Origin of the sequence: Paenibacillus taichungensis (genome assembly GCF_013359905.1) — a bacterium.
GTDB lineage: Bacteria > Bacillota > Bacilli > Paenibacillales > Paenibacillaceae > Paenibacillus > Paenibacillus taichungensis.
Map to the genome: position 1 here is coordinate 1 of NZ_JABMCC010000100.1, position 57,671 is coordinate 57,671.

57 protein-coding genes, 10 tRNA genes and 1 other annotated feature (1 of these 68 running past the window's edge) are annotated in these 57,671 nt (G+C 45.7%); of the genes, 51 read left to right on the plus strand and 16 right to left on the minus strand.

The window, feature by feature from the left end:
• Window positions 1-13: 13 nt before the first annotated feature.
• From HP548_RS05100 to HP548_RS05150, 11 genes are all read left to right on the plus strand, one after another.
• A tRNA-Asp gene (locus HP548_RS05100) sits at window positions 14-91 on the plus strand.
• A 96-nt stretch (window positions 92-187) separates the two neighbouring features.
• A tRNA-Phe gene (locus tag HP548_RS05105) sits at window positions 188-263 on the plus strand.
• 18 nt (window positions 264-281) lie between these two features.
• Window positions 282-357 (plus strand) — tRNA-Thr (locus HP548_RS05110).
• A 5-nt stretch (window positions 358-362) separates the two neighbouring features.
• A tRNA-Tyr gene (locus HP548_RS05115) sits at window positions 363-448 on the plus strand.
• A 6-nt stretch (window positions 449-454) separates the two neighbouring features.
• Window positions 455-528, plus strand: a tRNA-Trp gene (locus HP548_RS05120).
• A 29-nt stretch (window positions 529-557) separates the two neighbouring features.
• A tRNA-His gene (locus HP548_RS05125) sits at window positions 558-630 on the plus strand.
• A 13-nt stretch (window positions 631-643) separates the two neighbouring features.
• Window positions 644-718, plus strand: a tRNA-Gln gene (locus tag HP548_RS05130).
• Window positions 719-722: 4 nt separating this feature from the next.
• Window positions 723-797, plus strand: a tRNA-Gly gene (locus HP548_RS05135).
• 6 nt (window positions 798-803) lie between these two features.
• Window positions 804-877 (plus strand) — tRNA-Cys (locus tag HP548_RS05140).
• Between the two features lie 23 nt (window positions 878-900).
• A tRNA-Leu gene (locus HP548_RS05145) sits at window positions 901-979 on the plus strand.
• Between the two features lie 448 nt (window positions 980-1,427).
• Complete coding sequence (locus HP548_RS05150) at window positions 1,428-2,348, plus strand: methyltransferase domain-containing protein (protein WP_175381107.1); 921 nt, start codon at window positions 1,428-1,430, stop codon at window positions 2,346-2,348.
• Between the two features lie 183 nt (window positions 2,349-2,531).
• Here HP548_RS05150 and HP548_RS33895 read toward each other — a convergent pair whose 3' ends face one another.
• Window positions 2,532-4,916 carry a helix-turn-helix domain-containing protein gene (locus tag HP548_RS33895; protein ID WP_217504628.1) on the minus strand — a complete coding sequence of 795 codons (2,385 nt, stop codon included), beginning with the start codon at window positions 4,914-4,916 and terminating at the stop codon, window positions 2,532-2,534.
• Between the two features lie 489 nt (window positions 4,917-5,405).
• On the opposite strand from HP548_RS33895, the gene HP548_RS05160 reads away from it, so the two are divergent.
• The 12 genes from HP548_RS05160 to HP548_RS05215 all read left to right on the plus strand — a co-directional run bounded on the left by HP548_RS05160 (window position 5,406) and on the right by HP548_RS05215 (window position 15,980).
• On the plus strand, window positions 5,406-5,714 hold the full coding sequence (locus HP548_RS05160) for a LiaF transmembrane domain-containing protein (RefSeq protein ID WP_062324034.1): 309 nt from the start codon (window positions 5,406-5,408) through the stop codon (window positions 5,712-5,714).
• Between the two features lie 33 nt (window positions 5,715-5,747).
• Window positions 5,748-6,419: a PspA/IM30 family protein gene (locus tag HP548_RS05165; protein WP_063566170.1), complete on the plus strand. Its 672-nt coding sequence runs from the start codon at window positions 5,748-5,750 to the stop codon at window positions 6,417-6,419.
• A gap of 4 nt (window positions 6,420-6,423) precedes the next feature.
• Window positions 6,424-6,660 (plus strand): PspC domain-containing protein, encoded by a 237-nt coding sequence (locus HP548_RS05170; RefSeq protein WP_063566169.1) that lies wholly within the window; start codon window positions 6,424-6,426, stop codon window positions 6,658-6,660.
• A 17-nt stretch (window positions 6,661-6,677) separates the two neighbouring features.
• A complete protein-coding gene (locus HP548_RS05175; RefSeq protein WP_063566168.1) occupies window positions 6,678-7,184 on the plus strand; it encodes a PspC domain-containing protein in 507 nt (168 codons plus the stop codon).
• 1 nt (window position 7,185) lies between these two features.
• Complete coding sequence (locus HP548_RS05180) at window positions 7,186-7,893, plus strand: PspA/IM30 family protein (protein ID WP_024634152.1); 708 nt, start codon at window positions 7,186-7,188, stop codon at window positions 7,891-7,893.
• Window positions 7,894-8,042: 149 nt separating this feature from the next.
• Window positions 8,043-8,690, plus strand: a complete 648-nt coding sequence (gene liaF, locus HP548_RS05185) for a cell wall-active antibiotics response protein LiaF (RefSeq protein ID WP_076290952.1) — start codon at window positions 8,043-8,045, stop codon at window positions 8,688-8,690.
• Between the two features lie 32 nt (window positions 8,691-8,722).
• The gene (locus tag HP548_RS05190) at window positions 8,723-9,844 is read left to right on the plus strand and encodes a sensor histidine kinase (protein WP_175381109.1); all 1,122 of its coding nucleotides are present in this window, start codon (window positions 8,723-8,725) and stop codon (window positions 9,842-9,844) included.
• Entirely contained in the window at window positions 9,780-10,454 is a 675-nt protein-coding gene (locus HP548_RS05195; RefSeq protein WP_090904561.1) for a response regulator transcription factor, read from the plus strand. Before HP548_RS05190 ends, HP548_RS05195 begins: the two co-directional genes overlap by 65 nt.
• Window positions 10,455-10,697: 243 nt before the next feature.
• The gene (locus tag HP548_RS05200; RefSeq protein ID WP_175381110.1) at window positions 10,698-11,438 is read left to right on the plus strand and encodes a YwmB family TATA-box binding protein; all 741 of its coding nucleotides are present in this window, start codon (window positions 10,698-10,700) and stop codon (window positions 11,436-11,438) included.
• A 247-nt stretch (window positions 11,439-11,685) separates the two neighbouring features.
• Window positions 11,686-13,236 carry a glucose-6-phosphate dehydrogenase gene (gene zwf / locus HP548_RS05205; RefSeq protein ID WP_175381111.1) on the plus strand — a complete coding sequence of 517 codons (1,551 nt, stop codon included), beginning with the start codon at window positions 11,686-11,688 and terminating at the stop codon, window positions 13,234-13,236.
• 404 nt (window positions 13,237-13,640) lie between these two features.
• Window positions 13,641-14,039 (plus strand): DoxX family protein, encoded by a 399-nt coding sequence (locus HP548_RS05210; RefSeq protein WP_053783291.1) that lies wholly within the window; start codon window positions 13,641-13,643, stop codon window positions 14,037-14,039.
• 357 nt (window positions 14,040-14,396) lie between these two features.
• A complete protein-coding gene (locus tag HP548_RS05215; RefSeq protein ID WP_076290948.1) occupies window positions 14,397-15,980 on the plus strand; it encodes a peptide chain release factor 3 in 1,584 nt (527 codons plus the stop codon).
• Between the two features lie 371 nt (window positions 15,981-16,351).
• On the opposite strand, the gene sspI is transcribed toward HP548_RS05215, so the two are convergent.
• Window positions 16,352-16,585 (minus strand): small acid-soluble spore protein SspI, encoded by a 234-nt coding sequence (sspI, locus tag HP548_RS05220; protein ID WP_062324046.1) that lies wholly within the window; start codon window positions 16,583-16,585, stop codon window positions 16,352-16,354.
• A gap of 178 nt (window positions 16,586-16,763) precedes the next feature.
• Here sspI and HP548_RS05225 point away from each other — a divergent pair, with 178 nt between their 5' ends.
• The 4 genes from HP548_RS05225 (at window position 16,764) to HP548_RS05240 (ending at window position 19,826) form a co-directional block, all read left to right on the plus strand.
• Entirely contained in the window at window positions 16,764-17,426 is a 663-nt protein-coding gene (locus HP548_RS05225; RefSeq protein ID WP_064635682.1) for a potassium channel family protein, read from the plus strand.
• Between the two features lie 101 nt (window positions 17,427-17,527).
• Window positions 17,528-18,316: a TrmH family RNA methyltransferase gene (locus HP548_RS05230; RefSeq protein WP_099858013.1), complete on the plus strand. Its 789-nt coding sequence runs from the start codon at window positions 17,528-17,530 to the stop codon at window positions 18,314-18,316.
• Window positions 18,317-18,487: 171 nt separating this feature from the next.
• The gene (locus HP548_RS05235) at window positions 18,488-19,078 is read left to right on the plus strand and encodes a sigma-70 family RNA polymerase sigma factor (RefSeq protein ID WP_175381112.1); all 591 of its coding nucleotides are present in this window, start codon (window positions 18,488-18,490) and stop codon (window positions 19,076-19,078) included.
• Window positions 19,065-19,826 (plus strand): DUF3600 domain-containing protein, encoded by a 762-nt coding sequence (locus HP548_RS05240; RefSeq protein WP_099858014.1) that lies wholly within the window; start codon window positions 19,065-19,067, stop codon window positions 19,824-19,826. Before HP548_RS05235 ends, HP548_RS05240 begins: the two co-directional genes overlap by 14 nt.
• 90 nt (window positions 19,827-19,916) lie before the next feature.
• On the opposite strand, the gene HP548_RS05245 is transcribed toward HP548_RS05240, so the two are convergent.
• Window positions 19,917-20,783: an AraC family transcriptional regulator gene (locus HP548_RS05245; RefSeq protein ID WP_099858015.1), complete on the minus strand. Its 867-nt coding sequence runs from the start codon at window positions 20,781-20,783 to the stop codon at window positions 19,917-19,919.
• Between the two features lie 112 nt (window positions 20,784-20,895).
• On the opposite strand from HP548_RS05245, the gene HP548_RS05250 reads away from it, so the two are divergent.
• Window positions 20,896-22,053: a Gfo/Idh/MocA family protein gene (locus tag HP548_RS05250; RefSeq protein ID WP_099858016.1), complete on the plus strand. Its 1,158-nt coding sequence runs from the start codon at window positions 20,896-20,898 to the stop codon at window positions 22,051-22,053.
• An 80-nt stretch (window positions 22,054-22,133) separates the two neighbouring features.
• Here HP548_RS05250 and HP548_RS05255 read toward each other — a convergent pair whose 3' ends face one another.
• Window positions 22,134-23,261, minus strand: coding sequence for a glycoside hydrolase family 88 protein (locus HP548_RS05255; RefSeq protein WP_175381113.1), 1,128 nt, complete (start codon window positions 23,259-23,261; stop codon window positions 22,134-22,136).
• 142 nt (window positions 23,262-23,403) lie between these two features.
• On the opposite strand from HP548_RS05255, the gene HP548_RS05260 reads away from it, so the two are divergent.
• Window positions 23,404-24,276, plus strand: coding sequence for an AraC family transcriptional regulator (locus HP548_RS05260; RefSeq protein WP_175381114.1), 873 nt, complete (start codon window positions 23,404-23,406; stop codon window positions 24,274-24,276).
• Window positions 24,277-24,443: 167 nt separating this feature from the next.
• Here the strand turns inward: HP548_RS05260 and HP548_RS05265 are convergent, their stop codons facing one another.
• Complete coding sequence (locus tag HP548_RS05265; RefSeq protein WP_024632671.1) at window positions 24,444-24,764, minus strand: winged helix-turn-helix transcriptional regulator; 321 nt, start codon at window positions 24,762-24,764, stop codon at window positions 24,444-24,446.
• A 414-nt stretch (window positions 24,765-25,178) separates the two neighbouring features.
• On the opposite strand from HP548_RS05265, the gene zwf (HP548_RS05270) reads away from it, so the two are divergent.
• From zwf (HP548_RS05270) to yunB, 4 genes are all read left to right on the plus strand, one after another.
• The gene (zwf, locus tag HP548_RS05270) at window positions 25,179-26,633 is read left to right on the plus strand and encodes a glucose-6-phosphate dehydrogenase (RefSeq protein ID WP_175381115.1); all 1,455 of its coding nucleotides are present in this window, start codon (window positions 25,179-25,181) and stop codon (window positions 26,631-26,633) included.
• Window positions 26,634-27,031: 398 nt separating this feature from the next.
• On the plus strand, window positions 27,032-27,925 hold the full coding sequence (gene gnd / locus HP548_RS05275) for a phosphogluconate dehydrogenase (NAD(+)-dependent, decarboxylating) (protein WP_076290940.1): 894 nt from the start codon (window positions 27,032-27,034) through the stop codon (window positions 27,923-27,925).
• An 87-nt stretch (window positions 27,926-28,012) separates the two neighbouring features.
• Window positions 28,013-28,657: a fructose-6-phosphate aldolase gene (fsa, locus tag HP548_RS05280; protein WP_024632668.1), complete on the plus strand. Its 645-nt coding sequence runs from the start codon at window positions 28,013-28,015 to the stop codon at window positions 28,655-28,657.
• A gap of 209 nt (window positions 28,658-28,866) precedes the next feature.
• Window positions 28,867-29,742, plus strand: a complete 876-nt coding sequence (yunB, locus tag HP548_RS05285; protein ID WP_076290939.1) for a sporulation protein YunB — start codon at window positions 28,867-28,869, stop codon at window positions 29,740-29,742.
• A 122-nt stretch (window positions 29,743-29,864) separates the two neighbouring features.
• Here the strand turns inward: yunB and HP548_RS05290 are convergent, their stop codons facing one another.
• A complete protein-coding gene (locus HP548_RS05290) occupies window positions 29,865-30,935 on the minus strand; it encodes a M23 family metallopeptidase (protein WP_076290938.1) in 1,071 nt (356 codons plus the stop codon).
• Window positions 30,936-31,259: 324 nt separating this feature from the next.
• Here HP548_RS05290 and lipA point away from each other — a divergent pair, with 324 nt between their 5' ends.
• A complete protein-coding gene (gene lipA / locus HP548_RS05295; protein ID WP_175381116.1) occupies window positions 31,260-32,159 on the plus strand; it encodes a lipoyl synthase in 900 nt (299 codons plus the stop codon).
• Window positions 32,160-32,173: 14 nt separating this feature from the next.
• A complete protein-coding gene (locus HP548_RS05300) occupies window positions 32,174-32,557 on the plus strand; it encodes a YutD family protein (protein ID WP_246317946.1) in 384 nt (127 codons plus the stop codon).
• Between the two features lie 28 nt (window positions 32,558-32,585).
• Here the strand turns inward: HP548_RS05300 and HP548_RS05305 are convergent, their stop codons facing one another.
• Together HP548_RS05305 and ylbJ are read right to left on the minus strand one after the other, a co-directional pair.
• Window positions 32,586-33,389 (minus strand): NAD kinase, encoded by an 804-nt coding sequence (locus tag HP548_RS05305; protein WP_024634403.1) that lies wholly within the window; start codon window positions 33,387-33,389, stop codon window positions 32,586-32,588.
• A gap of 104 nt (window positions 33,390-33,493) precedes the next feature.
• A complete protein-coding gene (gene ylbJ / locus HP548_RS05310; protein ID WP_175381117.1) occupies window positions 33,494-34,747 on the minus strand; it encodes a sporulation integral membrane protein YlbJ in 1,254 nt (417 codons plus the stop codon).
• Between the two features lie 562 nt (window positions 34,748-35,309).
• Between ylbJ and HP548_RS05315 the strand changes: the two genes are divergently transcribed.
• Together HP548_RS05315 and HP548_RS05320 are read left to right on the plus strand one after the other, a co-directional pair.
• Complete coding sequence (locus HP548_RS05315; protein ID WP_024634405.1) at window positions 35,310-35,687, plus strand: globin domain-containing protein; 378 nt, start codon at window positions 35,310-35,312, stop codon at window positions 35,685-35,687.
• Between the two features lie 36 nt (window positions 35,688-35,723).
• Window positions 35,724-36,455, plus strand: coding sequence for a DUF2225 domain-containing protein (locus HP548_RS05320; protein ID WP_063566144.1), 732 nt, complete (start codon window positions 35,724-35,726; stop codon window positions 36,453-36,455).
• Window positions 36,456-36,472: 17 nt separating this feature from the next.
• Here HP548_RS05320 and HP548_RS05325 read toward each other — a convergent pair whose 3' ends face one another.
• The gene (locus HP548_RS05325) at window positions 36,473-36,706 is read right to left on the minus strand and encodes a hypothetical protein (protein WP_063566143.1); all 234 of its coding nucleotides are present in this window, start codon (window positions 36,704-36,706) and stop codon (window positions 36,473-36,475) included.
• On the minus strand, window positions 36,703-36,873 hold the full coding sequence (locus tag HP548_RS05330; protein WP_064506463.1) for a YycC family protein: 171 nt from the start codon (window positions 36,871-36,873) through the stop codon (window positions 36,703-36,705). The genes HP548_RS05325 and HP548_RS05330 overlap by 4 nt, the downstream gene beginning before the upstream one ends.
• Window positions 36,874-36,991: 118 nt before the next feature.
• Between HP548_RS05330 and HP548_RS05335 the strand changes: the two genes are divergently transcribed.
• Together HP548_RS05335 and HP548_RS05340 are read left to right on the plus strand one after the other, a co-directional pair.
• Window positions 36,992-38,791, plus strand: coding sequence for a M3 family oligoendopeptidase (locus HP548_RS05335; RefSeq protein ID WP_175381118.1), 1,800 nt, complete (start codon window positions 36,992-36,994; stop codon window positions 38,789-38,791).
• 273 nt (window positions 38,792-39,064) lie between these two features.
• Window positions 39,065-39,478 carry a hypothetical protein gene (locus tag HP548_RS05340; RefSeq protein WP_063566141.1) on the plus strand — a complete coding sequence of 138 codons (414 nt, stop codon included), beginning with the start codon at window positions 39,065-39,067 and terminating at the stop codon, window positions 39,476-39,478.
• An 80-nt stretch (window positions 39,479-39,558) separates the two neighbouring features.
• Here the strand turns inward: HP548_RS05340 and HP548_RS05345 are convergent, their stop codons facing one another.
• Complete coding sequence (locus HP548_RS05345; RefSeq protein ID WP_076290933.1) at window positions 39,559-39,792, minus strand: alpha/beta-type small acid-soluble spore protein; 234 nt, start codon at window positions 39,790-39,792, stop codon at window positions 39,559-39,561.
• Between the two features lie 200 nt (window positions 39,793-39,992).
• Window positions 39,993-40,967, minus strand: a complete 975-nt coding sequence (locus HP548_RS05350) for an aldose 1-epimerase (RefSeq protein WP_076290932.1) — start codon at window positions 40,965-40,967, stop codon at window positions 39,993-39,995.
• A gap of 249 nt (window positions 40,968-41,216) precedes the next feature.
• Window positions 41,217-41,483: a binding site (T-box leader), on the plus strand.
• A 64-nt stretch (window positions 41,484-41,547) separates the two neighbouring features.
• On the opposite strand from HP548_RS05350, the gene trpS reads away from it, so the two are divergent.
• A complete protein-coding gene (gene trpS / locus HP548_RS05355) occupies window positions 41,548-42,540 on the plus strand; it encodes a tryptophan--tRNA ligase (protein ID WP_099858023.1) in 993 nt (330 codons plus the stop codon).
• Between the two features lie 111 nt (window positions 42,541-42,651).
• Here trpS and HP548_RS05360 read toward each other — a convergent pair whose 3' ends face one another.
• Window positions 42,652-42,849, minus strand: coding sequence for a hypothetical protein (locus HP548_RS05360; protein ID WP_063566137.1), 198 nt, complete (start codon window positions 42,847-42,849; stop codon window positions 42,652-42,654).
• A 120-nt stretch (window positions 42,850-42,969) separates the two neighbouring features.
• Between HP548_RS05360 and HP548_RS05365 the strand changes: the two genes are divergently transcribed.
• The gene (locus tag HP548_RS05365; RefSeq protein WP_017692386.1) at window positions 42,970-43,188 is read left to right on the plus strand and encodes an alpha/beta-type small acid-soluble spore protein; all 219 of its coding nucleotides are present in this window, start codon (window positions 42,970-42,972) and stop codon (window positions 43,186-43,188) included.
• Window positions 43,189-43,293: 105 nt separating this feature from the next.
• On the opposite strand, the gene HP548_RS05370 is transcribed toward HP548_RS05365, so the two are convergent.
• A complete protein-coding gene (locus HP548_RS05370) occupies window positions 43,294-44,274 on the minus strand; it encodes a metal-dependent hydrolase (RefSeq protein ID WP_099858024.1) in 981 nt (326 codons plus the stop codon).
• A 254-nt stretch (window positions 44,275-44,528) separates the two neighbouring features.
• On the opposite strand from HP548_RS05370, the gene cyoE reads away from it, so the two are divergent.
• Together cyoE and HP548_RS05380 are read left to right on the plus strand one after the other, a co-directional pair.
• Window positions 44,529-45,458, plus strand: coding sequence for a heme o synthase (cyoE, locus tag HP548_RS05375; protein WP_076290929.1), 930 nt, complete (start codon window positions 44,529-44,531; stop codon window positions 45,456-45,458).
• Window positions 45,459-45,689: 231 nt separating this feature from the next.
• Window positions 45,690-46,301 (plus strand): SCO family protein, encoded by a 612-nt coding sequence (locus HP548_RS05380; RefSeq protein WP_175381119.1) that lies wholly within the window; start codon window positions 45,690-45,692, stop codon window positions 46,299-46,301.
• A gap of 79 nt (window positions 46,302-46,380) precedes the next feature.
• Here HP548_RS05380 and HP548_RS05385 read toward each other — a convergent pair whose 3' ends face one another.
• Together HP548_RS05385 and HP548_RS05390 are read right to left on the minus strand one after the other, a co-directional pair.
• Window positions 46,381-46,728: a toprim domain-containing protein gene (locus HP548_RS05385; RefSeq protein ID WP_024631255.1), complete on the minus strand. Its 348-nt coding sequence runs from the start codon at window positions 46,726-46,728 to the stop codon at window positions 46,381-46,383.
• A 354-nt stretch (window positions 46,729-47,082) separates the two neighbouring features.
• A complete protein-coding gene (locus HP548_RS05390; RefSeq protein WP_076290927.1) occupies window positions 47,083-48,258 on the minus strand; it encodes an MFS transporter in 1,176 nt (391 codons plus the stop codon).
• A 214-nt stretch (window positions 48,259-48,472) separates the two neighbouring features.
• Here HP548_RS05390 and HP548_RS05395 point away from each other — a divergent pair, with 214 nt between their 5' ends.
• From HP548_RS05395 to HP548_RS05430, 8 genes are all read left to right on the plus strand, one after another.
• Window positions 48,473-48,928 (plus strand): ATPase, encoded by a 456-nt coding sequence (locus tag HP548_RS05395; RefSeq protein ID WP_076290926.1) that lies wholly within the window; start codon window positions 48,473-48,475, stop codon window positions 48,926-48,928.
• Window positions 48,929-48,997: 69 nt separating this feature from the next.
• Window positions 48,998-50,095, plus strand: a complete 1,098-nt coding sequence (locus tag HP548_RS05400) for a transglutaminase domain-containing protein (protein WP_076290977.1) — start codon at window positions 48,998-49,000, stop codon at window positions 50,093-50,095.
• 105 nt (window positions 50,096-50,200) lie between these two features.
• Window positions 50,201-52,225: a peptidoglycan D,D-transpeptidase FtsI family protein gene (locus HP548_RS05405; protein ID WP_076290925.1), complete on the plus strand. Its 2,025-nt coding sequence runs from the start codon at window positions 50,201-50,203 to the stop codon at window positions 52,223-52,225.
• A gap of 367 nt (window positions 52,226-52,592) precedes the next feature.
• Window positions 52,593-54,569: a peptidoglycan D,D-transpeptidase FtsI family protein gene (locus HP548_RS05410; RefSeq protein WP_246317947.1), complete on the plus strand. Its 1,977-nt coding sequence runs from the start codon at window positions 52,593-52,595 to the stop codon at window positions 54,567-54,569.
• A 242-nt stretch (window positions 54,570-54,811) separates the two neighbouring features.
• Window positions 54,812-55,759 (plus strand): metal ABC transporter solute-binding protein, Zn/Mn family, encoded by a 948-nt coding sequence (locus tag HP548_RS05415; RefSeq protein WP_099858136.1) that lies wholly within the window; start codon window positions 54,812-54,814, stop codon window positions 55,757-55,759.
• 31 nt (window positions 55,760-55,790) lie between these two features.
• Window positions 55,791-56,612 (plus strand): metal ABC transporter ATP-binding protein, encoded by an 822-nt coding sequence (locus HP548_RS05420; protein WP_246317948.1) that lies wholly within the window; start codon window positions 55,791-55,793, stop codon window positions 56,610-56,612.
• A gap of 3 nt (window positions 56,613-56,615) precedes the next feature.
• Window positions 56,616-57,575, plus strand: a complete 960-nt coding sequence (locus tag HP548_RS05425; RefSeq protein WP_063566128.1) for a metal ABC transporter permease — start codon at window positions 56,616-56,618, stop codon at window positions 57,573-57,575.
• Window positions 57,575-57,671: the beginning of a metal ABC transporter permease gene (locus tag HP548_RS05430; protein WP_063566127.1), read on the plus strand. The gene runs 776 nt beyond the window's last position; 97 of the gene's 873 nt are visible here — the first part of the coding sequence; the start codon lies at window positions 57,575-57,577; its stop codon lies off the right edge, out of view. Before HP548_RS05425 ends, HP548_RS05430 begins: the two co-directional genes overlap by 1 nt.

Sequence of the window (57,671 nt, forward strand, 5' to 3'; positions counted from 1 at the left end):
AAGAAAGTGATCTGGAACCGTGGTGTAGTTGGCCTAACATGCCTGCCTGTCACGCAGGAGATCGCGGGTTCGAATCCCGTCGGTTCCGCCATTTTAATCTTTACATGAGGAAGCCGTTCACTAAATCTGCTATATGGCACCGAACGCCCTAGATAAAGTGTAACGTTTCAGGATTAAACTTTATTATGGCTCGGTAGCTCAGTCGGTAGAGCAGAGGACTGAAAATCCTCGTGTCGGCGGTTCGATTCCGTCCCGAGCCACCATTTATCACAACTTAATACGCCGGTGTAGCTCAACTGGTAGAGCAACTGACTTGTAATCAGTAGGTTGGGGGTTCAAGTCCTCTCGCCGGCACCACTTATGGAGGATTAGCGAAGTGGCCAAACGCATCAGACTGTAAATCTGCTCCCGTACGGGTTCGGTGGTTCGAATCCATCATCCTCCACCAGTTTTTAGGGGCATAGTTTAAAGGTAGAACAACGGTCTCCAAAACCGTTGGTGTGGGTTCAATTCCTGCTGCCCCTGCCAATTAACTTTTAAGAACATATTGTATTATGGCGATCGTGGCGAAGTGGTTAACGCACCGGTTTGTGGATCCGGCATTCGGGGGTTCAATTCCCCTCGATCGCCCCTTTGTTTTTTTTGGGGATTAGCCAAGCGGTAAGGCAACGGACTTTGACTCCGTCATGCATAGGTTCAAATCCTATATCCCCAGCCATTATGCGGACGTGGCTCAGCGGTAGAGCATCGCCTTGCCAAGGCGAGGGTCGCGGGTTCGATTCCCGTCGTCCGCTCCAAAATATGGCGCCATAGCCAAGTGGTAAGGCACAGCTCTGCAAAAGCTTTATCCCCAGTTCGAATCTGGGTGGCGCCTCCAGTATTTTTATAAAAACATCATATGCCGGCGTGGCGGAATGGCAGACGCGCTCGACTCAAAATCGAGTGGGAAACCGTGGAGGTTCGAGTCCTCTCGCCGGTATTCAAGCAAGTATGGAAAAGCTCATTAGATGCAAAATCTAATAAGCTTTTTTTATTTGTCGGAATGAAAGGTGACGTGCGGCAATTAAGCAAAGAGGGGCTCCTGAATGGAATTTTGTAGGTCATCACAACACCATTACTGCAGGGGAGTCCAACATGATGGGCTTGGGTAAATACGCGACTATCTTGTATCTCTAATTACTCAATTTCATTCCCTGATCTCTGGCACTCGGATTATGGCTTATAGAAGGAGATGGAATTATTTTTGCTTACGTATTGACTCATAACTTTAATCAGTATATTGTGGATATACAAAGTCTCTAATATTACTTCGTTTAATTATGGATATTATAGCTCTTTTAAATTCATATAAAAGATGCTTATCCAAGCAAGATAGTATCCTTTTGCGTGTGAATTTATATTTTATAAAAGAAACGGAGTGAAGCAACGTGTCTGAGGAAAAACATGTATTAAAACATTCTGAAATTTTATTTGATCGATCTGTGTGGGAAGAAGCGTGGAAGAATCAGTCGACAGCTTCAAAATACAATATGAAGAGTACGGCGTTTGACGCAACAGGAGCATTTGAACGATGGGCTAGAGAATATCACCAACAGTCGTTTACTGACGATGGAAAGAAGCGATCCGATCGCATCACAGGCTGGATAGAAAATCAGGGTGTGAGTTTTGACGGGTTATCCATATTAGACATTGGAGCAGCGTCAGGCATCTTTACGATTCCTTTTGCAACCAAAGGAGCGACCGTTACAGCTGTAGAGCCCTCTGAACTGTTAGTTTCATTAATGAAGGAGACTATTCCTGCATCCCTTACATCCAGTATTGATATCGTTTCAGAGCGGTTCGAGGACATATCGATTCAGGACAAAGGCTGGGAGAAGAAATATGATTTTGCATTTGCATCCATGTGCCCGGCAATGTCGAATTGGGAAACGATTGAACAGGCGATTAGCACTGCCCGAAAGTATGTTTATATTAGTACGATGGCTGGACCGAGAGAACACACACTAATAAATGAGCTTAAAGAGGTACTAGGTGTCTATCCATCATACAACGCCGGAGATATGGGATATATACAACAGCTGCTGTACCTGAAAGATTATTCTTACACCACCTTAATCACTAAAGAAACAAGTTATATGCAGATGTCTGTTGAGGAAGTCGTTGATAAGCTTCAGGAGTGGCTTAGCACGCACGAACTGCCAACGGATGAAGGTTCACTTGCCCTGGCTGAGCAATATATCAGAGACACTTACAAGGATGGTATGGTTACATTCTCACGCGGAGGGAAGTTCGGTAAAATTCTGATTCAATTGGAGCAACAGAACATGAAAGTGGTACGGACCAAGTAAAAGTAGACCCATTTCAGCAGGAATCAATTTAGATAAAGTTTTTAAAAGGAAAAGGGAGCAGTATAACTGCTCCCTTTTTGATGGTCAGATATAAGACATCTTATTCTTCGACTAAATAACAAACGTTCTTCTTCTATAAATAGAAATTGATATAACTCTCATACTTCATCCTCCAAAGAGCCGTTATTGCTTCATGGATAGATCAGGCTTATGTTTACGTCCCCTATACTGTCCAGGCGTGATCCCTTCCCATTTTCGAAAAGAACGGATAAAGTTCTGCGGGTTGTTATAACGAAGCCGTGCGGCGATATCCTTGACCGTCAGCTCGCTTTCGTCGAGCCATTTTTTAGCTATACTGAAGCGGTACTTTGTCAGATACTCACTGAATGAACATCCTGTCTCTTTGCGGAACACACTACTTAGGTAGTTGGCATTGTAATGAAGTCTGGATGCGCATTCCTCCAACGTCAGATCCTTATCGTATTCTTGCTGAATGATGGCAATCATTTTCTCGGATATTTGCTGATATTGGGCGTACTGTCTTTCTTTCAAAATGAGAATGATCGGTATGATGATATGTTTGTTAAACCATTGCTCAACCTCAGCTGCATACTGCAGAGCATGAAGTTCATTGAAAATAGACCCATGGCCTTTGGAGATCTGTCCCAGTCGTATACCGGATTCCTGCATCATCTGCAAAATATGTGTTAACAATCGGGTAAGTGCTACCTGATATTCTTCCGGTGTGCATTCCATGCCAAAGAGCACTTTAAGCAACTGATGGAGATGAGAGGAGGCCAGGGCTTCATCGGCGTTTTGGATAGCTTGTATCAGCGTATATTCCAGTGATTCGGGATATGGCAGTGTCCAATGGGAAGTACGATTGTCTATCGCCTCAAACTGAAAGATGATGCCTGCTCCCAGTTTCATTCGATGCTTAAGTGCCTCAAAGGCCTCTGTATAAGCTTGTGGTATCTGAAATAGGGAGTTGTGAGGCTGACTGAAGCCAATGCTTACTTGAAGACTAAGGATCACACTGATCTGATGTTGGAGTTGTTCGGTTAACGTGTACAGATGTTGTGAAAAACGAACACGGTCTTGCTCAGAGGTACCGATGATTGTAACGACAGCCTGTTCATATACCACAGGAAGTAACTGTTGTTCTGCATAAATACTCTCCTCCAGTATGTTCTGAACGGCAAACAACAACAGATCCCGATCCTTGGCATGATATTTGGTGTGATTCATAAGATCAGTCTGGATTGCAATGACGGCTATTTGTTGCCACTCTTGAAGCTGTGAACCATAACCATTCTCTCTGAGTGTGTCATGAAGAGTGGACGGTGCATTTTTACCCAGAAGCAGGTTGATTAGAAAATGAGTGCGTATCTGCAACTTATATTGATTTAGTTTGCTTTCAAGCTGGGATTGAGAAGCAGAGAGCTGCGAGACGCCAGCTCTGATTTGCTCGAATTCGTCTATATGAAGTGTAGACTTGGTTCCAAGGCGATCGGGTAAGCGTTTATCACCGAGTTGTGCAAGAAGCTTGCGGATGGGAATATGCATTCGTCTCGAACCTACCCATGAGAGCAACAGTGAGAGCAGTAGCATAGCAACACTGATATACATGGTGTGCAGCCCAATCTGAACATACTCGTGAGTAAGAATATTCGTAGGCGAAATGAGAATATATGTCCACCCTTTTAGAGAAGAATGCGCATAGGACAGCGAGTAACGTGTATCTGCAATACGCACCTCTCGTTGACCTGAAGAGGCAGCGAAACCACGCTTAGATAACAATTCACTAAAGTTGGCCTTCGAATCGTTGTCCCATATTCCTGCTGAAGCTAATGGCTGACCAATGTATTCGGGATCGGGGTGGACCATGATGCGTTGTTCACGATTCAAAATGATAAGTCCGGCTGTAGAGCTGTCGGGTGCATCCTCTTCCAGTGGTTTTTGTAGTGAGCATGCGGGAATTCCCGCAATCAGGGCAGCGTCAGAAGAAACATTTACATCGGGTATCGATCTGGCGAGTGCAATATGATAGATACAGCCTGAATTCACCGGGCGCTCATTGTTATTAAAAACAGATGATGGTGTAAGCTGCCAACCGGAAGTGAGGGTGTTGGATAACAAATCTTTCATGGGCAGAGCCATTGGGAAATCAGTATTCAGGTATAGGCCAGCATGATCGATAAGCCAATCCTGGGTCTGATTTACGAGCGTAATATCCATTAGAGGCTCCCATGACCTCATATTCTTGAATTCGGTCTGTAACTTCTCAGCAAACAAAGGCCCGGTACTCTGAACCGATGATGATGAAGTTAGCGAATGGAGCGTGTCCGGTGACCGAACGGCCTGATCGAGCATATAGCTTACGGTTGCAAGTTTGTGCTCCACGTTGGTTTGCATTTGGATTAACAGTTGTTTATTGGCTTGAGCACGATGCAGCTCTGATTGTTTTGAAGAATAGATAAAAGCGGCGATTCCCGTCAACAGAATGGGCAGGGTACTTAACAAGATTCCGAAGACTATCATTTTATGTAGATAGCTGAATGATCGCACAGGTCCACTCCTGACTTATGAATTAGTAACACTTTCTATTTTAGTAAACGCTTACATATAGAACAATCTAAATTTTGTTTATTTGGATAAAAAAGTAATAAAAATTCAAGTGGAAATAAAGATCATGAGATCGTTCAAATTATAATAGAGGTCATTTTATCTTTAATGGAAGGCATAATGGGAAACGACAGTCGAGGGAGAACGTAGATAAGAGGTATGGAAGTCGTATTCATACGGGGTGAAACGGCTTTGAAGAAGGGTAATAAGGGATATCTAGGCCTTTATTCGGTATAGTGGCCAATGGTCTGATCAAGGGACAGTCAAAGGTCCAACCCGATCCCCGACCTGAGTCTAGGATGAAAAACCGTCCACGGTCTGTTTTGAAAAGTCGCAGTTTCCCCTAGAATAAGGACATAAGGTTAAACAAGAAACAAACGAACAAACACACAAACCAAAATTAACGAACCGAAAGGGTGGTGAACAATAATTATGAGATGGAATAAAGGAAATGGCTGGGCGGTTGTACTGATTGCATTGGGTGCACTCCTCCTCTTCGGAAAGTTAACTCCTCTACTGGGACATTTAATGGGTTATCTAATTCCGATCCTGATGATTGCACTTGGCTACTACGGAGTTAAACGAGGAAATGTACTGCTTGGATGGATTGTTCTCTTCATCGGTATCCTCTCATTGCTGGGTAAACTGGCCTGGCTGATCGGACCGATCATCGCGATTGGGTTAATCATCTTCGGATTCTCCATGTTGAGTAATAATCGCAGTCGTCGTGGCCGTTACTAAGCTTTCACGATTATGATAAGGAGGACAGACAAAATGAGTGTATTTCGTCGAATGCGGGACATTACCGTAGCTAATTTAAACGAACATCTGGAGCAAAGTCAGGATCCAGTCAAACTGATTGATCAGTTTCTGGTCTCGACCCGCCAAGACATCGGTGAAGCCGAGAAGCTTCGTCATCAATATGCAAGCCATACCAGACAAATGAAACAACAAGCGGATCAGGCAGCAGGTATGGTACACAAACGGGAAGAACAAGCTTCCATGGCTCTGAAAGCAGGTGAGGAGCATTTAGCCAAACTTGCTTTGCAGGAGAAAATTCTCCACGAGGAAAAAATGGAGCAATACAATGAATTGTACGCACAAAGCAATGCGGCTTTACAGGAACTGGACGAACAGATCGATCAACTGAAAGTGGAGTATCAAAATGTATACAGCAAACGCCAATATTACTACGCTCGTATGCAGACGATTCAATTGCAGCAAAGAATGAATCAGAGAGGTCACTACAACGGTCAGAATGTACCCCGTATGTTCAACCGGCTGGACGATCAAGTTTCTGATCTCGAATATGAGGCACAAAGTCTCCGGGATTTGCGGCGGATGAGTCAGGATGGGTCAGGTACGTCTGGCACCATGTCATCCTCTACGCTGGACAAAGAACTGGAACGGCTGAAACAAAAGCTGAACAATGACAGAAAGGAGTAGACACATGAATAAACTTTACCGCTCATCGCGTAATCGTATGCTGACAGGTTTGATTGGCGGCATATCTGAAAATCTTGGATTTAGTTCCACGCTGCTGCGTATCATTTTCTTCATCAGTATTTTCGCTACGGGGGGTACATCATTGTTGATCTACTTCATCGCTGCATTGGTAGTGCCAAAAGAACCCTATCACGCTGATCCATACACTTATGGTGCTGATCACGTAAGAGGATACAAGTAAAAGAAAGGAGTAAGCACATGAGCAAATTATATCGCTCAACGCGTGACCGGATGTTGACTGGATTATGTGGTGGGATATCCGAGTCGATCGGCATGGATTCAACCTTGCTGCGTATCATCTTCGTCATCAGTATCTTCGTAACTGGCGGCACGTCGTTGTTAATCTACTTCATCGCAGCACTGGTGGTGCCAAAAGAGCCATATCCACCTTATGATCCATACGGCTATGGTCCGGGCCCTGGTCCTGGCGCTGGTAGAGGATACAACAACTTTGATCACGAGCCGCCAAGAGGTCCTTTCCAAAACAACCATAATCAAGGCCCAGGTAACTTCGGTCCTGGCCCAGGATACAACAGCAGACCTCAGTCTGGTCCACGTTCTTACGACAATAACGCTTACGGAGCAGGGTCACAGCAAGAAAGTGAACTTGATTCCATGATGAAAGATATTGAGAAAAAAGCATTGAAAAAAGAAGTTGAAGAGCTTCGCCAAAAATTATCTCGTTACGAGAAGGGAGAAAAGTAAAATGGGAGTATTTAAACGGATTAAGGATATGACTAAAGCGTCGGTAAATGATATGTTGGATAAAGTGGAAGACCCGATTGTAATGTTGAACCAGTACTTGCGTGACATGGAGGCTGAAATTCATGAGGCAGAGGTAACAGTTGCCAAACAAATGGCGAATGAGCGTCGCATGAAACAGCGTCTGGACGAAGCAGAACGTACATCGGTACAACGTGAGTCTCAGGCAGAGGCTGCACTGGCTAATGGTCAGGAAGAAGTGGCCCGTAAATTGCTGGAAGAGAAAATCTACTTCGATCAAAAAATTACGGAATACAGAGAACTTCATGCTCAATCCGAAGCTCAAGCCAAAGATTTGCTGCAACAGCTGCATGACATGAAAGATGAGTTCTACAAAATGCGTAACAAACGTAATGAACTCGTATCCCGTGCACAAATGGCGAAAGCCAAAAAACAAATGTCCCAAATCAACAGCTTGCACTCCATCGAGAGTGGTGGCGCATCCCTTGGATTCCACCGCATGGAAGAGAAAATCATGCAAATGGAAGCTGAAGCTGATGTGATCCGTGCACCTTATCGTAATACACAATCTACGTACACTAATCCTGTAGATACAGAAAAGCAATTCAAAGTGGATCAACAGCTGCAAGCTCTGAAAAACAAAATCGGCAATGGTGCCAAAAATGAAACGGGCGGTACTTCAAAAGAATAACTGTTCGCTCAGCAGACAATATGATATTCTATAAATCGTGAATAAAGAACGGTTTCTAGAACAAAGGTTAAGCCATACAGGTGTTCAAAGCCTGATATGGCTTTTCCGTCGAATTGGGAAGATCAACTTACAGAGGAGGTGCGGCAGAGATGAATAAGAAGGGTCAATGGCTTGCTGTTGTAATCATTGTCATCGGCATGCTGATGTTACTGAACCGAAGTATTAACCTGCTGACCGTCGCCGCACTGATTCTGTTAACGATAGGTATGGTTCAAGTTCGTAAGGGTGACACACATAAAGGCTATCGATACCTTGGTATCGGTGCCGCTCTGTTGTTGCTTGATAATTTAATGATTGTATTTTTAATTGTACTGGCCTCACTAGCCTATTTTTATTCCAAAAACAAAAAGATTCATCTAGATGGACATGTCATGCGGAAGCAAAATTTCATGGCTCGTTACTATTGGGATCAAGCACCATGGACATTGCGGAGTATGAGCCTATGGCATGCCATGGGTGAGATTAATGCAGATTTGTCACTTTCCCTCCCGGAGGAGAAACAAACGATTGTACTTTTGCAGGGAGTTATGGGGAATGTTCGTCTGATACTGCCTGAAGATTATGGTGTTGAAATTGAGGCATCGGTACTCTTTGGACGGATTAGCCTGAATGGAGAGCAGGATAGTGGCATGATGAACAAATTGGTATGGAGAACTCCTGGATATGAGTCCAGTGAACATAAAGCAAAATTTGTCATTTCTTATATTGTTGGCGACCTAAACATCAGTAATCCGTAATAAGTTAAATAGGTGAAGAAGGAGGAGACCGGATGAAGACAAAACGACATACCGACATGGTAACCCGAAGTATGGGTGAAGGGATCCTCCTTGTTTTCATTGTGCTCATTGTAATCTTGTATGTATTGTATACATATGGTTATCTTGCTCCGTTTGCAGGGTGGAGGCATCTGATTCAATCGGGTCTGGCGTTACTGCTGCTCTTGATCGGTATGGGTGCGGCCTTCGGCTTCTATCAGAGCTACCGGGTCAAACGAAGGCTTGAACTGTTGCGAGAGACACTGTTGCAATGGGAAAAGGGCTCACTCTCACGTACAGTGCCAGACCTTGGTATTGATGATGTCGGCCGATTAAGTGAGCAGCTTGGACGAATCGGCAAAAAGTGGGAAGACCAGGTCTCCTCGCTGCAGAGGCTGTCTACGAATAACGCTCAGCTGGCTGAACAGGCCAGAATAACGGCCATTGTGGAAGAGAGACAGCGCCTGGCACGAGAATTGCATGATGCGGTATCACAGCAGCTTTTCGCCATTTCTATGACCGCGACCGCGGTTGGACGAAGAATGGAAAAGGATTTTGCGCGTGCCCAGCGGCAGGTGGCCCTGATTGAAGAGATGGCGTCGGTAGCTCAGTCCGAGATGCGGGCATTGCTATTGCATTTGCGACCTGTCTATCTGGAGGGTAAACATCTCGAACAAGGTTTGCGCGATCTTGTGATGGAGTTGAAAACAAAAGTCCCTATGGACATCGTACTCGAAATGGATGAAGACATTCATTTGATCAAAGGCATTGAGAATCATCTGTTCCGTATTATTCAGGAAGCGATGTCCAATACATTACGTCATGCGAAGGCAGAAAAGATGGAAATTCGGCTTCAGCGCCGGATGGATGCCATTCGGGTACTGATTCGTGATGATGGTCAGGGATTTGATCTCGACGATCAGAAACAGGCCTCCTATGGTTTGACCAATATGCGTGAACGTGTGACTGAAATTGGAGGAGCCATTCAATTTGTAACGGCGCCGGGCAAAGGAACACGAATTGAGATTACAATACCTTTGATGAACGAGGAAAGCGAGGAAGAACATGTCAATGGAGACGGGAATAGAAACGGAGACGGAAGCGGAAACGTCGATCAAAGTGTTGCTCGTGGATGATCATGAAATGGTACGTATTGGCCTCGCTGCGGTGCTGGATACCGAAGATGGCATTGAAGTGGTGGGGGAGGCGGGCAGCGGTGAGGAAGGCATTCGGTTGGCACAGGAGTATAAGCCTGATGTTGTCCTGATGGATCTCGTTATGGAAGGAATGGACGGGATTGAAGCCACACGGCAGCTGCTTAAAATGTATCCGGAATGCAAGGTCATTGTGCTGACCAGTTATCTGGATGATGAAAAAATGTATCCGGTTATCGAGGCAGGAGCCTTCAGTTATCTGCTGAAAACATCCAGAGCCAATGAGGTGGCAGATGCAATCCGTGCTGCAGCTCGGGGGCAATCGGTTCTGGAGTCACAAGTGGCGTCCAAAATGATGAATCGTTTCCGACAGCCGCAGGCAGTGGCACCAGCTCATGATGAATTGACTGATCGGGAGATGGATGTACTTCGGTTAGTAGCTAAAGGCAAATCGAATCAGGACATCGCAGATGATCTCATTATCGGGATCAAGACAGTCAAATTTCATGTGACGAACATACTAGCAAAATTGGGCGTGGATGACCGTACACAGGCAGCCATCTATGCTTATAAGAATGGACTTGCGGAATAGAAAAAGAAGCGTGTGAAGGTTGAGGCATGCACTATGATTTTGCTGAGTAGATATGGTGAAGTTAAGAAATCGGTGGAGCACGATTCGAAAGTTTGTTCTGCCCATAAGATGCTATAAGGTCCGATCAGCCATGAAGATGGTGGATAGGGCTTTTTTTGTGTGCCAAAAAGAAGTTTAGCAAATGAGTAATGGGGGCATGCTGTTGATAGATTCATAGAATGTAAGAAAGAGCGGAGGATTCAAATGTTAAATCGATGGATGACAGCAGGTATACTGGCATTAGCAATTATTATACTTGTAGGCATGACTCATGTGTACGCTGAGAAGACGGAATCCGAAGCAGGCAAGCTGGAACAATTGATGAAGACCGCCGATACAGCAATCGATCATGTGGACCGTCTAGTCATTAAATGGCAAGGTGAAGGCCGTGGAGATGCAAAAGAGCAGGCGGAGTTGCTTGCTCATCAGTTAGGATTGCAACAGCCTGAACGCGGTGTTCAGACGGGGCATGATGTGTATCGTAGTGAGATGGTTGCTGACGCTCAGCATGCAGGCATTCTGATCAATGTTGTCGTGACGGGGGAAAAGGAATACTACACGATTGTCCAATTAACAGGCAATGAACATACAGACCAACGTTTATTGACCACATTACATGAACAAGTATCCCAGTTGCTCAACGATTCGGGAATGAAAGCAGCATGGAATTTCGCTGTGCAGGGCACAGGTGCAACTGAAGAAAGTGGCGCCAGCAGTCAATTGCAGCAAATCGAGGAACAGCTATCTGGAGATATGAATATGCAAGCGATAGAACGTTATACAGATAACAGCACTGCCAGTGTGTCATATGAGGCATCGGATCTGCCCATAGCGATTAAGAGCGGTAAACATCACTTGAACATGCAGCTTGCTGTCCATCAGGATGACGAAAAGGGGACTAATCGAGTTACAGTAGGTTTCCCGGTTATCACGATCGAATATTAATGCAATATTCAAGCAGGTTTATAAGTCTGATCATGAATTTTTATAGATGAAATTTCCATGAATTGTGGAAAAATAGTGATAACATTTCTCAGGAAAATTAGTGCAACCCATGGGGCTTTATGCTAAAATGGCATCACATCCAAGAAGGAAATTTGCTGGTAATTGACGGTTGTATGTTGCGTATATAACACCATTACATAGCTCGGGGAGAGTGTGGAGATATCTTCCCGGAAAGAAAGAGGAGCCCATGGTCGAAAAACAAATGCAAGATGAAGTGCAGACACCAGGTGCAGTATTTTTCATTTTTGGAGCAACGGGTGATTTGGCTCGCCGGAAGCTGTTTCCGGCGATCTACAGTCTCTACCGCGAAGGCAAGTTAGCCGAAGACTTTGCGGTTATTGGTGTAGCGCGTCGTCCGAGGTCACCAGAAGAATTCCGGGAAGACATCTATGAATCCATTAAGGAGTTCTGCCGCTATCCAGCGGGGGAACCCGATGAGTGGAACGCTTTTGTCGAACATTTTGAGTATAAATCACTAGATATCAATAACGTGGACGGTTTCAAAGAATTGTGTGAGCAGACAGAGAGTCTGGAAGCGAAGTTTAACACGCCGGGTAACCGTCTGTTCTATCTGGCACTGGCACCTGAGCTCTTTGGCAGCGTGTCATATAGTTTGCGTGATGGTGGAATGCTGGAGAGCCGCGGGTGGAATCGACTTGTGATTGAGAAACCATTTGGATATGATCTGCAATCTGCGGAGCATCTGAATGAGCAGATTCGTGAAGTGTTCCGTGAGGAAGAGATTTATCGGATTGACCACTATCTGGGTAAGGAAATGGTACAGAATATCGAAGTTATTCGCTTTGGTAATGCCTTTTTCGAGCCGCTTTGGAACAATAAACATATTGCCAACGTTCAGATTACTCTGGGAGAGACGGTTGGTGTGGAAGAACGTGGTGGATACTACGATCATTCGGGAGCATTGCGCGATATGGGGCAGAACCATATGCTGCAGATGCTGACGATGATTGCCATGGAGCCGCCAAGCCGTCTATTCCCAGAGGATATCCGGGATGAGAAGGTTAAGGTACTGCGTTCTCTGCGTGCATTTACCTCTAATGAAGAAGTAAGCACTAACGTTGTGCGCGGGCAATATACGGAAGGGGAGTATCGTGGCAAGCAGCTTCCCGGTTATCGCCAGGAGGACAAGGTTGATCCGAAATCCAATACGGAGACTTATTTTGCCGCACGTGTATTTGTAGATAATTTCCGCTGGGCGGGTGTGCCGTTCTATATTCGGACAGGCAAGCGCCTTCCGGTGAAAACGACCGAGATTGTAGTTGAATTCAAATCCATGCCGAGTAACGTTTATCTGGGCAAAAAGTATAAACTGGAGCCGAATTTGCTCGTCATTCGGGTAAACCCGATGGAAGGCATTTATATTAAAATAAATGCCAAGAAGCCGGGTTCAGACTCCGAAATTCAGCCGCTGGCGATGGATTTCTGTCAGAGCTGCATGATTGGAATCAACTCGCCGGAGGCGTATGAACGATTGCTGCATGATGCAGCAGAAGGAGACTCCACCTACTTTACCCGTTGGGACGAAGTGGCTACAGCATGGTCCTTCGTTGACCGGATTGCGGCGGCTTGGGCGGAAAATCACGGAGAGCTGCACACGTATCCAGCAGGTACGTGGGGGCCGGAAGCAACAGGCAAACTGCTGGAGCAGGATGGGTTTCACTGGTGGCCGGTGAACGGTCAGGACGAGGACAGTGTCATCTGGCAAGTGAACAATTAATCGCGGGAAGTATCACTTATGAGTGGCAGCGATTTTGATTAGAGCGAAATCATTTTATTGGTGAGAAGACTAACACTGTTACAAATAAGGCTTGGGAAGAACGCAGAGATGCGATCTTTTCAGGTCTTTTTTGTGATAGAGAAGTGGGAGGATGTAAAAATGTACATATAATAAAATAAGTTATTGACAAAAAGTAAGTATATAACTTATACTCAACTTAAGAGATTAAGAAATTACGCAAAGACATACGAAACCCGATGACGAATCGGATACGTACATCATTCATGAGATAAAATGTGAACCAGGTGAAGGGGTTACGAAATACATTCATGAAGAAAAAAATTTAGCATAATATCTTTAATCTAAGAATACTATTTTGTATATATTGAATGGAGGAAAAGAAAATGTTGGATGTAGGATTGTTGTTGATTCGTTTGGTGATTGGGTTGTCATTTATGGCGCACGGGGCTCAGAAGTTGTTTGGATGGTTCGGGGGATATGGAATCAAGGGGACCGGAGGCTGGTTTGAATCGATGGGGATGAAACCCGGCGCATTGGTAGCGTTGCTGGCAGGGCTCGCTGAATTCGGCGGCGGATTGCTGCTGGCTCTGGGTCTGCTCACACCGGTAGGCGGCATTCTGATTGCTTTGACTATGGTTATTGCGATTGTGAAGGTTCATGGTGCGAACGGATACTGGTCCACACAAAACGGGTTTGAATATAACCTTGCGATCCTGGTGGTTGGTGTAGCACTGGCTTTGACAGGTGGAGGACAATACGCACTGGACGCATTAATTTTCTAAGAGCGGTAAGCGAAATGAATAATGAGTACCTGGACGCCATAATGATGGCGGAAGGGTGCTCTTTTTTTGCTAACGGAAAAGAGAAGAATCTGCTGTACGTAATCGGTTATTTTCGGTAAAGATTATGGTACAATAGGAAAGTTGGATACTAAATCAGGTCTACGGCATGAATGAAGCACAATGCTTAGGGAGGATGAACTCCGTTGTAAATGTGTAAAATTAACATAGGATGCTTAACTGCCTAATATGCGAAATGCGAATGTACAATCAACCGGCATAGCCGGATTGCATAAAGATTGAATGGTAGACCGGCCTCGCCGGATTAACGTGAATGAACGGACGAAAGGGATAGAATCTATGAGCAAAGCTGCAGATAACATTCTTCAACAGGAAGTGGACAAACGCCGGACGTTTGCCATTATTTCTCACCCGGATGCGGGTAAAACGACATTGACCGAGAAACTGTTGCTGTTCGGGGGCGCTATTCGTCTTGCCGGTACAGTAAAAGCTCGGAAAGCAAGCAAACATGCAACAAGTGACTGGATGGAGATTGAGAAACAGCGGGGGATCTCGGTAACATCTTCCGTAATGCAGTTTGATTACCTGGGTCATCGCATCAACATCTTGGATACACCGGGTCACCAAGACTTCAGTGAAGATACGTATCGTACACTGACAGCTGCCGATAGCGCAGTAATGTTGATTGACGTGGCCAAAGGTGTCGAGGCACAGACTATTAAATTGTTCCAGGTTTGTGCGAAGCGTGGTATTCCGATCTTTACCTTCATCAACAAGCTGGACCGTGAAGGACAAAGTCCGTTTGATCTGATGGAAGAACTCGAAAACGTACTGGGCATTCGCTCCGTACCGATGAACTGGCCGATTGGTACAGGTCGTGAACTTTGTGGCGTGTACGATCGGATGAAAAATCAGGTGGAGTTGTTCCAAGGGGACGATCACTCGACGATTAAAGTACAAAAAGTGGATGGATACGAAGATCCGATCATTCGTGAGATGGCAGGAGATTATCTGCATGATCAGCTGTGTCAGGATCTAGAGCTTCTGGATGTTGCAGGAGACCAGTTCGACATGGAGAAGGTACAACGTGGTGAACTGACACCTGTATTCTTCGGTAGTGCCATCAATAACTTCGGCGTGCAGACGTTCCTCGAGAACTTCTTGCAGCTCGCACCGAAGCCGGAACCACGTCGCAGTACAGCGGGTGAGATTGAACCAACGAATGAGAAGTTCAGCGGTTATGTCTTCAAAATCCAGGCGAACATGAACCCGGCACACCGGGATCGTATCGCATTCCTGCGGATTGTATCTGGTAAGTTCCAACGCGGTATGAGCGTGAAGCATAATCGTGTGGGCAAAGAAATCAAACTATCGCAGCCTCAGCAATTCCTGGCACAGGATCGGGATATTGTAGAAGAGGCTTACGCAGGCGATATTATTGGTCTCTTCGATCCGGGTATCTTCCGGATTGGCGATTCATTGAGCCAAGGTAGTGAGGTTATTTTTGACGAATTGCCAACATTCTCACCAGAGATTTTTGCCAAAGTTACGGTTAAAAATGCATTGAAACATAAACAGTACCAAAAAGGGATTGACCAGTTGACCGAGGAGGGTACGATCCAGGTATTCAACACCGTTAGCTTCGACGAGACATTGCTCGGCGTAGTGGGTCAGCTCCAATTCGAGGTATTTGAATACCGGATGAAAGGCGAGTACGGGGTAGACGTGCAGCTACAGCGTATGCCATATCAATTTGCACGCTGGATCGTGGACGAGAATCTGGACCCAAGTAAATTCCGGATCAACTCCGCTCTGGTGAAAGATAAAAAAGGAAATCATGTAGTCCTGTTCGAAAATGAATACGCGATGAGAACCGCAATGGACAAAAACCCAACGGCGAAATTCCTGGAGACAGCTCCATAAGTCGTTATTTCCTAAAATAGCAAAGACAGCAGAAGAAAAACCTAAATCCCTGATCAGAGGGGGTTAGGTTTTTTTGCCGTTCCCAGCGTTTATAGCTCATTAAGGATTTCGCCGCAAAAATAACTTTCAGTCATCGTTCAGTCTTAATTGAGCGGCTTTTTCCTTTTCTAAAACACGGGTATACACAAACAAGGTACAGCCTCCTGAGTTTTGCTCAGTGGCTGTACCTTGTTTGGTTGGGGAGCCTAATTAGTCTATAGGGATATAACTGCCTTGCTCTTGGAGCAAGGCATCATCCAGACCAATGAGCCAAAATCCTTCTTTGCAGACAGAACAACGTGATGATGGTACCTTTCCCTCCAAGGCTTCAGTTATCTGATGGGTTGAACGGGAATGGTGTGCAGATGCTCCTGCGCGATTTGAATTAATTCTTCCTGCTTAGCAGGTTCCGTGTTCTTCCAGATCATTTCGAAAATGGCACCAAGTCCGGGTAATGCTGCTTCCGGTCCATCTACAGAACCTTCGATCATCTCCCGGAGCTGATCATCACTTTTATCATGAACCTTATGAACAATCGCTTCACGCAGGCTTAATGTAATTGGCATCGCAAGTCCCTCCTCGTATATTCGGCTGCTCTAATACTGTTCCCTGGGAAGCGTGAGCGCATTCAAGTTTATTGGGCTTTGTGGTATACTACGAAGGATATTTACATTTACCCTTTAATTGAAAAATGGACTACCAATAGATGCGTAATGCTGAAGTGCAGCGGGAGGTTAGACCCTAATGGCAAAAAAACAATATGCCGTCATTGGCATGGGACGGTTCGGATCAAGTGTAGCCAATGCGCTGAGCGGCATGGGATTCGACGTACTGGCCATTGATGCGGACGAGCAGCGGACCCAGGAAATGTCCAATGTGGTGACTCATGCCGTATCGGCAGATTCGACGGACGAAGAAGCGCTGCGTGCGCTGGGCATACGAAATTTTGATGTCGTCGTTGTGGCGATTGGTGAAGACATTCAGTCGAGTATTCTCACGACCCTTATTCTGAAGGATATGGGTGTACCGGTTCTGATTGTAAAAGCACAAAATGAGCTTCATGGTAAAGTATTGCAGAAGATCGGAGCAGACAAGGTTATTTATCCTGAACGGGATATGGGACTACGTGTAGCCCATCATCTGACATCTCCAAACATTCTCGATTACATCGAGTTATCTGAGGATTACAGCATTTTGGAGATGAGAGCGTCCGAGCAAATGATCGGTAAAAATCTGCTGGAGCTAAATATTCGTGCACGTTTCGGTTGCAATGTGATGGCGATTCGCAGTGGGAATTCGATGAATATCTCTCCGTATGCGGAGGATCGGATTGCGGACGGGGATGTGCTGATCATTGTTGGCCATAAGGACCATTTGACGAAAATGGAGCTTGCATATCCAAAGTAATAAGTACGTTGATGGGATGATGGAACATTCTTTGGTCGGATAATTTCAATTCGTCATGTAATATGTTGATAAAAAATCCCGCAGACGGGAAGGATGGAAAGATGGATATTGTATCACCGCAAAATACACGTGTGAAGGAATGGGCACAGCTGCTGGAGAAAAAGCACCGTACCCGTCAACATAAATATATTATTGAAGGCATTCATCTCGTACAGGAAGCGCTGCGCGCCGGGGCAGATCTGGAATGTATCGTTTACGATGGGGAGCAGGGTGTACCCAAGGAACTGGCTGGACAGGAGGCTCCACTTCAGCGTGTGGAATGGATTAGTGTATCCCCTGCGGTTATCGCCAAGTGTACGGATACGATGACCCCCCAACCTGTTTTTGCCGTTGTACATAAAGGTCGTGAGCCGCTGCAAAGCTTGTTGTCGTCCTCCAAGGGGCTGGTCGTTGTATTGGACAATGTTCAGGACCCTGGTAATGTGGGAACGATCATTCGCAGTGCGGATGCAGCGGGAGCGGCAGGTGTTGTGCTCGGTGCGGGTTGTGCTGATGTCTATAATCCGAAAACGATCCGTTCAACGATGGGGTCATTGTTTCATTTGCCGATTGTAGAAGGACAGTTGGAATCGTTACTGCCTGAAGCAAAGGCTGCGGGTGTAAAGTTGGTGAGTACGTCTTTGCAGGCAGAATATTCGTGCTACAGTTATGATTTTACACAAACGGTGTGGCTTGTGATCGGTAATGAGGGCAAGGGCATATCGGAGTCTACTGCACAACTGGTGGACGATGCGATTACGATTCCAATGCAGGGACAGGCTGAGTCACTTAATGCCGCGATGGCGGCAACGATCTTGTTGTTCGAGGCGATGAGGCAGCGTATGGTTTAGCCGATGAATAATATACTTCGTTATCATATGAGGTAAGAAATATAAGCTTATTCCTACTTGAACGATGAGTGGGGAATGGGCTTTTTTGCATGGTCGGAGAAAGTGGAAATAAATAAATCGAACGATATGGAGCTGGTATGCCAATATATAGTGTAAGGAGGAAGGGGATGGATGATGAGTGAGGCAGAAAAGTACATAAAACTTGTGGAATTAACCCGGGCTGGCGATTACGAAGCATACGGGGAGTTATATGAGCTAACGGTGATGGATGTGTATCGCACTGTTCGTTTTCTGATTCGTGACTCATCTGACGCGGAAGATCTGGTACAGGAAATTTATATTCAGGCATACAGGTCATTAGAGCGTTTCGATTCGGAGAGAGCGTTTCGTCCATGGTTAATGGGTGTGACAATGCGACAGGTCCGAAGTTACCGGCGCAGACGATTGACGCAATTTCGTTTTAGCAAACGGATGGAAAAGTCTGATACGGGGCTTGAGTATGATTTTTCCGGAGACTTAATCAACAAACTGGCAAATCGTCCTCTGCTTGAGCAGGTACACCGATTGCCATACAAGCTGCAGCAGGCCATCACTCTTCACTATTTGAACGAGTACACGCAAGAGGAGATTTCATGCATATTGGACATTCCGCTAGGAACGGTGAAATCGCGTATTCATGCGGCATTATCCAAGCTGAGACAGAATCAGAAGTTGGACCTATGTATTCGGGGAAAGGTGGAGGATTTGCATGAATCTCGATGAACAGCTGCGAACAGCCTACCAGAAAGAGACCAAAGACTGGACAATTCCTGAGAGAACAAAACATAAAATTATGAATGCTATTCGAAGTGAATCAGTTCTCAAAAGACATCGGAAAAAATGGCTGGTTACTTTGCTGCTGGCTGCTGTGCTCATCATTCCTACGGGAGCCTATGCGGGGTATACCTATTTGGCTAACGAAATGTATGGTTCACAGGAGAATATATCAGCGGTGGGTGGAACATCGGAGGATTATATGAGACTGGAAGAGAAGCTCCAGACAGCCAAAGCACACTTAAGTGAAGAGGAATTCATTCAATTTATGGATCTGATGAAGCAAATGGGACAAATGGCTTTGAAGAATGCGGATCAACAGGGAGAGATGCACCCCGAGCAATGGAGTGTCACAGAACAGACGGAATTTAATCGTCTTACTGCAGAACTGGGACCTTTTTTTGAAAAGCTGGAAGCAGCAAGTGTAGACTCTCCAAAAGAACCTTTGGACCAGGAGCAATTTTGGAAGGAACAGCTAGCAATTGCAGAGACGAAGTTTTCCAAGGAGCAGTTTACCGAGTTCAAATCGTTATATGAACAGATGAAGCAGTATGAGGCCATGGTGATGGATCAGGATGGGAACATGCATGAAGACCGATTGTCTGCGGAGCAGAAAGAAGAACTGAAGCAGGTACGTGAGCAGATTTTTCCCTTCTTGGAGAAGTTGGGACTGGATGTACGCAAACCGGGTGAGTAGCTTAGGTAGTGTTCAGGGGCTGAGGAGCGAAAGGATTTCATTCCTTTTGCTCCTTTTTATTTTGTAGAGATGATTTTGTAGATATTCTTCTTATCTGCGTTGCATATTCAGCCGATACTGATGCGGCGTAGTGCCTGTTGCATTGCGGAAGACTTTGCAAAAATAAGATGGGCTGGACATGCCTACACGGTGGCCTATTTCCGGAACAGCGTGTGTAGTACTCGTGAGTAACACACAAGCATGACGAATACGGGTAGCCTGGGCGTAAGCAACGATGGTAGTTCCGGTAGTTTTTTTAAATATATGGGACAGATGATAAGGCGAGAGATGCAGTGTATCTGCGATATCCTCCAGATGAAAAGCTTCAGTGTAGTGCTCTTCAATCCAATGCATGACAGCCTCAGCATGAGGATGCAGAGCTGAAGAACCCGCTGGGAGCGCAGTAGAGTTGGGAAACCGCCTGTCTTTCCAAAGGTAGCGAAGCTGTGCGAGAAGTCCAAGTAAAAAAAGTCGTGTATCCTCTTCCGCTTCATGTGGAAGCAACGTAGGCAGAATATCGGCAAATTGCTCAATCATCTGGACCAGTGGGGATGAGGCGGAAAGACGGATAGGTTGAAGTGGAGACGTATGTCCAAGAAGGTCCAATGTAAAACGATTGGATACGGCAAATTGCCGAGAGTGCGAGTTCAGCAGATGCTGCTCATACATCAGGACGCTGCGAATAAAGGGATGTTCTTTCGTGACTTGAATCTGGATCTGATGCAGCTGAAAAGGGCGGAATATCATCAGTGTACCCGGTTCTAGGGGGAATGCCTGACCCTCGGTTATAAGCTGTCCATATCCATCATGGATATACGTGATTTCCATCTGTGAATGAGCGTGAAAAACTTCTCGGAACGCAGTGGTGGAGGTTCGACGGCATGCCAGATTAAATTGATCCTCAGTGATGATGGGCATTAGGAATGCCTCCCCTTCAAGAGCGCAATATAGTTTTATTTTATCACAAGATGAACGCATAAAAGCGCTTTATTATTGTGTATTGTGAAGGGAATAAGGGAGGTATACATTCATGTTAAAAGTAGCCATTATTGGAGCAGGCGCCATCAGCACAGCGCATATTACAGCGTATTTGGCATTTCCTGAACGATGCCAGATCGTAGCTGTGGTGGATATGTACACGGAAAAAGCACAGAAACGAATTAACGAATACGGATTGAAAGGAGCGCAAGCTGTTACCGATTACCATGAATTGCTGGATCAAAACATTGATTTGGTTTCCATCTGTACCCCTCCATATACCCACGCACCGATCACATGTGATTTTCTGCATGCAGGTACACATGTGCTTGTCGAAAAACCGATGGCCTCTTCTTTACAAGAGGCGGATATGATGCTGGAAGCGGCGCAAACGAGTGGTAAGCTGCTTTCGGTGGTGGCGCAGAATCGCTTTACAACACCGATGATGAAACTGAAAGATGTGCTGGATAGCAAACTTATGGGTCCCATTGTCCACGTACAGGTCGATTCGTTCTGGTGGCGGGGCCATAATTATTATGATCTGTGGTGGCGTGGTACATGGGAAAAAGAAGGCGGTGGCTGTACACTTAATCATGCGGTCCATCATATTGATGCGATGCTTTGGATGATGGGTCCTCCGGTGGAATTGCAGGCGATGATGGCGAATACGACGCATGATAATGCCGAAGTAGAGGATATTTCCATGGCGATGCTTCGATTCCAAGAAGGAGCACTTGGTATGATCACCAGTTCCGTGGTACACCACGGAGAGGAGCAGCAGTTGATTTTTCAGGGTAAAGAGGCCAGGGTATCTGCACCCTGGAAGGTCGTTGCTTCTACGGCACGAACGAATGGATTCCCAGAACCCAATCCAGATTTGGTACAGAAGATTCAGAAACTGAGTGACGACTTAGCGGATGTTATTCATGTGGGGCATGCCGGACAAGTGGAGAATGTGCTAAACGCCATTGAGACAGAATCACCGCTTCTGGTGGATGGGAAGAGTGGTCGGAATACACTGGAACTCATTGTTGGTATCTATAAATCGGCAAGTACGGGAGAGAAGGTTACTTTTCCACTAGAGGGAGAGGATGCTTTCTATACAAGGGAAGGGATTATGAAAAATGCGGTGCACTTTTATGAAAAAAAGACAGCCGTAGAGAACTTCGAGGATGTGGAAATAACGTTAGGGAGAAAGTTGGAGTCTTAGTTAAATAAAAAAAGAGGCCAGTCCCACAGATATTGTGAGATCTGGCTTCATCTTATTGAAATCCTATTTACAAAATAAAATCAATACACCCGATGTTTCCATCCATTTAATTTTGCGATGGCTTCCAGATAATAATAATCTCCATAGATCAGGGAGACATCGATGAAGGAATTGCCGCTGCCTGTGGCGTGCAGCAGAATTGATTCATGCTCTGGCTGATCCCAGACCGCATAGTTCTCTGTTAAGGAACGCAGAATTCGTTCGGCTGCATCGGCATAGAGTCGTTTCTCACCTTCAGGAACGGCGGCGGCCAGTTCCAGCAGACCGGATGCAGCGATTGCTGCGGCAGAGCTGTCCCGGGATTGATCATCCAGGGTAGGAAGTCTGAAATCCCAGTAAGGTACATGATCCTCTGGAAGCGCAGCAATAAAGTAATGGGCGATTCGTTTCGCTGTGTTCAGGAAACGCTCATCTTGGGTATAACGATACGTATTAGCGAATCCATATAACCCCCATGAGGTACCACGACTCCATGAGGACTCAGGAGCATATCCCTGTCCGCCAAAACATTCAATATAATGACCATCCACCGGGTCAAAGGAAAGGATATGTTTGGTTGATCCGTCTTCACGAACACCATACTGCATGGTCGTCTCGGCATGGCTAATGGCAATATGTTTGTAGCGGGGATCTCCCGTCACTTCTGAAGCCCAGAACAACAAAGAGATATTCAGCATGCAATCAATAATGGCCCAGCCATATTTGTCTTCATTCCACGCACGAATGAATTTGCCTGCCGGATTATAGCGTCCTGCAAGGAAATTGGCTGCCTCCAGACCACGTCTGAGAGCATCATCATCACCTGTAAGTTTATGTTTGATTACAGCAGTAGAGAGAAACTGAAAGCCAACATCGTGATGAAGCTCTCCTGTTGGTTTTACAAACCATTGCTCCAAAGTTTCATCCCACGACCATGCCGCATCCCGGTAGCTTTTCTCTCCTGTCATATCGTACATAATCCACAGCATACCCGGCCAGAAACCTGAAACCCACCAATCGGTGTTGATGTTATCATACTTCCCATCATCGCCGGCAAAATGAGGACATTTATCCCCAATGTTTTTTTTCATCTCTGGCAATTTGTTTTCCAGCTTCTGCATGACTTCCTGCCAATATGTCGTAGTTACAGCGGATTCTGCCTTGGCCATGAGATAACCTCCTTAGGGTTAATTGGAAAGTTAAGATAACGCTTTCCTATAAGGAGATTATATCTTTTTAAAAATCTTAAAAGTTGTGTTAGGATATGAAGAAATGTTGCTCTGTTGTCATTGTGAAGAAGGAGGAACGAGAATGTTTGAACGTGTGGACTTTGAGGGAAATACTTTGGTGTGGGATTATCAAATTAAGTCTGTGAACGACTTCAAAGGATATTATCATTGGCATCAATGCGGAGAAATCCTCTATGTCCATGAAGGGCAAGGCATTGTGGTTTTGAATAATCATACCTATCCCATTCGTAAAGGCATGCTCTTCTTTTTTCAGCCCTATCAGCTGCATCACGTTTATGCCGAGGTGCATTCAGATACACCGTATGAAAGGAATATTTTCTATGTAGAACCCATTGTAATGGATCGATATTTGGAAGCGTTCCCGTATCGCCGTGCTTTTTTTTCAAGGTTATGGAAAGGCAGAAATCAACAGCAGGTTTTTGATCTAAGTTCATCTATGGATCAGGTGGATTGGATATACAAAAGTTATCACCAGTCACGCAGTCGAATTGGGGGAGAGTGGGAGGAATCAGTGCTGTTTTTGCTTCAACTCCTGAATGTTTTGGATCAACAAAATGATGTGGAACAGGAGAGGCAACCATACTTGGTCGAATCACGTCAATTAAGACATGCGGAGAAGATGATGCATTGGATTGAAGAGCACTATATAGATGAAATCAGATTGGATCATATGGCGAACGATATCCATTTATCCAAGTCTTATGCTTCCCGTATCTTTCAGCAAGAAACAGGAAGCAGTATTACGGACTACGTCACAGCCCGAAGACTCAAGCAAGCTTATCTTCTGCTGGAAACGACAACAATTTCCGTTGAAGAGGTTGGCAGAAGGGCGGGATTTCCCAATGGCTCTTATTTCATTCAATTATTTCGCAAGTCGGCGGGAACTACTCCGCTTCAGTATCGGCAGCATTTTGAACGCAGCAGCAGACATTAAATCACATGAGTGTAACTGCTGATGTTATTAAAAGTAGCGTCAGAACATTATCGTAATGAAATTTAAAGTGCTATTTTAAAATTGCAATGTATTCGGAAGTTAAAGCGAAAATGAAGTTTTCTCTTCTAAAATAGAATGAATTTCTATACTTTCCTCAAAAGTACGTCCTACAGCCACTTATCGGCCCACCGTTCTACGGCGCTTAATGCGCGCCCCAACTCTGTGCCTTTGCGGGACAACATATATTCTGTCCGAACAGGGCGCTCCGTAACCACATGACGCACGACCAATCCCTCTTCCTCAAGTTCCTTCATCCGTTCATTAAGTACCCGTTTGCTCAGGTCCGGGATATAAGCGTGAATTTCACTGAATCGTTTGGGTTCTTCCATCAATGTATGAATAATGAGGGCTACCCATTTCCGGCCAATGATCTGATAAGACTGTTCCACCTTTTCGCATATTTGCTTGGCATTCTCATCATCGCTCATAATAGTACTCCTTTGATTTAGTTATGCTTATTATAGCATTAGTATACTTATTGTAACCTGAGTGTCCACAAGCCCTATGTGTAAAATGTCACATACCAATTGTTCTTAATGTTACCACATAAAGCGTTAACATTAAATAAAAACCCTATGAACACTGGTGTTCACAGGTTGGACACGATTGTTGACGAATTGTGACGACAGGTGTAAGATGGGTAACGTCAATTCAATTGGTTACAATTTATAACCTTGATTAAGGTTGTGGAGAGAAGGAATGTTCCATGTTTAATTCAGGTCAGATACACAAGCGGAGGTAAGGCGGGGAACTCCCCCACTAATTCCGTCTTTTGTCATGCTTGGATTTGAACATTTTGCATCATCATATACTATACTGCACAGATCACAGGAGGCACTCCAATGGACGCAATGACATTTGTCCTCTTCGGGGCAACAGGCGATTTAGCCAAACGTAAGATTTACCCTGCATTATATAATTTGTACATTGATTCGAAAATGCCGAAATCCTTCTCCGTTATCGGTCTTGGACGGCGTGAATTGTCGGATGCTGACTTCCAGGCGAATGTTGAAAAGTCACTGCATACCTTCTCCCGTCAAACACCGGAAGAAGAAGCTCAAGTTCGCGACTTCATTGGAGCTTTCCGTTATTGTTCTTTAAATAATACGAAGCTTGAAGATTACACCAAATTGCTGGAACTGGTTCAGAAACGTGAACAAGAGCTCAATATTCCTGAAAATCGCATGTTCTACATGTCGGTTGCACCGGAATTCTTTGAGCCAATCGCACTGAACATTCAAGAAAGCGGCTTAGGTAACACCAAAGGCTGGAAGAAACTTATCATCGAAAAACCATTCGGACACGATCTGCAATCTGCTCGTGAACTGAATGAGAAACTCAGCAATACCTTTGCAGAAGAAGAAATTTACCGCATTGACCATTTCCTTGGTAAACCGATGGTTCAAAATATTGAAACCCTCACTTACGCGAATCCAGTCATTCAGGCTTTGTGGTCCAATCGATACATTGCCAATGTACAGATTACGGCAAGTGAAACGGTTGGTGTTGAAGAACGTGCCGCGTATTATGACCAAAGCGGTGCCCTTCGTGACATGTTCCAAAACCATATGCTTCAGTTGCTGATGATGATTGGTTTGCACTTGCCAAAACGCTGCACACCGGAAGAAATTCAATTCAAAAAGCAGAAGATCGCTGAAGCTCTTCGTCCATTAACGAAAGAGAATATTGTTGCCGAAGTCGTTCGTGCCCAATATGCAGCAGGCGAACTACAAGGAACTTCTGTTGTTGGATACCTGGACGAGCCTGACATTCCAGCTGGTTCTCAGAATGAGACATATGTTGCCGCGAGATTGTGGATCGATGATCCATTCTGGAGTGAAGTTCCATTTTACATTCGTACAGGTAAACGCATGGCTGAAAAATCAACCAGAATTGTTGTTGAATTCAAGGCTCCACTGAAAACAGGTCATGAATCCGAAAATACAACAGAGCCTAACCTGCTGACAATTGAAATTGGACCGAAAGAAAGCATCTCGCTTCAATTGAATGCGAAAAACCCACTCAACCAAGGTGAAGTGGAACCGATGCATATGAACTTCAACTCAGGTGAACGCAACATTCCGGAAGCTTACGAAAACTTGATCTTTGACGCGATGCGTGGAGATTCTACATTCTTTGCTCACTGGAACGAAGTTGAACTGGCTTGGCAATGGGTACAGCCGATCTTGGAAGCATTCCAGGAGGGCAGTGTGCCACTCGATACGTACAGCGCTGGTTCGCAAGGACCTGAGTCAGCAGATCGTCTGATTGCAGAGAATGGCTACCGTTGGTGGTAAAAGTAATGTAAGAGCAGCATCAGAGAAGAGAACATTACAATACGTTCTGCTCAATAATATACAAATTTTTATGAATTACACCGTTCCAATTTTGCATAAGTCCTTCCGGTAATACTCGGAAGGCCGCGAAAATTTTTGATATAGATTAGTTGGCTCAATCTAAATCAGTTCGTAACAATTACGCGCGAGTAGTGTAGGGGACGAAATCGATTCTGAAGAAGCGAAGACTGCGCCTTTATCCCCGGATTTCCCCCTTGAGGGTAATGAAAAGAAATCTGGGGGTAAGAGCGATCGAAAGAACGATTCGTAACCGGAACGGCTACTGCGCCAAGGTTAAGCACTTATTTTGGAATTGGCCAGATAAAAATTAGAAATGTTCATAACAGGAGGAACTAGCAATGAAACTTGGACTTATTGGATTAGGTAAAATGGGATTGAACCTGGGTAGAAACTTGATTGACCACAAACATGATGTGGTTGCTTTTGACTTGAACGCTGAAGCTGTTAATGAAATGAAAGAATACGGCGCAACAGGCGTATCTTCTTATGCAGAAATGGTGGCTTCCCTTGAATCCCCACGTGTATTGTGGATCATGGTTCCTCACAATGTGGTTGACGCTGTATTGGCTGAAGTAAGCCCACTGTTGTCCAAAGGCGATATCATCATCGAAGCCGGTAACTCTCACTATAAAGAGTCCATCCGTCGTTACGAAGAAATGAAACCTAAAGGCATTCACTACATGGATGCTGGTACATCAGGCGGTATGGAAGGCGCACGTAATGGCGCATGTTACATGATCGGTGGCGATCCTGAAGCTTGGGCTGTAGTTGAGCCTGCATTCAAGGATACTTCCGTTGAAAATGGTTACCTGTATGCAGGTAAAGCGGGTAGCGGTCACTTCCTGAAAATGGTTCACAACGGTATTGAGTACGGTATGATGGCTTCCATCGGTGAAGGCTTCGACGTATTGGAGAAAAGCGGCTTCGATTTCGACTTCGAACAAGTTGCTCGTGTATGGAACAACGGTTCCGTTATCCGTTCTTGGTTGATGGAATTGACAGAGCGTGCATTCTCCAAAGATGCTAACCTGGATGAAATCAAAGGGGTTATGCATTCTTCCGGTGAAGGACGTTGGACAGTTGAAACAGCATTCGACCTGCAAACAGCTACGCCAGTTATCGCGTTGTCCCTGTTGATGCGTTACCGCTCCCTGGAAACAGACACGTTCACAGGTAAAGTTGTCGCAGCTTTGCGTAATGAATTTGGCGGTCACGCTGTAGAAAAAAATTAATTCATATATAACTGTTAACATATACGGATAATCGGGTAATGATGAGTATAGTTGTTTACAAAATTCATCAAGTGGAGGGAACATATCATGAAATTTTTCTTAGATACAGGTAATGTTGAAGAAATCAAACGGATCGAACGTCTTGGTCTGGTGGATGGAGTCACGACCAACCCGTCTTTGATTGCCAAAGAAGGTCGCGTATTTAAAGAAGTGATTCAGGAGATCTGTGGGGTTGTTAAAGGCCCGGTCAGTGCTGAAGTCATCGGACTTAAAGCCGAGGATATGTTGAAGGAAGCTTATGAAATTGCTGAGTGGGCACCGAATGTAGTGATTAAACTACCGATGACCGAAGATGGACTCTATGCTTGTCATGAACTGACCCAAAAAGGAATTAAAACCAATGTAACGCTGATCTTCTCTGCAGCACAGGGCCTGATGGCAGCGAAAGCTGGCGCAACTTACATCAGTCCATTTGTTGGTCGTCTGGATGATATTGCGGTGGATGGCATGAAGCTGATTCGCGATCTGCGTCTCATTCTAGATACGTACGATTTGCCTTCCGAAATTATTGCAGCAAGCATCCGTAATATCAAACATGTGGAGGATGCAGCCCTTTCCGGTGCGCATATCGCGACCATTCCGGGTTCGCTCCTGCCAACATTGTGGAAACACCCACTGACAGACAGTGGCATTGAGCGTTTCCTGAAAGATTGGGAATCTGTTCCGAAATAATAAAATGTGGATAGGGTCTGATTCCTCAGAGCCATATTTCATTAAAAAGCCTTTCGACTTGCAGATAAACAAAATCTGCTGGCGAAAGGCTTTTTTAGTTGTAAGTGATGAGATCCCCGTACGAGCAGGTGCTGTCCTTCTTTTTCGGGACAACAGTGCATAAGGATAGTATATAGCCTATAGCTCATCCCGCAGGGGAGGGACGCCCGATGATGAGAAGACGATGGCGAAGCCGAAGACGCCGCAAGCCGCCAAGTGGCAGGCGCAAAATGTGGTTGATTATTTTATTGGTAACAGCGTTTTGTTTGATGCAGGGTTTCGCCTATGTAGACAAGAAAATGAAACCGCCCATCATGCATCTGGCCAAAATCAGAGTGAAGCAAATTGCAACGGAAGCGATCAATAAGGCAATTACTGCGCAGGTTTCCGAAGGTAAATCCACCGAAGGATTGATTGACTGGAAAACCGATACGGCTGGGAAAGTGTCCGGATTCATGCTGAATTACGATGAGCATATGCGGATCACTGCGAGTACGATGAACATCGTGCAATCCACTTTGCAGAACGTGCATATGTTAAAAGAAAAAATTCCGCTGGGGCAGGCGTTGGGCAGCCCGGTACTGGCATCCTTTGGTCCAAGTATACCGGTTCGTATTGAGCCTCAGGGGGCCGTCAAGGTGGATCTGAACACCCGTCAGCAGAACGCCGGTATAAACATGATTCTGGTTGAAGTGTACATTCACATCATTGCCGAAGTCGCGGTGGTGGTGCCCTTTGACATGGAACCCGAGACCGTTGATACGGAAATTCCGATATCTTACCTGTTGGTGGTCGGGGATGTGCCGATGTATTACTATGATAATCAGGGCAAGCCGGTGGGCAGCAACGGTAGCAACGCACCCGCAATTGCACTTCCATCCGGTCAGACTGGTGTTTCGAGTGGTCATGGAGGAGCACCGAATTCAAACTCTTCCAACCAGCAGCAGGCTCCAGCAAACGGTCTGAACGGAAATGGACTGGAGGTTGAGCCGGATTTGTCTGATCCGAATGGGGGATTGCAGCTTGACGTAGATGTAAACCACTGATGAGTCAAAGGCAAATATCGAATAAAAAAAACGGGGCCTCTATATGAGGTCCCGCTTTGCATTAAAAATCATCTCAATACTAAATAGATACTTCTTATCTTTTGTTCCAACCTCATTTTGCTTCATTTGCTTTTGGCTTTTTTCTGTTTGCGTTCTTCCTGCTCCCAATGCTTTAGATTCGGGTAAGGGTCAAATGACCATTCATTCAGCCCGCTATCACGATAGATCCCATAGTGCAGATGAGGAGGAAACTTGCCTTGTGTACCCGGTTTTCCATACCCTGAACTACCCACCCAGCCCAAAACCTGACCAGGGGTAACCACTTCGCCGATATGGGCGTTTTTGTCGAAGCCGGATAGATGAGCATAATAGTGGTAATGGTTGTTCAGATCACGAATACCGATACGCCAGCCGCCAAACGGATTCCAGCCTTTAATCTCCACGACACCGTAACAGGTACTGCGCACAGGCAGGCCATGTGGTGCAAAAATATCCGTGCCTTCATGAATGCGGTACCCACCCCAACTGCGTTTTGTCCCCCAGGTGCTGCGGTAAGAATAGTTGGTTCCGAGAGGAACGGGGAAGGCGTGATCAAAGAGATCGAGGTTGTCAAAATGCTCATATAATTTCGCGAATTGCTGAATGCGCTGCACCGCACGGGAGTTATGATAATATTCCCATAGAGCAATGTTGAAGTCCTCCGGCTTGTTCCCATAATTCTTAATAATGGAAGCCATGCTGTAGAGTACGTCCAGGTCATTATTGGCATCTGCTACACCATCACCAGAACCGTCACGACCATAACCATTGAAAAAGACAATGGAGCCCGGATGTTGATCCGTCTCATCTGGATTGAGCCAGCCTCTCCAGGCTGGGGAGGTCATGAATATGCCGGTCAACCGTTCCGGATGTTTACGATCTTTCGGATGTGCACGCGAGATGGTTCGTTCGTATTGATCAATTGCTGCGAGCCTGTACCAGGGAATTTGGGTCATCTGACCAATGCTTTCATATAGATGTCGGCGTGAAGCGAAAATTTCCGCTGGTTTTTGCTTTACAGCCTGTGGTTTGGAATCAACGGCGGTGGGTTCACCGTAAACATCAACAGGCAAGAATGGGAGAAGCAGTGTGCCTGCAAGCAATGTTTTGATCCAAAAGGAATAAGTTAACCGCGATGTAAAGCGATCTTGCACAGGGAAGCAGCCCCCTTTCCAATGAGATGATGCACATGGTGCCCGGTGAACCAAGCTATAACCTAGCGTTCTTCAAAAGTCTTCATTTTATCCATGTAAGCATTTTGCATAAATCCAAAAAGCGACTTTCAATCAGCGAGAGGTAGATCGAAATGGGTTTATTCGTCTACCTCTCGTACTCGGGAGCGAAGGAATCGAATTATGCAAAATGCGGATGTAAGACATGAATGCACAAGATGTGACAAATGGGGGTTTTTCCAGCGCTTTCATGGTATAATATGTTCCGAGCAACAGCCTAACTTCAGTAGAAAGAAGGTTTATGCATTGGCTAAACGTGTTAAAGAACCGAAACCGGACTGGATTCGGATCAAATTGACAACCGGCGATAACTATCAGGAAATGAAAACGATGATGCGTTCCAAAACGCTGCATACAGTATGTGAGGAAGCACGGTGCCCAAATATTTACGAATGTTGGGCCAATCGGACGGCTACTTTTATGATTTTGGGCGACATTTGCACACGGGCATGCCGTTTTTGTGCGGTGAATACTGGCTTGCCGACGGAACTTGATTTGCAGGAACCAGAACGCGTGGCAGAAGCGGCAGAACAGATGAATCTGCAGCACTGCGTAATTACGAGCGTGGCGCGTGATGACCTGAAGGATGGAGGAGCGACGATTTTTGCGGAGACGGTGAAAGCCGTTCGTCATCGTTTGCCTTTATGTAGCGTAGAAGTACTGATTCCAGACTTTTTGGGTGACCGGGATTCCTTGCAGATTGTCATGGATGCCAAACCGGACATCTTGAATCATAACATTGAGACAGTAGAGCGGCTATCGGACAAAGTTCGTGCGAAGGCAAAATACAAGCGTTCACTCGAACTGCTTGCTCGTGCCAAGGAAATGCAGCCAAATATCCCGACGAAATCGAGCATCATGCTTGGTGTAGGTGAGGAATATCATGAAATTTTGCAAACGATGGATGATCTGCGCGCTGTGGATTGTGACATTATGACGATTGGTCAATACTTGCAGCCATCTGAGAAACATCTGTTTGTGGAGAAGTATTATCCGCCAGAGGAGTTCGCATCATTGAAGCAGGAAGGACTGAAGCGTGGATTCAGCCACGTGGAATCCGGACCTATGGTCCGCAGCTCCTACCATGCCCATGAACAAGTGAAATCTGCTGCGAAAAATAGTGAAAAGGCGGCATCTCACGCATGATGGAGGAGACAGGTTTGGAAGAAGAAAAAAGTTCAGAACAGGTTGATGAATCGGTTCAGGAGCCTGTACAGGACAAACCTAAAGAACCGGTTATTGTTCAAATCGGCGGAAAGAATTATGAAATCGTGCAGAACCACAAGGAAGGCTGGAATCCTGAAGTCTTCCGTGACCGTTACAGCGAAGTGCTGGAGCGGTACGATTACATTATTGGGGACTGGGGTTACAGCCAGTTGCGGTTGAAGGGTTTTTACCGGGACAACCACCCCAAAGCAACGAAGGATTCCACAATCTCTAGCATGGTGGACTATATCAATGAATATTGCAATTTTGGCTGTGCGTACTTTGTGCTTCAGAAGAGCAAAGATCAGCCTCAAGCCAAAGCAAAAAGCGGTTCCTGAGAAGGACCGCTTTTTTTGTTGCATACATTTAGTCCAAAAAAGCTGTGCGAACCCTGTTCCAAAACGGATACGGCCGGAAACGAGCAAAGCTGACCTTATGACGAGCCACTTGGCAGCGTACGGATATGAGATCTTCCACCATAACGTTTACGTGGTCAATGGTAAGTAGCAACCGCTGATCCTTACGTGAGAAGATATCACAGTGATGGTGCTTGGGCAAAATAACTGGTGAACCCAGCGTCCGATAGACGCGGTTATTAATCGATGCAATCTCGGCGATCTGAATGGCCTCGATCGTGGGATGCACCATGGCGCCGCCAAGCGCTTTGTTGTATGCCGTACTGCCTGAAGGTGTAGATACACAGATACCGTCACCCCGGAACATCTCAAACGTCACATCATTAATGTCGACCTGGGCAACCACCGTACCGTCTACACCTTTTAACGTAAATTCGTTCAGTGCAATATAAGAGGTATTGCCCGATTTTTTACGAATCTCAAGCTCCAATAGCGGGTACTCCACAATCCGGGGTTTGAGTCGTTCCGGGTCGCCTTTGCCGCTCATTAATCGAACCAGTTCCCGTAATTCTTCCTTCTTCCAATCGGCATAAAAGCCGAGATGGCCTGTATGAACCCCAACAAAAGCGATGTCCGGGATGCGGTCGATGAAATTGTGAAATGCTTGCAGCATCGTACCATCGCCTCCGATGGAGATGACAATCTCCGGCGATTCTGCATCCAGCTTAAACCCTTCCTCTTTTGCCAGCGCATGAAACTGCTGACTGAGATCAATCGATAACTGGTCTCCGCGGTCTTGAACATAGTATCTCAAGATGAAAGCTCCTTTGTGGTCATTATACTACCGATGATAATCAATTCCAGGGAAGAACACAACGTTGGATTGATATTCAGTTGAATATAAACGCACAGGATGGCTTATTTTTTCATACGTCGAGGTAAGAAAAAGGGACTCATCAGAGAAAGTATCAGTAGTAAAAGTAATACGACTCCAAGTACACCAATTCCCGAAAACAGGATCTGTGTCCAATCGGGTGTATACAAAAATAATTCTGGCTTGGCACCGTTTTGGAACAAAACAGGCCATTCTGAACCACCCATCATCGGGAGCCATAGCACAAGTACAAGTATGGGTGCAATGAGAGCGTGAATTGCTCTTGCAAATAAAAAGGGGCCATATCTCATGGGTGTGTTACTCAGGACACTCATGATCTGGGCATGGACGGATAATCCTCCCCAGGAGAGGACAAATGCAGCAGCAGCGGCTTTGTACACGAGCGGAATGGAAATGCCCGCTCCTCCTGCTTCCTTGGCTCCCAAAGTGACTTCAAATAATCCACCTACGAGACTGTGAGATAAGGCAGGGGGAAATCCCGTATATAGAAGCAGTTGTTCCGTAATGGCATATAACCCGCCTAGCCATCCAGTTTGAACGAGTAATTCCAACATAACGGAGAAGAATACAACTAACCCTCCTACGATAATAATAAGGCGAAGGGATGAGGAGACTGCCTGGCGCAGCAATTCACCAAATGCCCGTCCATCAGCCTTTCTTGCCTCGTGCATTGCATAAATGGCTCGGAGCAGTCTGTTTTTGTGTACCTTTTCAGAAGCGGAGGGAGAGTCGCTAATCGACTGTTTATCCTTTACGGAGACATTTCCATGGAAGCGCATGAGCAAGCCCACAAGAAATGCAGCACCATAATGTGATGTGACCAGTATGGGAGCGATAGCTACATTATGAAAAAAACCGACCGATACGGCTCCAATCATGAAGATGGGATCGGATGATGTGGTGAAAGCAACGAGGCGTTCACCTTCTTCCCGAGTAACCAATTTTTGCTCCCACAATTGTGCAGTCAATTTGGCTCCAGTGGGATAACCGGAAGCGCAACTGACGGCAAACACAAAGCCACCACTTCCGGGAACGCGAAATAGCGGACGCATCAAAGGATTTAAGAGTGTACCCAAAAAATGAACAATGCCGAAGCCGAGAAGCAGTTCGGAAAGCACCAGAAAGGGAAAAAGGGAGGGAAACAGCACGTCCCACCAAATGGATAGTCCACGTACACCTGCATGCCAGGTTTCCGTAGGAAACAGCACCATCAACACACACAGGATCAGAAGAGCTAATGGGATCAGGACATGGGTGATTCGTTGTGAAGCGGCCATGAATTCTTCTCCTTTATTTTTGGAATGGTCAGTGTGCAGCAGATCGCTGGTGCTTTTGCCATCAATATATGAGACAAAGCGGACAAACAGTACAAATTAATGTTTAGAAAGCGCTTGCAAAAGTGGCTGTGTTTTTAAGAGATGTATGCTAAAATGATAAAAACGCCTGGACGTCAACTATTTACCTAGAAGGTGGAATTAAATCGGATGGAGTGATGATTATGAGTCTTGTCACCGGAATCCTGGTTTGTGCTTTTGTTTATGTTATACGTGCCTCGCTTGTTCGCTCTGAAGAAGAGGACTGGCGAAGTTATTAATGAAATATTTGGTGCGCCAAACCTCATGTTTGGCGCTTTTTTTGTGCCTTCAGTACGAGATAGACCTGTATAAGTTATGGCTATGTGGAACCATAAGCCTTTCATGTTATATAGGACTTTTGGGATTTTTTTGATAGAATGAAGATAAAGGTGTTCGTGGCCTTGTTCTTCAATCTCCTTTCACAATTAAGCATGGGAGTGTAATATATGTCAAAATTCGACACCTGAAAGGAGGGGGAAGCGGAATGAATCCTAGTTTGAGCATCTACGACAATCTTGGTGGAGAGGCAGGCGTTCGCGCACTGGTCGAAGCTTTTTATCCGATTGTTCAGCAGAATGAGAAGCTGGCACCTCTTTTTCCGGAGAATATTCAACCGGTAATCGACAAGCAATACATGTTTTTGTCTCAGTTCTTCGGTGGTCCTGCATTGTTTTCCGAGGCTTTTGGTCATCCGATGATGCGTGCCCGTCATATGCACTTTGAAGTGACGGTTGAACGGGCAGAAGCCTGGCTTGCATGTATGGATCAGGCGTTGACACAAGTTGGTGTGGAAGAGCCGTTGCATTCTTTCGTCCTGCAGCGATTGTCGGGGCCAGCACATCATTTTGTGAATACACCTTAGTTCCGATTACAAGCTTATGGGAGAGGGATGGAATGAGTGGAATTAGAGCCTCTGTATAAGGTAAAGGTGAAGTGTCATTATTGCGAGACTGAGTATGATACCTCACGCGTAAGACCAAGCTTAAAACGGCCATATCGGACGGATTCCGATTTTTGCGCGTATTACAAGCGGGAAAATCCGGATTTCTATGTTGTTCGAATTTGTCCTGAGTGTGGATTTGCTTCGACAGAGAATTCGACAGAACAATTAAACGATAAACAGCGCAAGGCTTTTAAGGAGCAGATCGGTAATCGTTGGGTGAAACGAGACTATAGCGGAGCGCGGACACTGGAACAGGCGATGGATTCGTACAAGCTTGGACTGCTTGTTGCGCAGGTTATTCAGGAGAAAGATCGTGTCGTTGCAGGCCTGCTGCATCATATTGCCTGGCTGTATCGGTACATGGAGGATCATACCCAGGAAAACCGTTTTCTTGAATTTAGCCTTGAGGCTTATGTAAAGGTTTATGAACGGGAAGGTACTGGCGGGAATGAAGCCAAGCTTCTTTATCTATTGGGAGAGTTGAACCGCAGAGTAGGTCGATTCCATGAGGCTGTAAAATGGTTCGGCAGGGTTATTCATGACAAGCGCATTACCGATGCAGCCATGATTCGTGCTTCGCGAGAGCAGTGGGCATTACTGCGGGAACAAATGATTTCGAGCAAGTTGGAATTGCCAGATGAAATGATTGAAGCAGACAAAGAGGCTGCGAAACGCAGCCCCATTTGATAAGTGACAGTTGTTCTCTAGTTGCGGACAGGACGACTGGACAGCAGGTAATCACTATCGTTGTCGATCACAGTCATGCTGGCATTACAACAAGGAAAGACCAGTAATTTCTTTTTGCCTTCGCGAATGCGTACAAGCTCCTTTGGTTTGAGTGGCAGCAGTACATTGTTTGCATGGCAGTACGGACATTGCTGTACATAAATGTCCCCCATTACAATATCGTAAGGCCAGCTGTTCTCAAAGGGGATCATTCTTGCTCGCCTTCCGTAGAGGCAGGTTTAGCCGCTTCTTCTTTGGCCAACTCGGCGATTTTCTGCATCAGGATATGCTGCGGCATATGCATCAGATGTTCGAGGGGAACACCCAGAGATTCTGCTAATTTGACGGCTGTGTCAGCCGAGACTTGTAAAGGTTTCATACGATTACCTCCTGAAAATAGCTTAAACTATTTCTCTAGTATAGAGATATAGCGCTTATAAAACCAGTTCTAATTCAAGGTTAATTATCCATTCTACTGAGAGAGGTGCCTTATTTAAATGAAAACACCATTACAACCCGTCTGGGATCTGGAGTCCATTTTTAGTGGAGGTTCTGCCTCTGAGTCATTCGCTGCGTATCTGATTGAGCTGGAGCAGGATGTACTTAAGCTGCAAGCCCTTTTGAAAGATACACCTGCACCCAAGTCTCTGGAAGAAACGAATGCGTTTGATCCGATCCTAGATCTGCTGCAGAGCTGTTATATCCGAATTTCGGAAGGGTCGGCATTTGTGTCCTGTCTTTCTTCACAAAACCAAAAGGATAAAAAAGCAGTTCAGCTTCAGGGAACCATTAGTTCTCTTGCCGCGATGTTGAACAGTACCAAGTCCCATTTCGACAATACACTTAGCCAGACGACAGACTCTGTATGGGAAGCATGGATTGCTCGGGAAGATATTCAGCCGCTTGCCTTCGCACTGAACGAGAGCCGCACGCTAGCTCGTGAGAAACTGTCACCTGAACTTGAAGGTCTTGCGCTCGATCTCGGCGTAGATGGTTACCATGGGTGGGGCAAATTCTATAACACTATTGTAAGCAAGGTGAACATCCCATTTGAACAAAATGGTGAAACGGTGATGTTATCCGCAGGTCAGGCTGCCAATAAGCTGAGCGACAGTGACCGAAATGTGCGCGAGACTGTATTCGCTAACTGGGAACAGGCTTGGACGGATGTCGAAGACTTCTGCGCAGATACATTAAACCATCTCGCCGGTTTCCGTCTCAAATTGTATGAGAAGCGCGGCTGGGATGACATTCTCAAGGAACCTTTGGCGATCAACCGGATGTCGCGCCAGACTCTTGATACGATGTGGGACGTAATTAACGGTGCCAAACCTGCATTGGTTCGATATTTGGAGCGCAAGGCGAAACTGCTAGGTGTAGAGAAACTCAGCTGGAGTGACGTAGATGCACCCGTAGGCAAGTCGGGTGGAAAAGTCACATATGACGAGGCAGCTATCAATATTGTTGATCAATTCGCCAAGTTCAGTCCCAAACTTTCCAAATTTGCAGAGATGGCGTTTGAGAAACGTTGGATCGAAGCAGAGGACCGTGCTGGTAAGCGTCCAGGGGGATTCTGTACGTCCTTGCCACTCAGCAAAGCAACACGTATTTTCATGACCTTCTCTGGGACGCCGTCGAATGTGTCGACACTTGCTCATGAACTTGGTCACGGATATCATCAGCACATTATGGAAGAACTGCCAGCCTTGAATCAACGCTACGCCATGAATGTGGCGGAAACGGCATCTACCTTTGCTGAGCTGATTGTAGCCGATGCTCTGGTTCAAGCAGCAACGGATGAGCAAGAGAAGCTAGCTCTGCTTGAAGACAAGATTCAACGAAGCGTTGCGTTCTTCATGAATATTCACGCTCGTTTCCTGTTCGAAAATCGGTTCTATGAGCAACGCAAACAAGGGTTGGTGAATGCAGATGAGTTGTCCAAACTGATGGTGGAAGCACAGCAAGAAGCGTTCTGTGGTGCACTTTCATCCGATCATCCGCATTTCTGGGCATCCAAGCTGCATTTCTATCTGACAGGTGTACCATTCTACAATTTCCCGTATACGTTCGGGTATATGTTCAGTGCAGGCATATACGCCAGAGCGCAGGAGGAAGGTACGGCATTTGCCGATAAATACGATGATTTGCTGCGAGATACGGGCCGAATGACGGTAGAAGAACTGGCTCAGAAACATCTGGGTACAGATCTTACACAACCTGATTTCTGGCAAAATGCAGCGAACCTGGTCATTGCCGATATTGATCAATTTCTTGAGATGACAGAATCCGCAAAATAGTATTCCTATATATGTAATGAGGCTGCAATCCTGTGTAAATGTACACGGGATTGCGGCCTTTTTTAGTGTTTTTTAAAGCTAAGCTCTCGCTAAATATTTTGTCGCAATTGAGAGAAATAACTCGCTAAAAGCACGCAAAATGGCAATTAATTGTGCAAATTATAGTCATAATTACCCAAGTTTGTTTGACTTTGTTGAATGACCACATTTGTTGTCATATAATGAGTCGTAAGTCCTTGTTTTGTAGGATGAAGTGCATAAAGGAGGAGCGTTATGGTAAAAATTGACCAGCTTTCATTAGCACGACAGTTGGATCTGGTGTTCAAAGAGCTTGATCATGAATTATCAGGGTTAGATTCAGGTGTAGTTTTTGTGCAAATACGAAATAATGTAATTGGAAAGTTTGGGATTCGACATAATCCGATAACCGGACGTGACGGTCAAATGGAAGTGGAGGACGGTGGGCTAAATGAAACCCAACGCTCTTCTTTCCGCGCAATGGCACTGGAAACTTTGAAATTCAAGCGAAATTGGACTCATGGAGAAATTGCATATGATTTTACAGTAAGACAAGGCATGATTTTGGTTGATGCCACGATGGAGTCCAACTATAATATGGCGAACCTGATGATTCGTTATCCAAGAACCAATACATACATGGATTCAGGCATGGAGTCGTCTTCATAATTGTGAAGAGCACACAGGAAAGCGGCACTTCCGAGGAAGGCCGCTTTTTGTTCTTGCATATGCGAGCACGAATTACGAGCTTACGAACGACCCGATAATTGCTGCTCAGCGATTTGGACCAGACGTTTAGTGATGTAACCACCCAGAGAACCTGTCTCACGGGAAGTGTAGTTACCATAGTAACCGTCTTGGGGAATTGTTACACCCAGCTCTTGTGCAGCTTCAATTTTCAATTGTTGCAAAGCTGCAGTTGCTTGAGGAACAACCAGATTGTTTGAAGAATTTCTGCTTCCTTGGTTTTGACCTCCGTACATGTGTGTCACCTCCTTATGGCTTGGTGATGTTAGTATGGTTAGAGAATGAGGAAATATGCATGATATGGCGTAAGGGAAAATTTGGATATAAAAGATAAGATATAACATGAAAAAAGCCGACCCAGTATGGATCGGCTACATAGAATAAAAGGAAAAAGTAGGAGCTATGTCCCATAGAAGTCGCCCGAGAGTACAAGATTCTACTCGGTTGGCGGAACAATCTCAATACGTGTGAAAAGTTCAACGGGCTGTTCTGGTTCCAGACGAATCAGTCCCGTTTGCTCGTCTGTTAAATTTAAATTGGGTGCATCAGGAAGCCAGGTATACGGTTCAATGCATAGAAATTGATCAGATTCTCCCTTTGTAAAGAGGACCCAATGTTTGAAATATGCTTCATCCGCTGAATATTTAAGCGTGTATCCATCCTGCCTGCGCAAGTGAGCTACTGCTGGTTGCCCATCGGCAGCTTTCAAAAGGGTATCCCAGTTTCGTCCTTGCATGTTCATACCTTCGTTCAATGAAGACCATTCTCCGAGAGATTCAATCTCACCTGTAGGCAGTTGTTCTTCATTCTGAGCGTAAATTCCGGACACAGGAAGTTGAAGTGACCATTCGGCAGGTTTACCGTCAAGCAGAAACCATGTATGATATCCCATTCCAAAAGGAGCAGGAGTAGAGCTCAGATTGGTCACACGCAGACGCTGGCTTAACACCGCGTTTTGAAGTCTGAACGTCATCTCAAGCTTCAAAGGAATTGGAAATTGAGCCATCCAATGCTCTTCATTTTCAGTTAATAATTCCGTTGTAATTGCACAGCCATCTTCATCTTCTTCGATGTCGCTGACACACCAGGACTGGCTGCGGTGGAGGCCGTGAATATGGTTGTCATTGGCCGTATTCTGATCGAATTGGTAATGAACTCCCTCATATTCGAATTGTCCTCGATGAATGCGGCCTGGCGGAACAAGAAGCGGAACGCCGAAGTGATACGGCTTCTGTAAATAAAAGGCAAGTTCATCTTCTTCCGGACTGCGAACGACATCGCGGCCCTGCACCAGATCGCGAATCGAGATAATATTATTTCCAAGACGCGGCAGCAGGGTAATCTCCAATTCACGGCTATGTAGGATATACGTGTCGTAACCATTCCATTGGCCTTTGGTCACTTGTTTCATATCGATGCTCCTTTTCCCACTTGAAATCTGTCTGCAAACGGCCATTCCTATATGCCGTTGCAGGCGTGTCATTGTGTACATGCCATTTATCCCATTAGCATACCGAATGAATGCTGGTGATTAGGATAAGCAATTCCATCATAACAGATTTCAGTGAAGTGGGTAAAAAAAGCTATTCCCATTTTGACATTCTGGTCCGCGCGGATTAAGATGGTATTCTGAACGATGCGTTTTATCCAATGAATGATAATCAAAGCGATGACAGGGACAAGTAAGCTAAGAGAACTCTCTTCAGAAAGCCGGTGGATGATGTGAACCGGTGTGAACTCTTTACCGAATGGACCCTTGAGTGCTGGCTTGAACAGGCAATGTCTGAAGTTTGGACTACCCTTAGTAGAATCGGACGTATACTCCACGTTACGGAGAAATGAAGGCATTTCTTCTACATGATCTAATTAGGTCTAGAGGAATGGAGAAATGCGAATAAGGGTGGCACCACGGTCTCACGTCCCTTGCGGATGTGGGCCTTTTTGCGTTCGCGGAGAATTAGGAACAAACAAATAGGGAGGCGTTATGTGAAATGAAAACAGTACTTTCGGGAATTCAGCCGAGTGGCAAGCTCACATTGGGTAACTACATCGGAGCAATTAAAAACTTTGTGAAATTGCAGCATGACTACCAATGTCACTTCATGGTGGTTGATCTCCACGCTGTAACGGTAGCTCAAGAGCCAGCAGCGCTGCGTGAGCAATCTGAGGCGGTAGCTGCCTTGTTTATCGCAGCTGGAATCGATCCTACGAAATCCAATGTATTTCTGCAATCCCATGTACCGCAGCACGCGGAATTGGGCTGGTTGATGACTACACTGACATCGATGGGCGAGCTCGAACGCATGACTCAGTTCAAGGACAAATCATCTGGTAAAGATTCCGTTGGCGCTGGGCTGTTTGTCTATCCTTCATTAATGGCTGCTGATATTTTGCTGTATAATGCTGATCTTGTGCCAGTTGGCGAAGACCAAAAGCAGCATCTGGAATTGACACGTGATCTGGCGGGACGCTTTAACCATCGTTATGGTGAGTATTTCACGATTCCAGACCCGTATATTCCACAGGTGGGTGCTCGGGTAATGTCACTGGATGATGCTTCTTCCAAAATGAGCAAAAGTAATCCCAATGCAGGCAGCTACATTGCCTTGCTTGATCCGCCAGATGTGATTCGCAAAAAAATTAGCCGTGCCACAACCGATTCCGGTCGTGAAGTTGTATATGATCCGGCAAACAAACCTGAAGTCAGCAACCTGATGAGTATCTATGCTGAATGCGCAGGTCTGTCATTGAAAGAAGTAGCGGAGCGCTATGAAGGCAAAATGTATGGTCCATTCAAAAAAGAACTGGCTGAAGTGGTCGTATCTGTTATTGAACCTTTACAAGAACGGTATCGTGAGATTCGTGAGTCTGGCGAATTAGCTGACATCCTGGAAACTTCAGCTCGTCGCGCAGAAGCGGTGGCTTCCCAGACACTTCATGCAGTTAAAGAACGTATGGGGTTTGTTCCTAGACGTACGTTGTAGTAGGACGAGGCAAGTAACTTAAAGTAAATGAATTATTCACATAATAAAGAGGAGCTCTGATGGGGCTCCTCTTTAATTATCGTTTCGTACTATCCTATGAAGTTTACCGGGTCAAGAGGCTGTTTCCGAAGTGGTACGTGCTTCACGACGCTCTTTCTTTGCGCGAATAACAAATCCCCAGCCGATGTTGGCAACGGACACGACAAACAGCAACGTAGCCAACCAGCCGGAGTAAGAGATCATAATCGCCGTAACCGCTAACAACATAATCGAAGAGAATGCAAACCATAGCGATAAACCTTTGCTCATTGGGAAAAACCTCCATATAGAAATTTGATGAAATTCCGTATAACCTGAAGCGCACGAGCCATAATAATCTTGCAAGCTTGCAATTACATTACAGACACAGATTGAAGGGAGATTTTAAATATGGCTCAAGGATCTCGTTCTAACAACTTGGTGGTACCTCAAGCAAACTCAGCATTGCAACAATTGAAAATCGAAGCTGCACAAGAACTGGGTGTAACTATCCCACAAGACGGTTACTACGGTAACTACACTTCCCGTGAGACAGGATCTCTGGGTGGGTACATCACCAAACGTCTGGTACAAATCGCTGAGCAGTCTCTGGCTGGGTCTGGCAAATAATTATTATAACCAAAAAGCAACAAGCAGAAGCCCGGAGCGGAAACGCTCCGGGCTTTCTCGCGCATTCGTTCCTATGTCTGATTGTGCCCTTCCATGCACCTTTCGTCAAGAGCGTGCGGATAAAAGTTTTTTATTCATTTTCTCGTCACTTAACCAGCCGACATACGTATCAATCGTTTCGAAATTTCGATCCATAACGACTACAGCGACAAATGGGTACTGTTTGCGGTGTCGATAACGCACATCCGCCCAGCGAACCTTGTATCCTGCTGGTAATTCTTCCACCTCTGCAACAGCATAGGAGGTGAAGTACAGAAACGCAGTGACTTCAGGAGAGTTGCGTGAGGCGGCGACAGCCGCGTGAGTAGACGATGAAGCATGGAGATTCCAGGTTAAGACGGAATGGTCCATTTTGCCAATCTCATAACTGCCGTCTTCAAATCTTTTCACTACATGCCATCGGTACCAGGATATTGTTGGGATGACCATGTAATGAGCCTTAGAATTATTTTTGTCGAGTCGTTTCACCTGTCTAACAGCCATAGCACGTGCTATTGTCCGCCATACATAATACAAGCCAATCAAAATATACAGTGAAACAAAGAGTGGAGCAGGGGCGATCAGATCGAAGGCCCATAACAATATGGCCAGCACATGTGTGGTAAACAGAAACGGATCAAAAATATGAATGATGTTCCAGGCAATCCAGCGTTCTGTAAAAGGCCGTGCTGCCTGAGTTCCATAGGTATTGAACAAATCGGTAAAAACGTGAACGCCAACGGCGACAGCAGTCCAAGCCGCGACGTGTCCAACAGCGACACCCGGGAAGATCAGTGCAATGACACCGGTGATGAGCAGTACCCATAACAGGAGAAATGGCAGTGAATGGGACATACCCCGGTGATTCCGGATGTAGAGCGAGTTGCTTTTGAGACGTAACGCAGTATCGATGTCAGGAGCCTGCGAGCCTGCAATGGTTCCAACCATGACCGCAGCTGCGAGCATGGGACTCGTCGCGACAACAGGATCGACATAAGCCAGACCGGCCAAACCAATCCCCATGACAAAATGTGTAGAAGTATCCATAAACGTCTCCTTTGTGTGGTGTATCGTTAATGCGAGTTGCTTCTCTATCTAGGTGATACCCATATATAGTGTATATTATCCGCCTACCGGGAAGCAAAACACCCTAATTTCCAAAGATATGACAAGAACCTGCTCAATTGACAGCAATTGTACGAGCATTGTCAAACTATTTTTCCTTTTCCTGTGATAAACTTTATATCGGAGGCGAAAGAGAGAAACCTCCATGAGATCAAGAAGAAGGGGGATTCACAAGCGTGGACAATCCATTGAGATACCAGGCTTCTTCCGATTCGGCAACACGATCTGCGCCTCCGATGAAGTCAGGGACGTGGAAAGATTTTATCCATATTACGAAACCAGGCATTCTTCGAACCAACCTTATTGCGGTTTTTGGTGGCTTTTGGCTTGCATCCCAGTGGGACGTCAACTACGGCAAAATGCTGCTGACCCTGCTTGGAACGGTACTGATTATGGCTTCTTCTTGTGTATTTAACAATTACTTTGACCGTGAACTTGATCTCAAAATGGAACGTACCCGCAACAGGTCCTTGCCAACAGGACGTTTAACACCCAAAGTCGTTTTATCCTATGCCATTATTTTGGGTGTGATTGGATTATCCGTACTCTTTTCCTTCTCCGGGGTACTTGCCGGATTATGCGGCATTTTTGGCATGTTTGTCTATGTGATTATGTACACCCTTTGGTTAAAACGTTCGTCGACATGGAGCACCTCCATTGGCGGTCTGTCTGGTGCAATGCCACCAGTCATCGGTTATGTCGCAGTAACTGGACGGATGGATCTTGGTGCATGGCTGCTTCTGGCCATGTTGTTTTTATGGCAGCCTCCACACTTCTGGGCGCTCGCGATCCGTAGGGTGGAAGATTATCGGGCTGGTGGATTTCCGCTATTACCGGTGGTAAAGGGTATTGAACGGACCAAGATTCAGATGATTCCTTATCTGGTTTTGCAAATCTTTGTCCCAGTTCTCATGTATGCTTACGGGTATGCAGGAATTTTCTATCTTACCGTTTCACTGATACTTTCCGTGCTGTGGCTGTACTACGCACTTAAAGGCTTTCGTGCACAAAATACAGATGCCTGGGCCAAAAAGGTATTCCTTTACTCCATTAACTATCTATCTTTGAGTTTTATATTGATGATTCTGGATACAGTGCACAAATGAGCAGCATGAAATGCTTTAATAAACATTAGATGGGCACGGGTCCGTGGAACAGCTACAATAACAAGGGGGCCCATTGTCGGTTGGGTTCTTGGTATACATATGCATCAAAGTAGTATGGGAATGAGGAAAAGTCATTAAAAACACGATTCAAGTCCATGAATTTTATAGAGAACTGCTTCAACTTTTATGTATGCGTATTCATATGATCTGATATCGGAAGGGACGATAATGATGCTGAAAAAGTATAAATGGACATGGATGCTGTTAGGGCTTGCACTAATTATGGCGGTGTATTTAATGTGGGGCACCGTATTTGCCAGCAAGGAAAAGTTACCCGAAATTCGGGAGATTCAATCCTTTTCGATGGAAAATGTGGATGGAAGTACAGTATCTCTGGATGATACCAAAGGCAAGGTACGTTTGTTCTACTTTTATTTCACCAGTTGTCCGGATGTGTGCCCAATTACGACGTTTACGTTATCCCAGGTGCAGGATCTGTTGAAAGAGGACGATACCTTTGGCAAGGATGCCTCATTTGTATCTATTTCGTTTGATCCAAAAGTGGATACCAAGGAGAAGATTAAGGAATTTGCAGATCGATTCCACGCGGATTATGAAGGCTGGTACTTCTTGCGGGGGGATATGGATCAAACGAAGGAGCTCGCCAGGGATTCATTCCAGATCCTCATTGAGGGTGAGAACAAGGATGATTTTGCCCACATGAACATGATTGGATTGGTGGATCGGAATAACCAATTGCGTAAGGTATACAATGCGTTTAATACAGAGGATGTTGAACCAGCAGTCATTGCGGAAGACATTCGCAATCTGATCAAGGAATAAAGATGCGTTCATTATAATCGCCAAATAAAGAGGCTGCTTCCTGGGTTGAATGAATACCCGGCGAGCAGCCTCTTACGGTTTAAAACGATGGGAATTCAGGATATTGGATATACGATTCCAATCCGGCTTTCTCCAGCTGGGCGATGATGTATTCATCGGGAGTTCCCTCTACACCCGCATAACCACGTCGTGTATACATCTGTACTGCATCCGGGAAGGCATCTCGTAGCACACCCCTGATTTTTTTGCCCGAACTGTCATTATCCATAAATAAGTAGACCTCATCGTAACCAACCTGTTTGCGCAGCGACTCAAGCTTGAGAGAATTCAGTGTTCCAAATGTGCACAAAATGTTGATTTCGGGTCCTACAAGACGTTTTAGTTTGCTGCGGTCGTTTTTACCTTCCACAATGACATGAATAGGCATCATATTCACCTCTTGATCGAGAGCTTATGTCGACATTCCCCGGGAAATGTTGCAGCGGAAATCGACTGGATTATATAAAATGGACTTTCTAATTTTTACACGAGTGACTACGTTGACAGAAACATCTTTGATTTCTAACTTTCAGCAACAGTGGCTGTTCCGTTTACGGATCGTCCATTCCTAATGAAGATATTTAAGAAGAGATCTTGAAGATGAAGAAGTCGCCTTGTTCGTGTGTAAAACATCAGTCCATTTTATATAGTTTAGCTGTAAATGGGGGAATGATGCAAAGCCAAGAAAAATACTAGCCTTTCTGTTGTCAAAGAGTACGGATAGTAGATCATTCTGATACGGTTAACCCAGTATGCTTTTAGGATCAGATAGGGAAGCTTCGCGTCTGGCTGTGAAATAAGGGAGCAGCATAATGCCGATCATCAATAATACAAAAGCAATGAAATACGGCGATAAACCCACACGAAGCTGTCCTGCTGTGATTGGGCCGATGAAAGAACCGATGGAGGTAGCAATGGATTGCAATGAGAAGATACGACCCAGCTTGTTTCCACCGCTTAAATGAATAAAGAGTGTTGCCATGGCTGGGAAAATAATGCCTTTGGACATCCCCAGAACGAAAAGCACGGAAGACAACGGAATCTGTGGTATCGCCGCCATAGCAAAGAAACATAAAGACATCAGCAGCACACCTGCAATCAACCGCAGTTTGGGAGAATAACGGTTGAGAAATAGCATGCTCAGGGTAAATAGTGCTCCAATACTGATAATGGAAAACAAAAGTCCGGTAGACATCATGGACGAATGTCCGCCTCCACGCAGTGGCAGTTCAAAAAACAGAATTCCTTGGGCACAGGCAATGACAAGGGGTAGAGCAAAGTACCGCCAGGATACGGGCAGGAATTTTCTTTTTTCTTCAACCAGGTTGCTAGGCATGGCGGGCTCGGTCACTTTTTCGTGCTGAACTTCAACGAGGCCTTTGGGCATGGATAACCATGCGATAACACCAGACAGTATGAGCAGATAACCGAGACTTGCAAAGGTGGCCGAAAATCCTAAAGCTCCCACGATCAATGCGCCTGCGGCGGGGGACACCACGGATGCCAGCGTATGTACAACGCCATGGCCTGACATGTACTTACCTTGCTTGATTGGATCACTTGACAGCTGCGCAAGCAATGCGAGACAGGCCGGAGAGAGAAAAGCAAGTACAAACCCGCTGATGGAGCGCAGGGCGAGCAGCTGCCATGGCGTATGGATTTGTGCCTGGATAAGCAAAATGATGCCTGCACCCAGTAAACTGAATACAATGTAACGACGACTGCCATGTTTGTCGATTTGGGTTCCGGCAATCAGATTGCCTGGGAGATGAGTCAAGGAATAGATGCCCATCATCCAGCCGATGAAGGTCGGGGCTGCCCCGAGCGAGATAGCGAAAGGGGTCAAGATTGGATACTGCGCGTGCAGATCAAAAACAGCAAGGAACAAAAATAGATATAGCCAGATGGCCGTTTTCACATAAGCCCCTCCTTGTTAAGCGATGCATGTTCAATAACTGGTCATGATGTGTTCCCCGTTCCTTGGACAGAACCTCATGGTACTACTTGTACGCCCGGCGGGACGAACTTAGACCGTTTATTTTTACATAGGAGGCTTAGCTGACAGCAGCTTCGGAAATCATGTATAATATTCGGGAGTGTTAATAATCAACTCTAATACGGAAGGTGTAGTCATGAACATAGAAGTAATCAAAGAGTTTGTGATGCAGAACTGGCTGGTGATTGTGGTTGCGTTGATCATTTTGTTCTTTGTTCTGAACGTGGTCAAAACCGTATTGAAATGGGCGATTGCCATCATCATTATTGCGGCTCTACTGATATACAGCGGCATCTCCATTGATCAGATCAAACAGACAGTTACTGACGTTCAATCAAGTACGATGGACACATTGAAGAAGGAAGCGACCAGTATGATGCTCAAAGAAGCTTCCAAAGCAACATACACCAAGGGACAGGATGGGGCATTTACCATCACAAGCCCCAATGTGGAGATTAAGGGTAGAACGAATTCGGATAAAGTCGATGTTACATTCCGGGGGATCTCCGTGGGTGAATGGAAGGTCGACAATGAAACGATACGAACTTTTGTCAAACAGGCACAGGAGAACGGAACAGCACCGGCTTCGTAGTAAAGGAGGAATGAATACGTGCTGCAAAGTTGGCTGGATAGTCTGAAAGAATTCAATGGCATAACGATTATGCTGCTGCTGATTGTGGCCGCTTCATTGCTTCAGGGGTGGTCCAGAGGTGCTTCGCGTTCGGCAGGAAGACTCTTTGGATTCCTCATGGATGGCATTATGGCGGTCATTGGTATTTTGTTATCTATTGGTTTAACCTTATGGCTTGCGCCATATGTTCAGCAATGGTTATCTGTGCATGCGGCAGACATGCCTAACCGTGAATTGAACCGATGGGAGCAGATGTATTATACATTGATTACGGCCATTGCTGATTTTCCGCTGATGCGGTTTGCCGTGTTGTTTGTGATTAGTTATGGCTTCATCCGATTGGTTCTCGGATTGCTCTCTTCCCTTATTTTCAGCAGAAGATACAGTTCGGCAGAGCAAGAGAGCAGACCCAAAGGATTTTTCAGCCGTATTACGGGTGCTGTGATTGGTACAGTTATTGGCTCCGTCCGCGGGATGATTGTGATTGCCGTATTGTTCATGATTGTCAGTCTCTATCCGGGCAGCATGTTTAGTCGCTATGTAGAGGCTTCACCTATTTATATGCAAGGAGCCAAATCTGTTATAGAGCCATTATCAGGTACATTCATCAAGGACAAGTTGCCCGTATTTACGCAAGCCGTGCAAAAGGAACTTGGGGCGATCCTGCAACGCAAATATGAAGTCATTGACCATAACATTCCGGCGGATATTGAATCTGCGGCAAAAGAAATTGTGAAAGGTCAAACGACAGATGAAGCCAAAGCCAGGGCATTATATGACTGGGTAGGTTCTCGCATTCAATATGACTATGGCAAAGTGGATGACTATGAGCAAAAGGGCATATGGCACGAGCAGACGCCACAAAATACATTTGATACACGTCAAGGCGTATGTATCGATTACGCTCGTCTATATGCGGTCATGGCTCGTTCACAGGGTCTCGAAGTCAAAGTGGTTACAGGGCTTGGTTATAACGGGCAGGGTGGATATGGTCCGCATGCCTGGAATGAAATATATTTGAGTGATTCGGAAAGCTGGATTCCGCTTGACCCCACTTGGGCGATTAGTGGCGATTGGTTCAATCCTCCTAACTTTGCCGATACCCATCTGAAAGATCAATCAGCTTAACATTACGCCGGACATGGGTCCGGGAGATGACGACGTTGCCAGGTTATCATGCCGAGGCTGTACAGCCTGGACGGTATGCATCAAGTCATGAAAGAGGTAGGATGAATGAACAATCATTCAAAAGAGAAGGACGAACTTACGGACAAGAGGCGCTTCAGTTACCGGATGAACGTATTTTTCTTCGCTTCCTTTGTTATTTTTAGCGTTATTATTGTACGTTTGGCGTTTTTGCAATTCGTGGAAGGGCCTGAGCTCAGTCAGGAGGAAGCGAGCAACATTACCAAAGATGTACCGCTCGCTCCCGTGAGAGGAACCATCTATGATTCCACGGGCGAGGTGAAGTTGGCTTACTCCAAGCCGATTCAATCCTTGTATCTGACTTTATACAAAAACTATGGGGATGTGGATGGCAAGCCTAATCCGAATATAGCGGAAGTGGAGGACATCGCCACCCGGCTGCATGATGTTTTTGAGCAGTATAAGAAAAAGGATTCCGAGGCCCTTACGGTCGACAACATCTTAGAAGCAATGGACCTCAATTCGCGCAAAGCGAATGGGTTCATGCCACGTCTGATCAAGAGTGATCTGTCCGATGAAGAAGTGGCTTATTTCCTGCAGCACAAGGATGAATTCAAGGGAATTCAGATTGTAGAGGAAAGTGTGCGTTACTATGATCCGGATACGGTAGCCGTTCAGACGATTGGTTATCTCAAAAAGTTCAAAAGCTCCAAAACATTGGATAAATACAAAGAGGTTGATGAGGCCAATAAAAAGCAAACGGACCCAGGTCTTGTATATACCGAGAATGAGTTTGTTGGCTTTGATGGACTGGAACTGCAATATCAGGATGTTCTGCGGGGAAAAAGTGGTTATAACTCCGTTGATGTTGACTTGCGGAATTTGCCTGAAGGTGTAGCGGGCTCTACCCCACCCGAAAAAGGGTACGACCTGATTACAACGATTAACAAAAATGTTCAGGTGAAGACAGAACAGGCGATACTGGATCAACTAAGCTGGCTGCATACACATCCAGTTTCAGGTAAGCTGCATCCGAATGCCAAAACAGGTTTTGCGGTAGCTATGGAAGTGGATACAGGGAAGATTGTTTCGATTGCCAGTATGCCAGATTATGACACGAATATCTGGAGAACGGGTAGTATTAGCAACGATCAATATGATGACATCAAGTATGTATATCAAAATGGTACAATTCGCTCGTTCCCGCCCGACGATTCTAAAAAACGAGCTGAATCTATCGTATTACTCGGTTCAACGATTAAACCGCTTAGTGTATTGATCGGTTTGAAAGAAGGATTTTTCACAACAAATACGGTGTATTCAGACCGTGGTTCAACGACTTTCGGTGGAGATAACCGTAGAGTACAGAACTCATCGGGACACGTGTATGGGTCGTTAACTCCCCATGATGCGATTCGACATTCCTCGAACGTGTTCATGATTGATGAGATTGGCAAGAAGCTTTACTCCCAATATGGCGCAGAGGGAATCAATGTTTGGGATAAATACATGAAGCAGTTCGGTCTGGGTGTATCCACTGGGATTGATCTGCCGAATGAATTCTTGGGTATTCGGGATTATATGAACACCGATGAAAGTTCACTAACTCGACTTGTTTATGGCTCCTTTGGACAACAAGGGAAATATACAACGATGCAGCTGGCACAGTATGCTACGATGCTAGCGAATAAAGGAAAACGCATGGAGCCACAATTAGTCAGTGAGTTCCGTGATTCGGAAGGCAATGTGGTTGAGAAAATGAAACCGAAAGTGCTCAGCACAGTCGATTTTAATGATGCTTACTGGAATGAAGTACAGCGAGGCATGGCAACCGAAGTAACGGCATTTAGTGGATTCCCTTATGACTTTGCAAGAAAAACAGGTACATCCACACAGTTAGTCGGAGGCAAATTGGTGGATAACGGGGTATTTATTGCTTACGCTCCACGCAACAATCCGAAGCTGGCTGTAGCCGTGGTTATTCCTGAAGGGGGCTTTGGTTCGAGCAGTGCCGCCCCTGTTGCACGTGCGATCTTCGACGCATATGACGAGGAGTTTGGTCTGGACGGTGTACCGAAGAAAGATAAAAATAAGGAATCAGATACACAGTAATGTAAGTCGTTGATTTCAAAAGAAGGGACCCTTTTAAGGGTCCTTTTTACGTTTGCCAGGACTAAAAGGCCACTTTCCCACAAGCTGCTGCATATCAGTATGTAACAAACATTGTGCATGCCACGTTATATAAGAGAATGAAAATTTATTTCAAAAGTAAAGAGATTAACGATATGTCTGTATTGACATCGTTTCGAAAGTATCACCATATGTCTATTCTGTTTACGAAAATGTAACCAAAATCTGGAGGACATGGCAGTTGACCTTTGATAGACTTGTAAAAGGAAAGGTATGTTACTTGAACCGATTGATGCAATATGCGTGATAGATGAATCTACTTTTACATAAGAACGGAGAGGCTTATCCCATGTTTAACCGATTGAGGAAAAAGAAAATGTCCAATGAAGATACACCAGTCAACAACAAGCCGTCTAGTGTAAGAATGAATGTGTTTTTTTTCGCTGCGTTTGTGATATTCAGTATCCTCATTTTCAGGTTAGCCTTTGTGCAATTTGTGGAGGGACCTGAACTGACCTATATGGAAACCAGCCGAAATACTAAAGATATTCCGCTCGCTCCTGTTCGTGGGCCAATCTACGATGCGACAGGGGAAGTCGCGCTGGCTTATTCGGAGCCTGTGCAGTCCCTCTATGTATTGTTGTATGAGGATTATAGAAATGATGACCGCAAGCAGGAGGCACAGGAACTCGCAGATGAACTGGCGGCTGTGTTTAAACAGTTTAATCCGGGGGACAAAGAACAACCCGATGCAGAAGAGATCTTAAAACGCTTGGATCTGGAATCTCAGAAGGCACATGGGTATACTCCTCGTCTGGTGAAATCTGATCTCAACATGAAAGAAATTGCTTATTTTATGGAGAAAAAGGCCGAATATCCAGGTGCTATGGTTCTTGAGGAAAACGTAAGAAAGTATGATCCAGATAGGGTAGCAGTTCAGGTGATCGGATATACACGAGAGTTCAAGGGCCAACAGGACAACTTGGATAAGTATAGAGAAATCAGCAAATCTGAAGCAACAGAACGCGACCCGGGATTGCGCTATACTCAGCAAGAAAAAGTTGGAGTTGATGGCCTTGAATTTCAATATCAGGAGGAGCTTCGTGGGCGTAGCGGCTACCAATCCATTGATATTAATTTGCGTAATTTGCCAGAGGGTACGATGCAACAGACTCCGCCGGAGAAGGGATACAGTCTGGTCTCCACAATCAATAAGGAAATTCAGATGGCAGCACAGCAGGCAATAACGGATGAATTGCGTAAGCTTCCGAAAGCCGTTACGGGATATGCGGTAGCCATGGAAGTGGATACTGGCAATGTAGTGGCTATGGCGAGTATGCCCGATTATGATCCGAATGACTGGGATTATGACAAGATCAAGTACGTTTATCGCAACGGAACGATGGCTTCCTTCCCGCCGGACGATTCGAAAAAACATACTGAATCCGTTGTACTGCTAGGTTCCGTAATCAAGCCACTCAGTGTATTGATTGGATTGAAAGAAGGACTATTTACGACCGGGCAGACCTATCCCGACCAGGGATATGCCATTTTGGGGAAAGACGGGAGAAAAGTGAGGAACTCCCATTCTGCATATAATGGCAATATTACAGCGAGACGGGCTATTGAGAAATCTTCCAATGCCTTTATGATTGATATGGTTGGCAAAAGACTTCTAAATAAATATGGCTCGGATAAAGGGCTTGATGTTTGGCACGAGCACATGCAGGAGTTTGGCTTGGGTGTATCAACTGGTGTTGACTTGCCTGGTGAATTCTTGGGCAGACTTGAGTATAAAAACAAAGATGAATCGGCTCTTACACGTCTTGCTTTTGCCTCATTTGGTCAGCAAGGTAAATATACAACGCTTCAACTTGCACAATATACCACGATGCTTGCTAATAAGGGCAAACGAATGGAACCTCATTTGGTGAAGGAAATCCGTGATGCCGATGGCAATGTGGTCAAAAAAATCAAACCAAAAGTGTTAAACGAGGTTGATTTTGCGGATGTATACTGGAATGAAGTGCATAAGGGCATGGTCACCAGAGTGAGTTCGTTTGAAGGGTTCCCCTACGATTATGCGAGAAAAACAGGAACCTCGGAGCAGGGAACAGGACCGAACAAAAAGGAAAACGGTGTATTTATCGCATTTGCACCACGGGATAATCCGAAGTTGGCTATAGCGGTTGTTGTGCCCGAAGGTGGCTTTGGATCGGTCAGTGCGTCTCCGATTGCACGTAAAATTTTCGATGCTTACGATGAAGTGTATGGCCTTGATGGGACTCCAAAAGGGAAGAAAGATCAGGGGAAAGATACAGAGTAGCGATGAAGTAGCTCAAAGAAAATAGGACAGAAGATAAGCGAGAAAGAAAACAGGTTAATTAAATCGCCAAAATACTCATTGGGACAGGCAGGGGAAATTATCCCTTGCCTTTTTATTTTGCATCAGCTAAAATTTGCACAAGGGAAACATTATTAGTCTTGTGTAAATTTTAATACCTTGTACAACAAAATTAGATGAGGACAATTATGTTAGGAGAGGGAAAGGGGCGGTTTGGATTGTTGATGGTGAAGATGAGGAGCATTCAGAGAGGGTTAATGACACTGACAGCTGTTGTTCTGGTTATCGTGCTAACAGCGTGCTCAAGTGCAGCGGAAACAGGAGGTAGTGAAGGGAAGGTACAGGTTACAGCAACAACAGGCATGATTGCGGATGTAGCGCGTGAAGTCGGCGGGGCATATGTTGATGTTACCGGGCTAATGGGCCCAGGGGTAGATCCTCACTTGTACAAGGCTTCGCAGGGAGATATTCGGAAGCTGGAGCAAGCGAAGGTTATCTTCTATAACGGGCTGCATCTCGAAGGAAAAATGACAGACATCTTGGAGAAAATGTCCAAGAGCAAAATAGTAACAGCTGTCACGGAGAACATTCCGGTGGATGAATTGCGATCAGGGGAAGATACAGGCGGAACGGAATATGATCCACACGTCTGGTTTGATGTCAGCCACTGGATGCATGCCGCAGAAGCTGTGCGCGATACACTCATGGAAGCAGACCCTGAACACGCAGAAGAATACAAGGTACAGGCGGAGCAGTATCTAACAAAACTGGAGGCATTGGATTCCGAGGTGCGGGAAAAAATCCAGGAGATACCGGAAGCCAGTCGGGTATTGGTTACGGCGCATGATGCCTTTGGATACTTCGGCCAAGCTTATGACATGAAAGTGATGGGGCTCCAAGGAATCAGTACAGCAGCAGAGTATGGAGCGAGGGATGTCAGTGAGTTGCGAGATTACCTTGTGGAAAATAATATCAAAGCGGTATTTGTAGAATCCAGCGTACCGGCAAAAGCGATGGAAGCGATTATTGCTGGGGCAGCCGAAAAAGGACATACCGTAAGTATTGGTGGTGAACTGTTCTCGGATGCAATGGGTGCTGAGGGAACAGAAGAAGGAACGTATATCGGTATGATCCGCCACAACACTCAGACGATTGTAGAAGCTTTAAAATGATAAACGATATGAAGAGAGGAGTGGACAGAGCATGAGCGATACATTTTTATCCGAAAAATCTCAACCACAACTAAATGCTAACCATCTGAAGGGAACACAGCCTACATCAGCTCCGCTTAGTGTTCGGGACCTGGCGGTGGCTTACCATAAAAAGCCGGTGCTCAGTGGGGTATCTTTTGACATCCCGGAAGGTCAGTTGATTGGTATTCTTGGTCCCAATGGGGCCGGGAAATCAACCTTGATCAAAGCGGTTCTGGGACTAGTGCCTAAAATGCACGGCGAAGTAAAAATTTTTGGTCAGTCCTACCGAGAACAGCGTCGCCGCATCGGCTACGTACCTCAGCGTGAATCTGTTGATTGGGATTTCCCAACACACGCCCTCGATGTTGTCATGATGGGGCGTTATGGACATCTGGGCTGGTTCCGCCGTCCAGGCAAAAAAGAACGGGATCTGGCAGCTCACTGCCTGGAGCAAGTGGGCATGGGTGATTATATGTACCGCCAGATCAGTCAGCTATCCGGAGGACAGCAGCAGCGTGTCTTTCTGGCAAGAGCACTGGTACAGGATGCGGAATTGTATTTCATGGATGAGCCGTTTGCAGGTGTGGATGCTACAACGGAGAAAGCTATCATTTCACTGTTGGAACAGTTAAAGAAGCAAGGGAAGACCGTACTGGTTGTTCACCATGATCTGGCGACAGTAGAGGAATATTTCGACCATGTGTTGCTGCTTAATGGAAGGCTGGTTGCAGGTGGCCCCACAAATGAAGTATTTGTACCGGATACTTTGCAAGAGACGTACGGAGGCCGGATAGCGATGATTGGAAGCCGGTCGGAGAAAGGCCAGGTGTAGTGCATGTGGAACTGGATAGTAGCTATTTTGTCCGATCCCAATACACGCTGGATATTGCTTGGCTGCTTATTGCTCGGCTTTAGTAGTGGAATTATTGGCTCTTTTACATTTTTGCGTCGTCAGAGTCTCATGGGAGATACGCTGGCTCATGCAGCTTTGCCAGGGATTTGTATCGCGTTTATGTTGACTGAAACCAAATCCGTAGGATTATTTCTGTTCGGTGCGCTTGTGGCTGGAATCATTGCGACCTTCGGGATTTCGTGGATTACAAGGTATTCCCGGATCAAGCAGGATGCGGCAATGGGGATTGTGCTAACTGTATTTTTCGGTATTGGCGTAGTGATGCTTACTCGGATTCAGCACGGTGCAAGCGGCAGTCAGAGTGGACTTGATAAATATTTGTTTGGGCAGGCCGCATCCATGGTGATGACGGATGTGTATGTCATGGGCGGTGTCTGTCTTGTATTATTGATCGCTTGTCTGGCATGGTTCAAAGAATTCAAGCTGGTGAGCTTTGACCCGGGATTTGCACGAGGTATGGGACTGCCGGTTGGCATGCTGGAACAACTAATTCTGCTCTTGACCGTTATTGCGGTTGTCGCAGGGATTCAGGCGGTTGGCGTGGTGCTGGTCGCCGCTTTGCTGGTGACCCCTGCAGCAGCAGCTCGCTGCTGGACGGACTCGCTCTCGCTTATGGTACTGTTGGCCGGCGTATTTGGAGCACTGAGCGGTGCGACAGGTACAATCTTCAGCACCCTGGTGCCTAACCTGCCGACAGGGCCAGTAACCGTACTGGCAGCGACAGTACTATTTGCGGGTTCCGCATTGCTTGCTCCACGGCGCGGACTGTTAGCACGGCGTTTACGAAGTATGCAGGCGAAATCTGCTTACTTGAGAGAAGAGCATGCCACGCTACAGACACTCTCTGCACAGCGAGCACAGCAGGAACGGGGTGAGTTGTAATGGCAACGTTTTGGATTATATTGACGGCTATCCTGGTATCCTCCGCCTGTGCCATTCTTGGCTGTTTTCTCATATTAAGGCGGATGGCTCTGGTTG

Bases quoted from the DNA above. Each gene is read 5' to 3' on its own strand.
- HP548_RS05160 (WP_062324034.1), top strand. From the start codon at position 5,406: ATGAGATGGAATAAAGGAAATGGCTGGGCGGTTGTACTGATTGCATTG.
- HP548_RS05165 (WP_063566170.1), top strand. From the start codon at position 5,748: ATGAGTGTATTTCGTCGAATGCGGGACATTACCGTAGCTAATTTAAAC.
- HP548_RS05170 (WP_063566169.1), top strand. From the start codon at position 6,424: ATGAATAAACTTTACCGCTCATCGCGTAATCGTATGCTGACAGGTTTG.
- HP548_RS05175 (WP_063566168.1), top strand. From the start codon at position 6,678: ATGAGCAAATTATATCGCTCAACGCGTGACCGGATGTTGACTGGATTA.
- HP548_RS05180 (WP_024634152.1), top strand. From the start codon at position 7,186: ATGGGAGTATTTAAACGGATTAAGGATATGACTAAAGCGTCGGTAAAT.
- liaF (WP_076290952.1), top strand. From the start codon at position 8,043: ATGAATAAGAAGGGTCAATGGCTTGCTGTTGTAATCATTGTCATCGGC.
- HP548_RS05190 (WP_175381109.1), top strand. From the start codon at position 8,723: ATGAAGACAAAACGACATACCGACATGGTAACCCGAAGTATGGGTGAA.
- HP548_RS05195 (WP_090904561.1), top strand. From the start codon at position 9,780: ATGGAGACGGGAATAGAAACGGAGACGGAAGCGGAAACGTCGATCAAA.
- HP548_RS05200 (WP_175381110.1), top strand. From the start codon at position 10,698: ATGTTAAATCGATGGATGACAGCAGGTATACTGGCATTAGCAATTATT.
- zwf (WP_175381111.1), top strand. From the start codon at position 11,686: ATGGTCGAAAAACAAATGCAAGATGAAGTGCAGACACCAGGTGCAGTA.
- HP548_RS05210 (WP_053783291.1), top strand. From the start codon at position 13,641: ATGTTGGATGTAGGATTGTTGTTGATTCGTTTGGTGATTGGGTTGTCA.
- HP548_RS05215 (WP_076290948.1), top strand. From the start codon at position 14,397: ATGAGCAAAGCTGCAGATAACATTCTTCAACAGGAAGTGGACAAACGC.
- sspI (WP_062324046.1), bottom strand. From the start codon at position 16,585: ATGCCAATTACATTAAGCCTGCGTGAAGCGATTGTTCATAAGGTTCAT.
- HP548_RS05225 (WP_064635682.1), top strand. From the start codon at position 16,764: ATGGCAAAAAAACAATATGCCGTCATTGGCATGGGACGGTTCGGATCA.
- HP548_RS05230 (WP_099858013.1), top strand. From the start codon at position 17,528: ATGGATATTGTATCACCGCAAAATACACGTGTGAAGGAATGGGCACAG.
- HP548_RS05235 (WP_175381112.1), top strand. From the start codon at position 18,488: ATGATGAGTGAGGCAGAAAAGTACATAAAACTTGTGGAATTAACCCGG.
- HP548_RS05240 (WP_099858014.1), top strand. From the start codon at position 19,065: ATGAATCTCGATGAACAGCTGCGAACAGCCTACCAGAAAGAGACCAAA.
- HP548_RS05245 (WP_099858015.1), bottom strand. From the start codon at position 20,783: ATGCCCATCATCACTGAGGATCAATTTAATCTGGCATGCCGTCGAACC.
- HP548_RS05250 (WP_099858016.1), top strand. From the start codon at position 20,896: ATGTTAAAAGTAGCCATTATTGGAGCAGGCGCCATCAGCACAGCGCAT.
- HP548_RS05255 (WP_175381113.1), bottom strand. From the start codon at position 23,261: ATGGCCAAGGCAGAATCCGCTGTAACTACGACATATTGGCAGGAAGTC.
- HP548_RS05260 (WP_175381114.1), top strand. From the start codon at position 23,404: ATGTTTGAACGTGTGGACTTTGAGGGAAATACTTTGGTGTGGGATTAT.
- HP548_RS05265 (WP_024632671.1), bottom strand. From the start codon at position 24,764: ATGAGCGATGATGAGAATGCCAAGCAAATATGCGAAAAGGTGGAACAG.
- zwf (WP_175381115.1), top strand. From the start codon at position 25,179: ATGGACGCAATGACATTTGTCCTCTTCGGGGCAACAGGCGATTTAGCC.
- gnd (WP_076290940.1), top strand. From the start codon at position 27,032: ATGAAACTTGGACTTATTGGATTAGGTAAAATGGGATTGAACCTGGGT.
- fsa (WP_024632668.1), top strand. From the start codon at position 28,013: ATGAAATTTTTCTTAGATACAGGTAATGTTGAAGAAATCAAACGGATC.
- yunB (WP_076290939.1), top strand. From the start codon at position 28,867: ATGATGAGAAGACGATGGCGAAGCCGAAGACGCCGCAAGCCGCCAAGT.
- ylbJ (WP_175381117.1), bottom strand. From the start codon at position 34,747: ATGGCCGCTTCACAACGAATCACCCATGTCCTGATCCCATTAGCTCTT.
- HP548_RS05315 (WP_024634405.1), top strand. From the start codon at position 35,310: ATGAATCCTAGTTTGAGCATCTACGACAATCTTGGTGGAGAGGCAGGC.
- HP548_RS05325 (WP_063566143.1), bottom strand. From the start codon at position 36,706: ATGATCCCCTTTGAGAACAGCTGGCCTTACGATATTGTAATGGGGGAC.
- HP548_RS05330 (WP_064506463.1), bottom strand. From the start codon at position 36,873: ATGAAACCTTTACAAGTCTCGGCTGACACAGCCGTCAAATTAGCAGAA.
- HP548_RS05335 (WP_175381118.1), top strand. From the start codon at position 36,992: ATGAAAACACCATTACAACCCGTCTGGGATCTGGAGTCCATTTTTAGT.
- HP548_RS05340 (WP_063566141.1), top strand. From the start codon at position 39,065: ATGGTAAAAATTGACCAGCTTTCATTAGCACGACAGTTGGATCTGGTG.
- HP548_RS05345 (WP_076290933.1), bottom strand. From the start codon at position 39,792: ATGTACGGAGGTCAAAACCAAGGAAGCAGAAATTCTTCAAACAATCTG.
- HP548_RS05350 (WP_076290932.1), bottom strand. From the start codon at position 40,967: ATGAAACAAGTGACCAAAGGCCAATGGAATGGTTACGACACGTATATC.
- trpS (WP_099858023.1), top strand. From the start codon at position 41,548: ATGAAAACAGTACTTTCGGGAATTCAGCCGAGTGGCAAGCTCACATTG.
- HP548_RS05360 (WP_063566137.1), bottom strand. From the start codon at position 42,849: ATGAGCAAAGGTTTATCGCTATGGTTTGCATTCTCTTCGATTATGTTG.
- HP548_RS05365 (WP_017692386.1), top strand. From the start codon at position 42,970: ATGGCTCAAGGATCTCGTTCTAACAACTTGGTGGTACCTCAAGCAAAC.
- HP548_RS05370 (WP_099858024.1), bottom strand. From the start codon at position 44,274: ATGGATACTTCTACACATTTTGTCATGGGGATTGGTTTGGCCGGTCTG.
- HP548_RS05380 (WP_175381119.1), top strand. From the start codon at position 45,690: ATGCTGAAAAAGTATAAATGGACATGGATGCTGTTAGGGCTTGCACTA.
- HP548_RS05385 (WP_024631255.1), bottom strand. From the start codon at position 46,728: ATGCCTATTCATGTCATTGTGGAAGGTAAAAACGACCGCAGCAAACTA.
- HP548_RS05395 (WP_076290926.1), top strand. From the start codon at position 48,473: ATGAACATAGAAGTAATCAAAGAGTTTGTGATGCAGAACTGGCTGGTG.
- HP548_RS05400 (WP_076290977.1), top strand. From the start codon at position 48,998: ATGCTGCTGCTGATTGTGGCCGCTTCATTGCTTCAGGGGTGGTCCAGA.
- HP548_RS05405 (WP_076290925.1), top strand. From the start codon at position 50,201: ATGAACAATCATTCAAAAGAGAAGGACGAACTTACGGACAAGAGGCGC.
- HP548_RS05410 (WP_246317947.1), top strand. From the start codon at position 52,593: ATGTTTAACCGATTGAGGAAAAAGAAAATGTCCAATGAAGATACACCA.
- HP548_RS05415 (WP_099858136.1), top strand. From the start codon at position 54,812: ATGGTGAAGATGAGGAGCATTCAGAGAGGGTTAATGACACTGACAGCT.
- HP548_RS05420 (WP_246317948.1), top strand. From the start codon at position 55,791: ATGAGCGATACATTTTTATCCGAAAAATCTCAACCACAACTAAATGCT.
- HP548_RS05425 (WP_063566128.1), top strand. From the start codon at position 56,616: ATGTGGAACTGGATAGTAGCTATTTTGTCCGATCCCAATACACGCTGG.